We start from the raw sequence: 55,033 nt of genomic DNA, 5'->3' as shown, positions 1-55,033 counted from the left end.
CGTCTCCCGGGCCGTCCCGCTCGTCGACCGGCTGGCCCGGCTCTCCCGGCTGCCCGTCGTGCGGGGCGTGGTCGACGACCTGGTCGGCCTCCTCGCCGCACTGCGTACCGAGGCTCCCTAGCCGGGCGGCCGGTGCCTGCAGTCGGCCTGCAGTCGGCCTGCAGTCGGCCAGCAGTCAGCCAGCAGTCAGCCAGCAGTCAGCCAGCAGTCAGCCAGCAGTCAGCCAGCAGTCAGGTTGCCGCAAGGGTCCCTCGGGGAGGGTGGCGCGGTGCTCGACCTGATCGACGGCCTGCCCGTCCACCCCCTCGTGGTCCACGCCGTCGTGGTCCTGCTCCCGCTCGCCGCGCTCGGAACCCTCGGCCTCGCTCTGGTCCCCCGCTGGCGGGCGCACTACGGGCCCCTCGTCACCGGGATCGCCGCCCTCGCGGCGGTGCTCGTGCCGGTCGCCACCTCCAGCGGCGAGGCCCTGGAGAAGCATGTCGGCGACCCCGGGAGGCACGCCCAGCTCGGTGACCAGCTCATCTGGTTCGCGGTGCCGCTGGCCGTCCTCGCGCTGGTCCTCACGGTCCTCGCGCGGCGCACGACCGCCGACCGGGCGAGCTCGGGACGGGCCTGGCTGCCGACCGCCGTCGCCGCGCTGGCCGCCGTCGCCGCGATCGCGACCAGCGTGCAGGTCTACCGCGTCGGCGAGTCCGGCGCCCGGGCGGTCTGGTCGGACCAGGTGCACTCCTCCGGAGGCCGCTGAGCGGCTGGCGGGGCTCAGCCCTCGGCGGAGATCTCCCGCGACCGGTCGCGGTTGGCGCGGGTCGCGTCGAGGAACGCCGCCCGGACCGCCGCCGACTCCAGCGCGTGCAGCGCGGCGGCCGTGGTGCCCCCGGGCGAGGTGACCTGCTCGCGCAGGACCGCCGGGTGCTCGCCGGTCTCGCGCAGCAGCAGCGACGAGCCGGCCAGGGTCTGGGTGACCAGCTGCGCCGCGGTCGCCCGCGGCAGGCCGAGGTGGACGCCGGCCTCGACGAGCGCCTCCGCGACGTAGAAGACGTAGGCCGGCCCCGAACCGGAGATCGCGGCGGCCGCGTCGACCTGCTTCTCCGGGACGACCGCCACGTCGCCGACGGCCTTCATGAGCGCGACCGCATCGGCCACGTCGTCCTCGGCCGCGGTCGCTCCGCCGGCCACGACCGACATCCCCTCACCGACCAGCGACGGCGTGTTCGGCATGACCCTGACGACCGCGACACCGTCGGGGACCGCCGCCTCCATGGCGGCGGTGGTGATGCCGGCGGCGAGCGACACGACGAGCTGACCCGGCTTCAGGTCGAGCGAGCGGAGCATCGTCACGACGTCGTACGGCTTGATGCCGAGGACGACGATCTCGGCCGCGGCCGCCACCTCGGCGGCGGAGCCGGCGCGCACGCCGTAGCGAGCGGTCAGCTCCTCGCCGCGCTCGGTGCGGCGCACGCCGGCGGCGAGGTCCTCGGGCGCGTGCCCTGACTTCACGAGGCCGGAGAGCACCGCCTCGCCCATGTTGCCGACGCCGACGATCGCGATGCGGGAGCGGGACATGGGCGCGAGTCTAGGCAGTGCGCCGCTTGAGGGTGGCGGCGCCGAGCGCCAGGAACGCGACCGCGAAGCCGGCGATGACGGCGAGGTTCCGCCAGACGTCGGCGGTCGCCGCGCTGCCGGCGAGGTCGTTCATCGCATCGACGGCGTAGGAGAGCGGCAGCACGTCGCTGATCCGGTGGAGCACCTCGGGCATCGCGTCCCGCGGCACGAGCAGCCCGCACAGCAGGATCTGGGGCACGACGAGCGCCGGCATGAACTGGACCGCCTGGAACTCGGTCCGGGCGAAGGCACTGACGAACAGTCCGAGGGCGGTGCCGAGCACGGCGTCGGCGATACCGACCACGGCCAGCAGCCAGACCGAGCCCTCGATGTCGAGGCCGAGCAGGCCGACGCTCACCCCGACGGCGGCCGCCGCCTGGATCGCCGCGAGCAGCCCGAACGCGAGCGCGTAGCCGAGCAGGAGGTCGAGCTTGGCGAGCGGCATGGCGAGCAGCCGCTCGAGGGTGCCGCCCGACCGCTCCCGCAGCGTCGTCACGCTCGTCACGAGGAACATCACGATGAACGGGAAGATCGCCAGCAGCGCCGGCGCGATCTGGTCGAAGAGGTTGAACCCGGGCTCGTCCTTGAACATCCACCACAGCAGCGTCATCAGCAGGCACGGCACCAGCACGAGCAGCGCCAGGGTCCGCGGGTCGCGACGGACCTGGGCGAGGACGCGCACCGCGACGGCGAGCGTGCGGCGGGGGCTCATCCGGCACCCCGCACGATCGCGAGGAAGGCCTGCTCGACGTCATCGACGCCGGCCTTCTGCTTGATCTCCGCCGGCGCCCCCTCGGCGAGGAAGGCCCCGTCGCGCATGAGCAGCAGCCGGTCGCAGCGCTCGGCCTCGTCCATCACGTGGCTCGAGACGAGAACCGCCGCGCCGTCGTCGGCCAGGCGGTGGAAGGTGGCCCAGAGCGACTCGCGGAGGACCGGGTCGAGCCCGACGGTGGGCTCGTCGAGGACGAGCAGGTCCGGCTCACCCAGCAAGGCCACCGCCAGGTTCACCCGTGACCGCTGGCCGCCCGAGAGGTTGCGGACCACCTGGTCGCCGTGACCGGCGAGGTCGACCGCCTCGATGCAGCGGTGGATCTCGTCCCGGCCGACGCCGAGGACCCGGGCGAAGAAGGCGAGGTTCTCGACGATGCTGAGGTCGTCGTAGACGCTCGCGGCCTGCGTGACGTAGCCGATCCGCGAGCGCAGGCCGCGCGACCCGGCCGGCTGGCCGAGGACCGTCACGGTGCCCTCCACGTGTGCCTGGACGCCGACCAGCACACGCATGAGCGTCGTCTTGCCGCAGCCCGACGGCCCGAGCAGGCCGGTCACCTCGCCGCCCGGGACGGCGAAGTCGATGCCGTGCAGGACCTCGTGACCGCCTCGGGTGACCCGGAGGTCCCGCGCCTCGACCGCCGGCCCGACGCTCATGACGAGGCTTCGGCCTCGAAGTGCTGGCGGGCGAACTCGAGGGACTCGCGCAGGTCGGCCTCGCGGTCGGCCTTGGTGGCGGCCTTGCGCGTGTTGATCTCGACCACGATCTCGCCGTCGAAGCCGCTGCCGGCCAGGTGCTGGAGGAAGCGGTCCGCGCCGGTGCTGCCGCGACCGGGCACGAGGTGCTCGTCCTTCGCCGAGCCGGTGCCGTCGGTGAGGTGGATGTGGCGCAGCCGCGGCCCGAGCCGCTTCGCCATCTCCACGATGTCGTCGCCGGCGATCGCGGCGTGCGAGAGGTCGATGGTGGCGTTGGCGTAGGACTCGTCGGAGGGGTCGCGGCCCGGAAGGTACATCTCGACGCCACGGCGCGAGGAGGCCTTCCAGGGGTACATGTTCTCGACGGCGAAGAACAGCCCGGTCTCCTTCTCGAGCCGCTCGATGCCGGCGACGAACCCGGCGGCGTACTCCTTCTGCCAGCGGAACGGCGGGTGCACCACGACGGTGCCGGCGCCCACGGCGTGGGCCATGTCGGCGGAGCGGTAGAGCTTGCCCCACGGCTCGGTGCCCCACACCCGCTGCGTGAAGAGCAGGCAGGGAGCGTGGATGGCGCTGATCGGGATCTCGTGGTGGACCGAGAGCTGGCGCACCGCCTCGACCTGCTGGGAGAGGCCGTCGACGCCCACCATGACCTCGACGGCGTCGTAGCCGACGCCGGCCGCGTAGGCGAAGGCGTGCGCGGTCGACTCGGGGTAGACCGAGACGGTCGAGAGGCCGATCCGGGTCACTGGTCCGACCCGAGGAAGCTCAGGTGGTCGAGGCGCTCCAGGATGACGCCCTCACGCAGCGCCCACGGGCAGATCTCGAGCGCCGGCAGGTCGAAGATGTCCATGCACGCCTCGGCCACCAGCGCGCCGGGGACGATCTGGTGGGCGCGGCTCGCGCTGACCCCCGGGAGGGCGCACAGCTCGTCGCGGGACATCACGATCAGCTTGGGCAACCACTCCCGCAGCTCGGCGAGCGGCAGCGCCCGGCTCACGAGCGGGCCCTCGCCGGACGGCGCGGCGCCGCAGATGCGCGCCAGGCTGCGGAACGTCTTGCTGGTCGCGACCGCCCGGTCGGGTACGCCGGCCCGGATCAGGTGGCCGGCGTCGCGGGCGATGTCGGCGCGGATCTGGCGGCGCAGGTCGCGCAAGGCGTCCTCGTCGGGACCGGTACCGACGAAGACGCGGGCCAGCCGAGCGGCGCCGAGCGGCAGCGACCACGCCACGTCGGGCGCCTCGTCGGAGCCGCCGGCCAGCTCGAGCGAGCCGCCGCCGATGTCGAAGACGGCCAGTCGTCCGGCCGACCAGCCGAACCACCGGCGTACGGCCAGGAACGTCAGCCGGGCCTCGTCCTCGCCGCTGAGCACGTCGATCGTCACGCCGGTGCGGTCGGCGACATGGGCCAGCACGTCGTGGGAGTTGTCGGCGTCACGGACCGCCGAGGTGGCGAAGCCGAGCATCTCGGCGCAGCCCTTGTCCTCGGCGACGCGGACGGCCTCGTGGGTGAAGGCGGTCAGCGCCTCGATCCCCTCGCGGCTCACGGCACCGGTCTCGTCGAGGTGCTCGGCCAGCCGCAGCGGCTGCTTGAACGAGTACGCCGGCAGCGGGGCCGCTCCCCCGTGCGCGTCGACGACGAGGAGGTGCCCGGTGTTGGAGCCGATGTCCAGCACGCCCAGACGCATGGCCCCAACGTACCGGGCGCGGCGTACGTGGCGTGCTCGGTGCAGGTCCGAACGGGCCGCACGTACGATTTCCCCATGCCCGAGGTGCCCCTGGACTTCCCGCGCGCCTGGGTGGAGTTCACCAACCCCGACGACGAGTCGGAGGTCATGCGGTGCGACCTCACCTGGCTGACGTCGTCCTACCAGTGCATCTTCGGCGGCGGCTGCAAGGGCATCTACTCCGATGCGCCCGACATGGGGTGCTGCACCCTCGGCGCGCACTTCGCCGACCGGGCCGACGAGAAGCGGGTCGCCGGGTTCGTGGCCCAGCTGACCGAGGACGAGTGGCAGCTCATGCCCGAGGGCGAGGTGCGCACGAAGGACTGGGTGGAGAAGGACGACGAGGGAGCCCGCAAGACGCGCGTCGTCGTCGCCGACGGGCAGCAGGCCTGCGTCTTCCAGAACAGGCCGGGTGCGCCGCAGGGAGCCGGCTGCGCGCTGCACATCCTCGCGATGAAGCAGGACCGCTCCCACGTCGACACCAAGCCGGACGTCTGCTGGCAGCTGCCGCTCAAGCGCGCCTTCCGCGACGTGGAGCGCCAGGACGGGTCGACCTACACCGAGGTGACGATCACCGAGTACGACCGCCGAGGCTGGGGGCCGGGTGGCCACGACCTGGACTGGTACTGCTCCGGGAACACCGAGGCGCACACCGCCGTCGAGCCCGTCTACCTCACCCATGAGCCGGAGCTGGTCGCGCTCATGGGACAGGCGGCGTACGACGAGCTCACGCGCCACTGCGAGGCGCACGTGCGCTCCCGGTCGGCGCTCGCGCTGCACCCCGCCGATCCGCGCTGACGGAGGCGGCGGAAAGGGAGGAAGGTTAAGTCTCGATGTCAAGAGACTGGGACCCCCCTGTCGCGGGCTTCTCAGGAGGTGTTCAGAATCCTGGCATGCGCCTGGACCATCTCTCTTACGCCGCCGGCCCCGAAGGGCTGGTGGGCACCGCGAAGCGCATCGGCGAGCTCCTGGGACAGGAGTTCGAGGACGGTGGCGTCCACCCGCGCTTCGGTACCCGCAACTACACGCTGCCGCTGCGCGGTGGGATCTACCTCGAGGTCGTGGAGTGCCTGGACCACCCCGCCTCTGACAAGGCTCCCTACGGGCAGGCCGTCAAGGCCCGGTCGGCGCTCGGCGGCGGCTGGCTCGGCTGGGTCATCTCGGTGGACGACATCAGCCGGATCGAGGAGCGGCTCGGCCGCCCGGCCCAGCCGGGCAACCGGCACAAGCCCGACGGGACCGAGCTCCTCTGGCGGCAGATCGGCCTCAGCGACCTGATCGTCGACCCGCAGCTCCCCTACTTCCTGCAGTGGGAGATGCCCGCCGAGCTGCACCCCGGCAACGCCGGCTCCGACGTCACGCTGACGGCGGTGGAGATCTCCGGTGACCCGCAGCGGGTGCGCGACTACGTGGGCGAGTCGCTCCGGGACCGCGTCGACCCCTGGACCGGGAAGCCGGCCGAGAACGTCGAGGTCCGCTGGGTCGCCGAGCACGGCACGCCCGGCCTGGTGGCCGCGAACTTCGCGACCCCCAACGGCACGGTCCGGATCTGACACAGATGACGGGGGCGATCCCGAGCCCCAACATCTGGCACCACCCGGCGACCTACGAGCTCGAGAACCACGCGGCCGACCCGCACGGCGCGCTGTGGGGCGCGATGGAGTCCGTCGGCGACTGGTCGGGCCGCGACGTGCTCGACCTCGGCTGCGGCACGGGCTACCACCTGCCGCGGTTCGCGGAGACGGCGCGCACGGTGACCGGCGTGGAGCCGCACGCGTCGCTGGTCGCACTCGCCCGTCGCCGTACGCGGCGGAACGCGAACGTCACCGTCCTCGAGGGCGTCGCCCAGGCGATCCCGTTGCCACCCGCGTCCGTCGACGTGGTGCACGTGCGGTGGGCCTACTTCTTCGGGCCGGGCAGCGAGCCCGGCCTCGCCGAGCTCGACCGCGTCGTACGCCGGGGCGGGACCGCCCTCGTGATCGACAACGACGCCACCCGCTCGACGTTCGGCGCGTGGTTCCGGCGCGGTTATCCGGCGGTCGATCCGGACGCGGTCGAGCGGTTCTGGTCGACCCGCGGCTGGACCCGCGAGGCCGTGGACATGGGCTGGTCGTTCGCGTCCCGGGCCGACCTCGAGGCGGTGGTGCGCATCGAGTTCACGCCCGAGCTCGCCGACGCCGTCCTCGCCACCCACAGCGGCACCGACGTCGACTACGCCGTCAACCTCTGGTGGAAGCGGTTCTGAGGGACCTCACGAGGACGGCGACGTGTCATCGAGCCGGGCCAGGAGGCTGACCAGCAGCGCGCGCTGATCGGCGCTCAGCGGCCCGAGGACCTGCTCCTGGACGTCGCCGAGCAGGCTGTCGAGGCGCGGCAGGAGCTCCCGGCCGCTCGTGGTGAGCGTGACGACGTTGCGGCGGCCGTCCGCGGGGTCGGGACGCCGCCGGACCAGCCGCCAGTCGGCGAGGTGGTCGAGCGCGACCGTCACGTCCTTGCGGTCGAGGCCGAGCTGGCGGCCGAGCTCGGCCTGGCTCATCTCCCCGTGCTCGTCCAGCGCGGCGAGGGCGCGGTAGTGCACGGGGCGCAGGCCTTCCTCCGCGAACGCGGTGTAGAGGAGGCCTTGGGCGCGGGCGTTCGCCCGGCTGAGGAGCCACGTGGGCTGCTGGACGACGCGCGAGACCGGCACGGGTCGATCATAGACATATTTGTTGGTGGTCCCAACCATGTGTATCGTTGGGGCTCCCAACGATTTGAGGAGACGACATGCCCACCTTCGGACCCCAGCTGATCGGCGAGACCGAGAAGACGCTCGGCGCCATCCTGCGACGCAACCTCGACGGCACCGGGCTCACCGAGCCCGAGTGGGTGACGCTGCGGCTCGCGGCCCAGAACGAGAGGCGCGGCGACCTGGCCACGCTCGTCGCCGACCGCGCCCACTTCCCCGACGCGGAGGCACTCGTCGCCGCGCTCACCGACCGCGGGCTCGTGGCCGACGGCACGGCGACCGATGACGGCCGCGCCTTGATGGCGGTGGTGTGGCAGCGCACCGAGACGACGTCCGGCCCGATCTGGGACGGACTGCCCGCCGACGACGTCGCGGCGACCGAGCGCGTCCTCAACGCGCTCATCGACCGCGGTCGTGAGGTGATCAGCGCATATCGGTGAGCCGGGCCGGGTCCACGTCGTTCCCGACGATCTCGCGGAGCCGGTCGTTGACGTCCCAGATGTTGACGTTCATCGCCGCGGTGACGCGCCGCCCGTCCGCCAGCCAGTAGGCGACGAACTCGTCGTCCTCCGGCGCGCCCTTCACCACGACCTGGTCGCCGGGCGAGGAGTGGCCGACGTACTCCATGGAGAACTCGAACTGGTCGGTGAAGAAGTAGGGCTGCCAGTTGTAGGTCGCGTCCTCGCCGGCGATCACCCGCCCGGCCAGCTTGCCCTGGCGGATCGCGTTGTCCCAGTGCTCGACCCGCAGCCGCTTGCCGAGCGTGGGGTTGAGGGCGTTGGCGACGTCGCCGGCGGCGTAGATGTTCGGGTCGGACGTGCGCAGGTGCTCGTCGACGACGATGCCGTTGTCGACCTCGAGCCCGGCGGCGGTCGCGAGCGCGGTGTCGGGAGCGACGCCGACGGCCACGACCACGATGTCGGCCGGCACCCTGCCGGCCGACGTCTCCACGCCGTCGGCGGTGATCGCCGAGACGCTCACGCCGGTCCGCAGGTCGACGCCGTTGCGGACGTGCAGGTCACGGAGGTAGGCGGCGACGTCGGGCCCCAGGATGTGCCCGAGCGGCAGGTCGAACTGCTCGAGGACGGTGACGTCGCGCCCGTAGCCGCGCGCCGCGGCGGCGACCTCGAGCCCGATCCAGCCGCCGCCGACGATCGCGACGCGGCCGCCGGCCTGGAACGCCTCCTTGAGCCGCTCGGAGTCGGCGATGGTCCTGACGTAGAACGCGGTGTCGGCGCCCGGCAGGTCGGGGACCCGGGGGCTCGCGCCGGTGGCGAGCAGCAGGTGGTCGTAGGCCAGGGTCTCGCCCGTGTCGAGTGCGACGGTGCGCGCGTCCCGGTCGATGGCGACCGCATGGGTGTCGCCCAGCAGCCGGATCTTCTGGGCGTCGTACCAGTCGCTGTCGTGCGGGAAGGCCGACTCGATGGGATCGGCGCCGGTGAGGAAGCCCTTGGTCAGCGGCGGTCGCTCGTACGGCGGGTGCGGTTCGCGGCCGACGATCGTGATGCCGCCGTCGAAGCCGCTCTCGCGAAGGGTCTCGGCCGCGTGCGCGGCCGCCAGTCCTGCTCCGATGACGACGACGCTCTCAGGGGTCTCCCGGGTCTCCATGCCCCATGGATACCCGGTTCGCGGGTCCGCGAACAGACTCCGCCGGGTCAGAGGGCGCTGCCGGAGATCAGCTCCGGTCGGGGCCGCTGGTCCCGCGGATCTCCAGCGTCGGCGTGAGCATGACGCTCGGGCCGACCTGGGGCGGGGTCGAGAGCAGCCCCTCCAGCGCCTTGACCACCTCGATGGCGGCCTGCTCGAGCGGCTGCCGGACGCTGGTCAGGCCCGGCCAGACGGTCTGTGCGACCTGGCTGTCGTCGAACCCGACCACGGCGATGTCGTCGCCAGCCTGGAGGCCGCGCTCGGCCAAGGCGTGCATGACGCCGATCGCCAGCGTGTCGGAGGCGCACACGAACGCGGTCGGCGTCGCCTCGTCCAGCATGACCTGGGCGGCGCTGCGCCCGGAGCCGACGGCGTCCTCGACGCGGGACGCCAGCCCCGTGGTGGGGAGCCCGGCCCCGTGCATGGCGCTGAGCCAGCCGGAGCGGCGTTCCTCGCCGAGCACCGAGTCCTTCTTCCAGCCGATCCAGGCGATGCGGGTGTGGCCCTTGTCGATGAGGTGGCGCGTCGCCAGCTCGGCGCCGGCGGCGCAGTCGATGTCCACCCAGGGATGCCGCGCGTTCGCGTCGTCCCACGGGCGGCCGAAGGCCACGAACGGCGCGCGCCGCTCGCGCAGCCACGACGCCTGGCCCTCGCCGAGGTAGGTGTCGGTCACGATGAAGGCGTCGACCGCCGTCGAGCGGAGCAGCTCGTCGTAGCCGGCCAGCGGGTCGCCGGTGACCTGGGCGTCGCTGGTGAAGAGCAGCACGTGGTAGCCGGCCTCGCCACTGGTCTCGACGAGCGAGTGGACGAAGCGGTCCATCACGGCGCTCGCCGTACCCTCCTGGACCGGCGAGATCCGCAGCCCGATCAGGTGTGAGGAGCGGGTGCGCAGGTTGCGGGCTGCGCGGTTGGGCTTGTAGCCGAGCTGGTCGATCGCCTGCTGCACGCGGGCGAGGGTGTCGGCGCGGAGCAGGTCGGGGTTGTTGACCGCGTTGGAGACGGTCTGACGGGAGACTCCGGCGAGCTCGGCGACGTCGGCCAGCGTCGGTGCCGAGACGGCGAAACGCGCCCGCCGTGAGGCGTCCAGCCTTGATCGTTCCAACACCTGGACAGCATACGAGGAATCACCGGCCCCCCGCCCGCCGCGTCGCCGCCTCGTTGTCGGTGCCCTGACCTAGCGTCGGGGTCATGTCGAAAGCCGCCCCCAAGCCGCGTCCGGTCTTCCGCTGCTCGGAGTGCGGCTGGGAGACGGTCAAGTGGGTCGGCAGGTGCGGCGAGTGTCAGGCCTGGGGATCGGTGGCCGAGGTCGCCGCTGCACCGGTGGGCCGTACGCCGGCCGCGCCGGTCACCGCCAAGGCGGTCCCGATCGGCGAGGTGTCGGTCGAGCAGTCGGCCTACCGCTCCTCCGGTGTGCCCGAGCTCGACCGCGTGCTCGGCGGCGGCCTCGTCCCGGGCGCGGTGATCCTGCTCGCCGGCGAGCCCGGCGTCGGCAAGTCGACGCTGCTGCTCGAGGTCGCGGCGCAGACGGCGCGCTACCAGCGCCGCGCGCTCTACGTCTCGGGCGAGGAGTCGGCCTCGCAGGTGCGCCTCCGGGCCGACCGGACCGGGGCGGTGCAGCCCGAGCTCTACCTGGCCGCCGAGACCGACCTCGGCGCCGTGCTGACCCACATCGAGGAGGCCAAGCCGGCCCTCCTGGTCGTCGACTCGGTCCAGACGATCGGCGCCTCGGGCGTCGACGGCGTCCCGGGCGGCGTGTCCCAGGTCAAGGAGGTCGCGGCCGCGCTGGTCCGCACGGCCAAGACCCACAACATCACCACGGTGCTGGTCGGCCACGTCACCAAGGACGGCACGATCGCGGGCCCGCGCGTCCTCGAGCACCTCGTCGACGTCGTGCTCCACTTCGAGGGCGACCGCAACTCGCGCTTCCGCATGGTGAGGGCGATGAAGAACCGCTTCGGCCCCGTCGACGAGGTGGGCTGCTTCGACCTGTCGTCCGACGGCATCACCGCGGTGACCGATCCGACCGGCCTGTTCGTCGAGCGGCACCACCAGCCCGTCGCCGGCACCTGCGTCGCGGTGACGATGGAGGGGCGGCGGCCGCTGCTGGCCGAGGTGCAGGCGCTGGTGACCCAGTCCGCACTCGACAAGCCCCGACGGACCACGTCGGGTCTCGACGGGTCGAGGGTGGCGATGGTCCTCGCGGTGCTGCAGCGACACTGCGGCTACGCGTTGGCCGCTCGCGACATCTTCGCCTCGACCGTCGGCGGCGCCAGGCTCTCGGAGCCGGCGAGCGACCTCGCGGTCGCGGTCGCGCTGGCCTCGGCCGACAGCGGCACCCCGGCGCCCCCGGGCGTCGTCGCGATGGGCGAGATCGGCCTGGCCGGCGAGCTGCGGCGGGTGCGCGACCTGCCCCAGCGGCTGGCCGAGGCGGCCCGGCTCGGGTTCTCCGTGGCCGTCGTCCCGGCCGAGCCCGGCGAGCGCGCCACCGTGCCGCGGGAGCGTCGGGTCGACGGGATGCGGGTCTTCGAGCTGCGCGACGTGCGGTCGGCGCTGGAGTTCCTGCGGCTCGGCCCGCGGGTGCGCGAGTCCCCGCTGCGAGACGATCCCGATTTCTGAGTAGCGCGTGACCGATAGACTCAGCGGGCCGTCGTACGAGAGGAGGGGGACGCGTGGGTCCTGATCGCCCTGAGGACACCCTCAAGCTTCGCGAGACCCTCGCCCAGATCGCACCCGGCACGTCCCTGCGCGACGGCCTGGAGCGGATCCTGCGCGGACGCACCGGTGCGCTCATCGTGCTGGGGTTCGACCGGACGGTCGACTCCATCTCCACCGGTGGCTTCCAGCTCGACGTGCCGTTCACGTCGACCGGCCTGCGCGAGCTGGCGAAGATGGACGGCGCCATCATCATCGACAGCAACATCAGCCGGATCATCAAGGCCGCCGTGCACCTGATGCCTGACCACACGCTGCCGTCGGAGGAGACCGGTACGCGCCACCGGACCGCCGACCGCGTCGCGCGCCAGACCGGCTTCCCGGTCATCTCGGTGTCGCAGTCGATGCAGATCATCGCCGCCTACGTCGGCGAGACGCGCCACGTCCTGGAGGACTCCGGCCAGATCCTCTCCCGCGCCAACCAGGCCCTCGCGACCCTGGAGCGCTACAAGATGCGTCTCGACGAGGTCGCCTCGACGCTCTCGGCCCTCGAGATCGAGGACCTCGTCACCGTGCGCGACGTGGCCGTCGTGGCCCAGCGGCTCGAGATGGTCACCCGCATCGCGCGCGAGATCGAGGACTACATCGTCGAGCTCGGCACGGACGGCCGCCTGCTCGCCCTGCAGCTCGAGGAGCTCGTGACCGGCGTCGACGCGGAGCGCGAGCTCGTCATCCGCGACTACCTGCCCCGCGGCCGGCGCTCCAAGAGCCCCGAGGAGCTGCTCGCGCAGCTCGAGGCGCTCTCGGCGACCGAGCTGGTCGATCCTGCCGCGACGGCCCGCGTCCTCGGGCTCGGTAACAGCGAGCACCTCGACGGTGCCGTCACGCCGCGTGGCTACCGGCTGCTGGCGAAGGTGCCGCGACTGCCCGTCAGCGTCGTCGACCGGCTGGTCGACCACTTCGGCACCCTGCAGAAGCTGCTCTCCGCCGGCGTCGACGACCTGCAGGCCGTCGACGGGGTCGGCGAGCTGCGGGCCCGGTCGGTCCGTGAGGGTCTCTCCCGGCTGGCCGAGTCGACCATCCTCGAGCGCTACGTCTGAGGCCCCGTCCGCCCCGGCGGGTCAGTCGACGAGGCGGCGCTTCTTCTTCGCCTTCTTCTGCGGGTCGCTCTGCGGCTCCTGGCGGGCACCGGCGGGCGCGGTCGGCGTGGCGGTGGCGGTCGCCGTGGGCGTGGCCGTGGCGGTGGGCGTGGCCGTCGGGGTCGGCCGCGGCTTCCTGAGCGCGAACTGCAGGTCCTGAGGCTCACCGCCCAGGGCGGCGACCGACAGGTGGTAGTAGCCGGGCATCGCCCACTTCGTGTGGCTCGAGCAGCTCTCGTCGGAGCGCCGGGAGTTCCACGCCACGTTGACGACGGCATCGCTGTCGCGGCGTACGACGACGTCCTGCGACGGGATCGCGTGCGGGCACTCGACCGTGGACCAGATCTCGTCGGACCCGGAGGTGATCTTGAGCTGCAGTGACGTCGAGCTCGACCGCCACGTGCACGCCGTGGTGACGATCGTGCGCAGCGTGAGGCGCAGGACGACCGTCTTGGTGGCCTGCGCGTCGGTCACCGACGGGGCGACGACGATGTCGTCGTCCGAGCACCGGCCGGTCGGCGCGGGCAGCGCGGTCGCGGTCGGCGTCGGCGTGACCGGCTGCGTCGGCGCCTGCGTGGTCCCGGGCGTGGCCGCCTGAGTGCCGGCGGACGTCGACGCCGTCGAGCTGGTCGTGGCTGACGGGGTCACCGAGGTCGTCGGCGTCGTCGGCGCCGAGACGTTCGCCGCCTGCGGGTCCTCGCCGCCGCCCCCGAACATCCGGGAGACGCCGATGACGAGCAGGAGCAGGATGCCGAGCACCGCGAGCCGTCGCCGCCAGTACACCCCAGGCGCGAGGGGACCACGGGTCAGCGACGTCATGCGCCACAGGTTAAGGGCGACCTGCCTTCCAGCCGGGGCGCCACTCCGACACGCCCGTGAGCGGGGCAGAATCGGGCCCGCGATGACTGACCTGCACGACACGATCCTGGGCTGGTACGACGCCCACCAGCGCGACCTGCCGTGGCGCCGCCCCGAGGCGACCCCGTGGGGCGTGATGGTCAGCGAGTTCATGCTGCAGCAGACGCCCGTCGTCCGGGTCCTCCCGGTCTGGGAGACGTGGCTGGGCCGCTGGCCAACGCCGGCGGCACTTGCCGCGGAGCCGAGCGGCGAGGCGGTCCGCGCCTGGGGCCGGCTCGGTTACCCGCGACGCGCGCTGCGGTTGCATGCCGCTGCGACCGCCATCGTGGACCGGCACGATGGTCGCGTCCCCGACGCCTACGACGAGCTGCTGGCGCTGCCCGGTGTGGGCGACTACACCGCGTCGGCCGTGGCATCCTTTGGCTTCGGTCGGCGCCACGTCGTCCTCGACACCAACGTGCGGCGGGTCTTCGCGCGGCTGCTGGCGGGTCACGAGTTCCCGGCGCCGGGCGTCACCAAGGCGGAGCGGGCGCTCGCCGAGTCGGTGCTCCCCCACGACGACTCGGCACCGGTCTGGTCGGTCGCCGTCATGGAGCTCGGGGCCCTGGTCTGCACGGCGGCGGCGCCGCGCTGCGACAGCTGTCCGGTCGCACGGCTCTGCGCCTGGCAGCAGGCCGGCCGGCCGGCGTACGCGGGGCCGGAGCGGAAGGTGCAGACGTGGGCCGGTACCGACCGCCAGTGCCGTGGTCGGCTCCTCGCCGTCCTCCGGGACGCCGACGGCCCCGTCCACCGGTCGGCACTCGAGGCGGTCTGGGACAAGCCCCAGCAGCGCGACCGCGCCTTGGCCGGGCTGGTCACGGATGGCCTCGCCGTCCAGGTCGGCCCGGACGCCTTCGCACTGCCCGGGTGACGGGTCCCCTGTCACCCGTCCACCATCACCCGTTCGGCGTCACCACCGCACGACCGCTCAGCTTCCCGGACTCGAGGAGCTCGTACGCCTCCAGGGCCTGGTCCATCCGGAACCGCTGCACGTCAGGCCTGATCTGCCCGGCTCGATACATCGCGACCACGTCGTACAGATCCTCGACGGTGCCCCAGTAGGTGTTGGTGAGCTCGGCTTCGTAGGGGTTGTTGAAGAAGGACCACTCCGTCGACCCGTTGGCGATGCCGACGACAGTGAGCCGGCCCTGCTGGGCGAGCGCGCCGCGGGCGGTGTCGATCGTGCCGCCGGCGCCGACGAAGTCGAACGCCGCGTCCACGCCCCGGCCGCCGGTGACCTCGCGGATCAGGGCGACCTGGTCGGGGCCGCCCGGCACGGTCACCGCGCCGTTCGCCGCCGCGCGCTCCATCGCGTCCGGCTTCATGTCCGTGGCGATGACGGTCGCGCCGGTCAGAGCCGTGAGGATCTGCACCGCGATCTGCCCGAGACCGCCGAGGCCCACCACGAGCGCGTACCTGCCGCCGCCGGCCAGCCTGGGAAGCGCCAGCTTGATCGCGTGGTACGGCGTCAGCGCGGCGTCGGCGAGGGGTGCAGCGTCGACCGGGTCCGCGTCGCCGAGCGGCACGAGGTTGCGCACAGGAACGGTCATGTACTCGGCCATTCCGCCGTCGCGTCCGATGCCGACCGCGAGGTAGGGCATGCTGGCGACGTTCTCGCAGTAGGTGTCCTGTCCGCGCGAGCACGCCTTGCAGTGCCCGCACCCGATCGGCCCGTAGGCGAGGAACGCCTCGCCCTTCTCGAACCCGACGACGCCGGGGCCGAGCTCCTCGATCCAGCCCGAGTTCTCGTGGCCCAGGACGAACGGCGGTGGGATCTGTGGACCGCCCTCGGCGCCGAACTCGCGGTAGATCCCCACGTCGGAGTGGCAGGCCCCGGCGCCGGCGACCCGCAACAGTGCCTCCCCCGGTCCCGGCACCGGCCGGTCGATCTCGGTCAGGGACGGGAACGTGTGGAACTGCTCGAAGACGACGGCGCGCATGATCTGTTCCTTTCGTTGAGGGAGGCCCCGAAATGGCAGATGCCCCGGATCCACGATCGTGGATCCGGGGCATCTGTCAATGCGTCACTCCTCGGAGGACGGCGGGTTCTCCAGGTCCTCGAGCTCGGAGAGGTCGCCGATCGACGCGCCCTCGAGCGGCGGCACGTCGGGCAGTGCGGCGACCTTCTGGCCCTTGAAGGTGAAGGTCGCGGACGGGCCCTCGCCCTCGACGCCCACGAGCACGATCTGGCCGGGGCCGACCTCGCCATAGAGCATCTTCTCGGCGAGCACGTCCTCGATCTCCCGCTGGACGGTGCGGCGCAGCGGGCGCGCACCGAGCACCGGGTCGAAGCCGCGCGTCGCGAGCAGCTCCTTCGCCGGCTGGGTCAGCTCGAGGCTCATGTCGCGGTCCTTCAGCCGGATCTCGACCGCCGCGATCATGTTGTCGACCATGTGGATGATCTGCTCCTGCGACAGCGGCGGGAACACGATGACCTCGTCGACACGGTTGAGGAACTCCGGGCGGAAGTGCTGCTTGAGCTCGTCAGCCACCTTGGACTTCATCCGCTCGTAGTTGCCGGCCGCGTCGTTGGCCTGCTGGAAGCCCAGGTTGACCGACTTCGCGATGTCCCGCGTACCGAGGTTGGTCGTCATGATGATGACGGTGTTCTTGAAGTCCACCATGCGGCCCTGGGAGTCGGTCAGGCGACCCTCCTCCAGGATCTGCAGCAGGCTGTTGAAGATGTCCGGGTGCGCCTTCTCGACCTCGTCGAAGAGGACGACCGAGAACGGCTTGCGGCGGACCTTCTCCGTCAGCTGGCCGCCCTCCTCGTAGCCGACGTAGCCCGGAGGCGAGCCGAAGAGCCGCGAGACGGTGTGCTTCTCGCCGAACTCGGACATGTCGAGCTGGATGAGCGCGTCCTCGTCGCCGAAGAGGAACTCGGCCAGCGTCTTGGACAGCCACGTCTTACCGACACCGGACGGGCCGGCGAAGATGAACGAGCCACCGGGACGCTTCGGGTCCTTCAGCCCGGCACGCGTACGCCGGATCGCCCGGCTGAGCGCCTTGACCGCCTCGTCCTGCCCGATGACTCGCTTGTGCAGCTCGTCCTCCATCTTGAGCAGGCGGGTGGACTCCTCCTCCGAGAGCTTGACGATCGGGATGCCGGTCGCGACAGCCAGCACCTCGGCGATCAGCTCCTCGTCGACCTCGGCGACCTCGTCCATGTCACCGGCGCGCCACGCCTTCTCGCGCTCGGACTTCTTGAGGATGAGCTGCTTCTCCTCGTCGCGGAGGCGAGCAGCGGCCTCGAAGTCCTGGCCGTCGATGGCGGCCTCCTTGCGGGCGCGGACGTCGGCGATCTTCTCGTCGTACTCGCGCAGGTCGGCGGGCGCCGTCATCCGGCGGATCCGCAGCCGCGAGCCGGCCTCGTCGATCAGGTCGATGGCCTTGTCGGGGAGGAACCGGTCGGAGATGTAGCGGTCGGCCAGCGTCGCCGCCGAGACCAGGGCCTCGTCGGTGATCGTGACGCGGTGGTGCGCCTCGTAGCGGTCACGGATGCCCTTGAGCATCTCGATCGTGTCGGCGATCGACGGCTCGGGCACCTGGATCGGCTGGAAGCGGCGCTCCAGCGCGGCGTCCTTCTCGAGGTACTTGCGGTACTCGTCGAGGGTCGTCGCACCGATCGTCTGCAGCTCGCCACGCGCCAGCATCGGCTTGAGGATCGAGGCAGCGTCGATCGCGCCCTCGGCCGCGCCGGCGCCGACGAGGGTGTGGATCTCGTCGATGAACAGCACGATGTCGCCGCGGGTGCGGATCTCCTTCAGCACCTTCTTCAGGCGCTCCTCGAAGTCACCGCGGTAGCGGCTGCCGGCCACGAGCGCGCCGAGGTCGAGGGTGTAGATCTGCTTGTCCTTCAGCGTCTCGGGCACGTTGCCCTTGACGATGTCCTGGGCCAGGCCCTCGACGATGGACGTCTTGCCGACGCCCGGCTCGCCGATGAGGACCGGGTTGTTCTTCGTACGGCGCGAGAGCACCTGCATGACGCGCTCGATCTGTTGAGCACGACCGATGATCGGGTCGAGCTTGCCCTCACGCGCGTCCTGGGTGAGGTTGCGGCCGAACTGGTCGAGGACCAGCGAGGACGACGGAGCGTCGCCGGACGCGCCGGTCGCCGCCGTCGCCGACTGCGAGGACTCCTTGCCCTGGAAGCCGGAGAGCAGCTGGATGACCTGCTGGCGGACCCGGTTGAGGTCGGCGCCGAGCTTCTGCAGCACCTGGGCGGCGACGCCCTCACCCTCGCGGATCAGGCCGAGCAGGATGTGCTCGGTGCCGATGTAGGAGTGGCCGAGCTGCAGCGCCTCGCGCAGGGACAGCTCGAGCACCTTCTTGGCTCGCGGGGTGAACGGGATGTGCCCGGACGGTGCCTGCTGGCCCTGGCCGATGATCTCCTCGACCTGAGCGCGCACCGCCTCGAGGGAGATGTCGAGGCTCTCCAGTGCCTTCGCGGCGACGCCCTCACCCTCGTGGATGAGACCGAGCAGGATGTGCTCGGTGCCGATGTAATTGTGGGAGAGCATGCGGGCCTCTTCCTGGGCCAGCACGACCACCCGACGGGCTCGGTCCGTGAACCGCTCGAACATGCGCATCGCTCCTCAAGCTTGCGGGGAGTTACCCAGGTACCCGGAACCACCTGATCCCGGTCGGGCTTCAGCTACTTCAACCCCACGGACAGCCTACGCGTTCCTCCCCCGCGGACCTTCTCCGTGCGCTGAGAGCGAACACGCCCCGCAGCCGGCGGCTGCGGGGCGTGTCGAGAGCGTGCGATCAGTTGGCGGCTTCGTAGGCCGAGCGGACCTCCGCCGGGATCCGACCACGGTCGGGGACGTCGTAGCCGTTGGAGCGGGCCCAGTCCCGGATCTCCTTGGCGCTGGTCCCACCCGTCGCGGCGGCGGAGCGGCGGCCGCCACCACGCCGGCCCCCGCCGGTGACTTTGCGACCGTGACCGATGTAGACGGCGAGCGCGTCGCGCAGCTTGGCGGCGTTGTCGTCGTTGAGGTCGATCTCGTACGACGTCCCGTCGAGCGCGAACGACACCGTCTCGGTCGCCTCGGAACCGTCGAGATCATCCTCGAGAACGATGTGGACCTTCTGCGCCATCTCAATTTCCTTTACCAAGGGAACGGAAAAACCGCGACCACTATGACACATTCCGCCAGGCGCGGGAATCGGCGCGACAAACGGTCACGAATTGCGACGGTAAATCATTTCCAGCCCCTGCAGGGTCAACCAGGGCACATACCCGGTGAAACACCTGCACTCGTCGACGACCAGAGGCGCGAGATATCCGGTCGCGATCACCTCGACGTCCGGTGTCGAAAGGCCGAGCGCCTCGATCATGCGCGTGACGATTCCCTCGACCTGGGCGGCGACCCCGAAGAGCATTCCGGACTGCAGCGCCTCGACGGTGTTCTTCGCGATCACCGAGCGCGGGCGGGCCAGCTCGACCTTGCGCAGCTGGGCGCCTCGCCGCCCCAGCGCCTCGAGGGAGATCTCGATCCCAGGCGCGATCGAGCCCCCGACGTACGCTCCGTTGGCATTGACGACATCGAAAGTCGTGGCCGTGCCACCGAAGTCGACGACGATGCAGGGACCACCATATCTGGTCGCGGCGGCGAGCGCATTGCAGATGCGGTCGGTGCCGACCTCTTTCGGGTTGTCCATCAAGATCGGTACACCCGTGCGCACACCGGGTTCGACGACCACGTTCGACAGGTGCGGGAAATGACGGCCGAGCATGTCCCGCCATTCGTGGAGAACAGCCGGAACCGTCGCGCAGACGGCGATGCCGTCGATCTCGTCGAGGCGGTCGGCGAGCAGTCCGCGCAGGAGCACCGCCCACTCGTCGGACGTGTTCCGCTCGTCGGTCGCGACACGCCAGTCCGCGACGACCTCGCCGCCGTCGAGGAGGCCCAGGACCGTGTGGCTGTTGCCGATGTCGACGGCGAGCAGGGCCATCGGTCAGACGCTCTCGGGCTCGAGGTCGAAGCCGATGTCGAACACGCAGACCGAGTGGGTCAGCGCCCCGACGGAGATGAAGTCGACGCCCGTCTCGGCGACCTCGCGCGCTCGGGCGACGGTGAGCCCGCCCGAGGCCTCCAGGGTCGCGCGCCCGGTGGTGCTCTGCTTGTTGAGGGCCACCGCCTCGCGCATCTGCTCGGTCGACATGTTGTCGAGCAGGACCCGGTCGCAGCCCGCGTCGAGCAGCTCGCGCAGCTCGTCGAGGGTGGTGACCTCGACCTCCACGGGAAGGCCCGGGTAGGCAGCGCGCACCGCGCGGAACGCGGGCACGACCCCGCCGGCCGCGAGCACGTGGTTGTCCTTGACCAGGGCCATCTCGGCGAGCGTGGAGCGGTGGTTGACGCCGCCACCGCAGCGGACGGCGTACTTCTGGAGGTTGCGGTACGTCGGCAGGGTCTTGCGCGTGTCGAGGATCCGCGCCCCGGTGCCGGCGACCGCGTCGACCCACGCGGCGGTCGCGGTCGCGACTCCGGACAGGTGCGTCGCGTAGTTGAGCGCGGTCCGCTCCGCGGTGAGCAGGCCGCGGGTCGGGCCGGCGACCCGCATGACGACGTCCCCCGGCTCGACGCGGGTGCCGTCGGGCACCCGGTCGGTGATCTCGACGTCGTCGCCGAGCACGTAGGAGAAGACGAGGGCGGCGATGCCGAGGCCGGCGACGACCCCGCCGTCCCGGACCGCGAAGTCGCCCCGCGCCCGGGCGTCGATCGGGATCGTCGCGACCGACGTGACGTCCTCCGCCGGCATCTCGCCCGGTCGCGGCTCCGGCAGGTCCTCGTCGATCGCGGTCTCGATGGCGTCGTACAGCTCTCCGACGTCGAGGCCTGCGGCCGAGAGCTCGGCGCGGAGCGAGGCGGGGAGCTTGTCGAGCTCGGTGCGGACGATCATCAGAGCGCAGCTCCTTGGTATCCGGGGACGGAGGGGTCGGTGGCGGGTGAGGACGAGAACGTGACCGCGGCGGCCCCGTCGATCAGCTCGGTGTCGAAGTGGCCGGCGCAGCGGGCGTCGTCACGGGCAGGGAAGTCCTCGCGCCAGTGGGACCCGCGCGTCTCCTCCCGACGCAGCGCCGCCTCGGCGAGCGCGAGGGAGATCGTGAGCACGTTGGTGGCCTCCCACGCGGCCGGGTCGATCTCGACCGCGGGGGTCGCGGCGATCCCGCCGAGCATCTCGACGGCCTCGGTGAGCCCGGACGCGCTGCGCAGCACGCCGGCACGCGAGCTCATGATCTCCTGCACGTCCTTGAGTGCGCCCCCGGGCACGAGGCCGGCCGCGCCACCGTGCCGGATCGGCTCGCCGAGCGGACGCAGCTCCCCGGGCAGCACCTGGGCGATGCGGCGCGAGAAGACGAGTCCCTCGAGCAGTGAGTTGGAGGCCAGGCGGTTGGCGCCGTGCACGCCGGAGCAGGCGACCTCACCGGTCGCGTAGAGGCCGGGCACGGTCGAGCGACCCCACAGGTCGGTGTGGACGCCGCCCGAGGCGTAGTGGCAGGCGGGCGCCACCGGGATGAGCTGGGTGACCGGGTCGACGCCGTGCGAGCGGCAGGAGGCGAGGATGTTGGGGAAGCGGCGCTCCCAGAACTCCCGACCGAGGTGGCGGGCGTCCAGCCACATGTTCGGGTGCCCGGTCTCGAGCATGCGCCTCATGATCGCCTTGGAGACGATGTCACGCGGAGCCAGGTCGGCGAGCTCGTGGACGTCCGGCATGAACCGGTCGCCGTCCCAGTCGACCAGGAACGCGCCCTCGCCCCGGACCGCCTCCGAGATGAGCGGCTGCTGGCCCCGCGAGTCGGGGCCGAGGTACATCACCGTCGGGTGGAACTGCACGAACTCAAGGTCGCGGAGTCGGGCGCCCGCGCGCAGCGCGATCGCCATCCCGTCCGCGGTGCTCACCGCCGGGTTCGTGGTCTGGGAGAAGACCTGCCCGAGGCCGCCGCTGGCGAGCACGACCGCGCGGGCCCTGACCAGCCCCACGCCGTCGGCGTCACCCTCGCCCATGACGTGGATCGTCAGGCCGGCGACACCACCGTCCTCGGCGGTCACCAGGTCGACGACCATCGCGTGCTCGAAGACCATGATCTCGGGAGCGCGCTCGACCGCCTCGATGAGCGCCCGCTGGATCTCGGCACCGGTCGCGTCGCCGTTCGCGTGGGCGATGCGGTCACGGCGGTGGCCGCCCTCGCGGGTGAGCGACAGGTTGCCCTCCGGGTCCTTGTCGAAGTTCGCGCCCCACTCGATGAGCTCGCGCACGGCGTCCGGGCCCTCGGTCACCAGCACCCGGACCGCCTCGAGGTCGCAGGCGCCGGCGCCCGCCACGAGCGTGTCGACCTCGTGCTGAGCCGGGCTGTCCTCCGGGCCGAGCGCCGCGGCGATCCCGCCCTGGGCCCACTGGGTCGAGCCGGCGGCGAGGACGTCCTTCGTCACGACGGCGATCCGCTCCACCTGGCCGCGCAGCCGCAGCGCCGCCGTCAGCCCGGCAATGCCGGAGCCGACGACGATGACGTCGGCCCACTCCGTCCACCCGGGGTCCCGGGAGGAGAGAAGGCCGGGGAGCGACTTCATGCAGGGAGGCTAGCGCCGTGGGTGCGTCCCGCCTGCGGCGGCCCGGGAGGCGGGATGTCGACAACGCTTGGCAGGATCTGGACTGTCGCATCGTTCCTGCCACCGACAGTCTCCTCCCATGGACGCCGTCACCTTCTTCGCCGCGCGCCTGCGCTGGCAGACCGACCCCTCCGACCTCGCCGCCGAGCGCGTCGGCGGCCAGGGCCCGATCGTGGTCGACACCCGCAACGAGGCGTCGTGGCGCCAGGGGCGCATCCCCGGCGCGCTGCACGTGCCGGGCCGCGACCTGGCCGAGCGGATCCGGGCCGTCGTACCCGACCTCGACGCCGACGTGGTCGTCTACTGCTGGGGCCCGGGCTGCAACGGCAGCACAAGGGCCGCGCTCCGCCTCGCCGAGCTCGGCTACACCCGCGTCCGGGAGCTGATCGGCGGCTTCGAGTACTGGGCGCGCGAGGGCCTCGCCATCGAGACCGACACCGGCCGCACCCGTCGCCCGGTGGACGACCTCACCGCCCCCGTCCCGGCCCACGCCCACGCCTGACCCGACCTTGGCCTTCCCGCCCCTTGAGATTGGCCTTCCTGCCCGTCGAGATTGGCGTAGCTGCCCCTCGAGATTGGCGTAGCTGCCCCTCGAGATTGGCCTTCCTGCCCGTCGAGATTGGCGTAGCCGCCCCTCGAGATCGGACTTGTTGCCCGGTCGCTGGGCCAGAACTCCGACATCGACGGGCGAGAACCGCCATCTCGACGGGCGGGAAACCCAATCTCGACGGGCAGGAAGGCCAATCTCGACGGGCAGAAAGGCCGATCTCGGCGCTAGAGGTTGAGAAGGTCGCTGCGTTTCTGGTCGGAGCCGGGGACGGGTTCGCCGGGGTCGGAGCCGAGGGCGACGATCTGGTTGGCGGCGTCGACGTGCACGACGTGGGGCGCGAGGTCGCGCGCCTCCTCGGTGGTCATCTGCTGGTAGGCGATGAGGATGACCAGGTCGCCGGGATGGACGAGGTGAGCGGCGGCGCCGTTGATGCCGAGCACTCCCGAGCCGCGCGGGCCGGCGATCGTGTAGGTCTCGAGGCGGGCGCCGTTGGTGATGTCGACGATCGAGACGAGCTCGCCGGGCAGGATGTCGGCCGCGTCGAGGAGGTCCTCGTCGACGGTGACGGAGCCGACGTAGTGCAGGTCGGCCTGGGTGACGGTGGCGCGGTGGATCTTGCCCGTCATCATCGTGCGGAGGGCCATGCGGCTACGCCTTCCCCAACACGATCTCGAGGTTGTCGATCAGTCGCGTCGTGCCGACGCGCGCGGCGACCAGGACGCGGCCCAGGGTGCCGGGCTCCGGATAGTCGGGCAGCTCGCCGAGGTCGGCGGCCCGCAGGGCGAGGTAGTCGATCTCCACCGACGGCTCGCTCTTGAGCACGCTCATGGCGGCCCAGCGCGCGGCCGGCAGACCGTACGCCGCCCGGGCCTGTGCGGCCCGGAGCGCACGGCTCAGCGTGGTGGCCGCGAGCCGCTCCGCCCCGGACAGGTAGCGGTTGCGGCTCGACAGGGCCAGGCCGTCGGGCTCGCGCTGCGTCTCGGCGCCGACGATGTCGATGCCCAGGCACAGGTCCGCCGCCATCCGGGTGATGAGCGCGAGCTGCTGGTAGTCCTTCTGGCCGAAGACCGCGACGTCCGGCCGGACCAGCCCGAACAGCTTGGCGACGACGGTGAGCACGCCGCGGAAGTGGCCTGGCCGGCTCGCGCCCTCGAGGACGTCGGCGACGGCGCCGGGCTCGACGGTCGTCATGTCGGCGCCCGCGCCGCCCGGGTACATCTCCTCCACGGTCGGGGCGAAGACCACGTCGACGCCCTCGCGCTCGCACAACTCGAGGTCGGCCTCGAGCGTGCGCGGGTAGCGGTCGAGGTCCTCGCCGGCCCCGAACTGCAGGGGGTTCACGAAGATGCTGACGACGACCGCGCCGTCGCCGACGTGCTTGCGCGCGACGCGCATGAGGCTGGCGTGGCCCTCGTGCAGGGCGCCCATGGTCGGGACCAGCCCGACCTGGTGGCCGGCCGCGCGCGAGGCCGCGAGGACCGCCGCGAGCTCCGCGCGGGTGCTCGCCACGACGGGTGCGGTCATCGGCCGGCCGACACGTGGTGGACCTGGTGCGCCTTCTTCTCGGCCGCGTCGAGCAGGCCGCCGATCTTGTAGGCGCGGATCCGCAGCAGCCGACCGTCGGCGACGGCGCGCTCGAGCGTGGCGCGGGCCATGGCGACGTACGACGGCAGCGTCTGCGGTGCGTTGGTCGCGATGTCGTCGAGGTGGGCCGCGACGGTACCGACGTCGCCGCGCACGATCGGGCCGGTGAGGGCGGCGTCGCCGTGGGTCAGGGCGTTGTCGAGGGCGGCGGCGAGCAGCGGGCGCAGCGTGCCCGCCGGGTCGGTGGCTCCGGCCGCCGCGAGGATCTCCATCGCCTCGGTGACGAGGGTGACGAGGTGGTTGGAGCCGTGCGCGAGACCGGCGTGGTAGAGCGTGCGCATCTCCTCGGGCACCCACATCGGGGTGCCGCCGAGGTCGGCGACGAGCGCCTCGGCGAAGGCCCGGTCGGACGTCTCGGCGGTGAGTCCGAAGACGCACCCGGCGAGCCGGTCGAGGTCGACGGCGGTGCCCGTGAAGGTCATCGCAGGGTGCAGAGCGACGGTGCGCGCACCGACCTCGCGAGCCGGCGCCAGCACGGCCAGGCCGTGCATGCCGGAGGTGTGGACGACGTACTGACCCTCGCGCAGGGCGCCCGCGTCGGCGAGCGAGCGGACGACGTTGGCGAGCATGTCGTCGGGCACGGTGAGCAGGAGGACGTCGGCGGCGCGTGCGACGGCGGTCGGCTTGTCGACGGGGACGCCGGGCAGCAGGTCGGCGATGCGACCGCGGGAGGCGTCTGACTCGCCGGCGACCGCCACGATCTCGTGGCCGGTGCGGCGGAGGGAGGCCGCGAGGACGGCGCCGACGCGACCTGCGCCGACGGCACCCACCCGGAGACCCGAGGCGAACGTGCTCATTGCTTTCAGCCTTTCGTTCCAGTCCCTCCGACCACCTCCCGTCGGGAGGCCGGCGTGGGTACCGGACGTGTTCTGAACAGTGCAACGACGACGGTACGCGGGCGCTACGGCCGTGGGAATGCGGCGTGGTGTGACGTCGGTGACACCGTGCGTCGGCGTGACCGCGCGCCCGGAGAGCACCGAGTCGGCGCGCCCCGACCGGAGCTCCGGTCGAGATGCGCCGACTCGAGGGTCCGGCAGACGGGCGTCAGGCGCTCCGGGTCTTGTTCCAGTCCTGGGAGCGGACGGCGTCGAGCTCGGCGCGGACCGCATCCAGCTCGCTCTCGAGCTCGTGGACGCGGACGATGGCCTCGGCGGCGCGCTGCTCCGCCTCCTCCAGCCGTACGGCGACGCTCTGGCCCGCGCGCTCGGCCTGGTCGGCCCGACGGGCCTCGTCGGCGCGGGCACGGACCGCGTCGGCGGCGCGCTGGTGGGCGGCGGTGAGAGCAGCCTCGAGGTCGGAGATCGCCTCCTCGCGGCGGCTGATCTCCCGGGTCATGTGCGCGTCGTGCTTGGCCTGCTCGGCGACGCGGGCCTCGGTCAGGGCGCGGTAGGCCTGCGCCTGCTGCGCGCGGTCACGGGCAGCCTCGACGCGCGTGGCCATCAGCTCGGAGTGGGTGATCTTGGTGGCGCCGGCACCGAGGACCAGAGCCAGCAGGGCCGCGACGCTGGCGACCAGCCAGGAGCCGCTGACGACCGCGCCGACGACGGCGAACGCGGCGAGCGCAACCAGGACCACGGCGACCGTCACACGGGTGCTGCGCTGACGACGCCGCGTGACGGATGTTGCTGATGGGGAAGCCATGCGAACACGGTAGGGCATCGAGGCCGTTGCACCCGCCAACCACGCGGCGTTTCGGCGCGGACGACCGCGCTCAGGACTCGTTGTCGTCATCGGGGCGGACGCGGCACGCCCGCTCCAGGAGGAGCCCTCCGACGCAGATGAGCACGCCGGCCAGCGCCGCGACCAGCGAGCGGACCTGGCGCTGCTGGGCGAGCAGGTCCTCGCTGCCGAGCCAGCTGATGGCGTACCCCACGTAGCCGCCGGCCACCAGCGCGCCCGCGAGCGCGCAGGCCCGGGCGAGGACGAGCCGGTTGACGGCCTGGTGGGGGAGAAGGCGCTCGCGGCGCAGCTGGACGGCCCGGTAGGTGACCCAGGCGGTCCATCCCATGATCGCCGCGACGAGCAGCAGGGTCAGCGGCTGGACCCACGAGACGACCGGCGCGGTGGAGCGCAGGCGTTCGGCGACCGGGTGCAGCAGCCAACCGAGGATGAGGCCGGCGACGGCCCAGCCGGTGATCGAGCCGGGCGAGGTCGGCCGCAGCCTGCCCGGGTCCGGCGGCTGCGGCGGCTCGGGCTGTTCCGGAAGCTGGTCCCGGCTCAAGACTGGTCGAGAACCAGGTCGTCTCGCCGTACGACGCCCCTCTCGCCGGACTTCTCGAGCAGGTCGGCGACCGTGCCGATGCCCGGGATCTCGGCGTCGGACTCGAGGTCGCGCCACGGCTTGAGGACGAAGGCTCGCTCGGCGGCCCGCGGGTGCGGGAGACGCAGCTCGTCGGTGTCGCTGACCCGGTCGCCGACGACGATCAGGTCGATGTCCAGGGTGCGCGGCGCGTTCTTGACGTCCGAACGCTGCCGGTCGAAGGCGTCCTCGATCGCCAGGACACGCTCGAGGAGGCGCTGCGCGGACAGGGTCGTGTCAGCGAGCACGACGGCGTTGAGGAAGAGCGCCGCCTCGTCGGGGCTGTCGAGCGGCTCGGTCTCGTAGACGGGCGAGACGCCGGTGACCCACAGGTCGGGGGTGTCGGCGAGGGCGTCGAGACCACCCTGCAGGTTGGAGAGTCGGTCCCCGAGGTTGGAGCCCAGCGAGATGACGACCCGTCGGATCGGCCGCATCTCTCCCGTGAGCGTGTCGGCGTCGATGATGTGCGGGTTCGGCGTCTCAGTCACGGGCGGGGCCTCCGTTGGCTCGAGTGATCGTCAGCGCGACGTCCGAGTACGTCGCGTCGATGGGCGCGTTCGGCTTGTGAACCGTGACGCGAACCCATTCAACACGGTCCTCCAAGAGGCATACGTCCGCTATCCGCTGGGCCAGCGTCTCGATCAGGTCGACCGGATCACGCTCAACGGCGGCCTTCACCGCCCCGACGAGACTTCCGTAGTCGACGGTGTCACGCAAGTCGTCCGAGGCCCCCGCGGCCGCGGTGTCGAGGCCCAGGACGAGGTCGATGACGAACACCTGGCCGTCTCGTCGTTCGAAGTCGAAGACGCCGTGGTGGGCGAAGCACTCGAGGCCGGTGATGGCGAGCTCGTCGGTCATCGGGGAGGTCACTCCGCCATTCTCCCGACGACCGCGAGCGCGTCACTGGTGGCCCTCACGTCGTGCACCCGCAGCCCCCAGACGCCCCGCGCGGCGAGCAGGGAGACGAGCGCGGTGTGCGCGTGCTCGCGCTCGCCGACCGGACGCGGTTCGCCACCCCTGCCTCCCAGCAGGCGGCCCAGGAACGCCTTCCGGCTGGCCCCGACCAGGACCGGCAGGCCGAGATCGGCGATCGCGTCGAGACCGCGCAGCAGCTCCCAGTTCTGGTCGGCCGTCTTCGCGAACCCCAGACCCGGGTCGAGGACGAGCTTCTCGACCCCGGCCGCCCGCGCGGCGTCCACGCGCTGCTCGAGCTCGGCACGGACGGCGGCGACCACACCGCCCGGGCCGTCGTACGACGTGAGGGTCTGCATGACGTCGGAGTGCCCGCGCCAGTGCATGCAGAGGTAGGTGACCCCGGTGTCGGCGGCGACCGAGAGGATGCGCGGGTCGGCCAGGCCGCCGGAGACGTCGTTGACGATGGTGGCGCCGGCCGCGGCCGCGGCCTCGGCGACCTCGGCGCGCATCGTGTCCACGGAGACCACGGCGCCGGCGGCGGACAGCTCGGCGATCACGGGTACGACGCGGGCCAGCTCCTCCTCGACCAGCGGTCGCGTCGCGCCCGGCCGGGTCGACTCACCGCCGATGTCGAGGATGTCGGCACCGTCGGCGAGCAGCTCCATCCCGTGCGCGACGGCGTCGTCGGTCGCGAGGAACCGGCCACCGTCGGAGAACGAGTCGGGCGTGACGTTGACGATGCCCATGACGAGCGGTCGCTGGGGCATGCGGGCGAGACTAGCCGCGCACCGCCGGTCGGCGCTCAGCGGCGGTGGATGAGCGCCATCGCCTCGGCGCGCGTGGTGGGGTTGGAGCGCATGGAGCCCCGGACCGCCGAGGTGATGGTGCGGGCGCCGGCCTTCTTGATGCCGCGCATCGTCATGCAGAGGTGCTCGGCCTCGATGACGACGATGACGCCCCGCGCCTCGAGGATCTCGACGAGCGAGTCGGCGATCTGGGTGGTCAGCCGCTCCTGCACCTGGGGCCGCTTGGCGTAGACGTCGACCAGTCGGGCCAGCTTGGACAGCCCGGTGATCTTGCCCGACTCGGCCGGGATGTAGCCGACGTGGGCGACGCCGGTGAACGGCACCAGGTGGTGCTCGCACATCGACCACAGCTCGATGTCGCGCACGAGGATCATCTCGTCGTGGCCGAGGTCGAACGTCGTCGTCAGGACGTCCTCGGCCTCCATGCGGAGGCCGGCGGTCAGCTCGGCGTACGCCCGGGCGACCCGCGCCGGGGTGTCGACGAGCCCCTCGCGCTCGGGGTCCTCCCCGATCGCGATGAGCAGCTCGCGCACGGCCGCCTCGGCGCGCGCCTGGTCGAACGGTCCGGCCGGCTTGGGGTCCCGGATGGTGACCGGTTCGATCATGCGGGTCCGGGCTCCGGCGAGGCAGACGGAGCGGGCGCCGGGGCGGGGTTGGAGCCGTTGACGCCGTTGGGCCGGTTCATCGCCGCGGCCTGCATGGCGGCCGCCCGGTCGCGGATCCACTGCGGGACCTCCACGGCCGGGATGTCGGACGGCACCCGGGTCGGCGAGCCGGTCCAGGCGGGCCGCTCGGGGCGGCGACGCAGCGGCTTGAAGATCTCGGCGATCTCGTCCTTGCCCAGCGTCTCCTTCTCGAGCAGCGCGAGGACGAGCGCGTCGAGCACGTCGCGGTTCTCGATGAGGATGTCGTAGGCCTCCTGGTGCGCCGTCGCGAGGAGCTTCTTGATCTCCTCGTCGACGATGCCGGCGATCTCCTCGGAGTAGTTGCGCTGGTGGCCGAGGTCGCGTCCCAGGAACGGCTCGGAGCCGGAGTCGCCGAGCTTGATCGCGCCCAGGCGCTCGGTCATGCCGAACTGCGTGACCATCGCGCGGGCCACGCTGGTGGCCTTCTCGATGTCGTTGCCGGCGCCGGTCGTCGGGTCGTGGAAGACCATCTCCTCCGCCGCCCGGCCACCGAGCATGTGCGCGAGCTTGTCGAGCATCTCGGAGCGGGTCTGGGAGTACTTGTCCTCGTCGGGCATCACCATCGTGTAGCCCAGCGCCCGGCCGCGCGGCAGGATCGTGACCTTCTGCACCGGGTCGTTGTGCGGCATCGCCGCGGCCACCAGGGCGTGGCCGCCCTCGTGGTAGGCCGTGATGAGCTTCTCCTTGTCGCTCATCAGGCGGGTGCGGCGCTGCGGACCGGCGATGACACGGTCGATCGCCTCGTCGAGGTTCGCGTTGGTGATGAGCTTCTGGTTGGCGCGGGCCGTGAGCAGGGCCGCCTCGTTGAGCACGTTGGCGAGGTCGGCACCGGTGAAGCCCGGCGTACGACGGGCCACGGACGTGAGGTCGACGTCGGCCGCCAGCGGCTTGCCGCGCGCGTGCACCTTGAGGATGTGCTCGCGGCCGGCGAGGTCGGGGGCGTCGACCTGGATCTGCCGGTCGAAGCGGCCCGGGCGCAGCAGCGCCGGGTCGAGGACGTCGGGGCGGTTGGTCGCGGCGATGAGGATGACGCCGCCGCGGACGTCGAAGCCGTCCATCTCGACCAGCAGCTGGTTGAGGGTCTGCTCGCGCTCGTCGTGACCGCCGCCCATGCCGGCGCCGCGGTGGCGACCGACGGCGTCGATCTCGTCGATGAAGACGATCGCGGGGGCGTTCTCCTTCGCCTGCTCGAACAGGTCGCGGACCCGGGAGGCACCGACGCCGACGAACATCTCGACGAAGTCGGAGCCGGAGATCGAGTAGAACGGGACACCGGCCTCGCCCGCGACGGCGCGAGCGAGCAGCGTCTTGCCGGTACCGGGCTGGCCGTAGAGCAGCACGCCCTTGGGGATCTTGGCGCCGACGGCCTGGAACTTCGCCGGCTCCTGCAGGAACTCCTTGATCTCCTGGAGCTCCTCGACGGCCTCGTCGGCGCCGGCGACGTCGGCGAACGTCGTCTTGGGCATGTCCTTGGAGATCAGCTTCGCCTTCGACTTGGCGAACTGCATGACGCCGCGGCCGCCACCGCCCTGGACCGAGTTCATGAGGAACAGGAACAGGACGACGATGAAGACGAACGGCAGGATGAAGCTGATGATCGAGCCGAGCAGACTCGGCTTGGCGACCTCCGAGTTGAACTTCTCGATGGTGCCCTTGTCGACCTGCTCCTGCACGGCCGACAGCAGCGCCTGCTGACCACCGTCGACCCAGTGCGTGGTGACCTGGTCGCCGCCGGAGCGCACGCCGTTGTCGAGGGTCGCCTTGATCTGCTGGTCACCGTCGACGAACGTGATCGACTGCACGTCGCCGCTGGTGATGTACTTCATCATCTGCGACGTGGGGATCTCGTCGCCACCGGTGTGCGGGGCGAGGTACTGGAGGGCCAGGAGCACGCCGACGACGGCGATGACGATCCACAGCCAGGGACCCTTGAAGATGCGCTTCACAGGCTTCTCTCGAACTCTACGAACACGGAACCGGGGCCGTTGCCCCTCAGTGGACAACGATCCAGCTGCCTGAATTGTCCCACGCTAATGGGTGACGGTCGTCCCACGGCCCGATCACCGGCTCCTGGGTCAGGAGTAGACGTGCGGCGCGAGGGTGCCGATGTCGCGCAGGTTGCGGTAGCGCTCGCGGTAGTCGAGGCCGTAGCCGACGACGAACTCGTTGGGGATGTCCCAGCCGACGTACTTCACGTCGACCGGCATCTGCTGGGCCTCCGGCTTGCGCAGGAGGGTGGCGATCTCGACGCTCGCCGGCCCACGGCTCGTGAGGTTGGTCAGCAGCCAGCTGAGCGTGAGACCGGTGTCGATGATCTCGTCGACGATGAGGACATGACGACCGGCGATGTCGGTGTCGAGGTCCTTGAGGATGCGTACCACGCCCGACGACTTCGTGCCGGACCCGTACGACGACACCGCCATCCAGTCCATCTCGACGTGCCGCCCCAGCGACCGCGCGAGGTCCGCGATCACCATGACCGCCCCGCGCAGCACGCCGACGATGAGGAGGTCCTTGCCCTCGTAGTCGTTCTCGATCTCCGCCGCCATCTCGGCGATGCGCCCCTGGATCTGCGCCTCGGTGAAGAGGATGTCGACCAGGTCGTCCTTGACGTGCTCCGCGTCCATGGGTGCTCACACTAACCGGGCTTGGTGACGGGAGGGGCACCGGCACATGTAACCGTCAGTTCGGTCATCCACCTGGCTCCTGCAGGGTTCGGGTAGATGCCCGAACTGACGGGTTACGTGGGAGCGCGCTCGATCGACACCGTCCCGTCCCGGCGTACGCCGCGGAGGTGGCCGGGCAGGTCGACCCAGCGTTGGCCGTGCCAGTCGGTGACGAGCGCGTCGAGGGCGAGCACGTGCTCGTGGAACAGCTCGGAGGCGGGGCAGCCTGCGGCGAGGGCGGCCAGGCGGAGGACGCGGCGGCGCAGCGCCTCCGGCTCGGCCGCGAGGGCGTCGGCGGGGAGGGGCGACCCGAGCGCGGCGAGCCGCTGCTCGGCGAGGTCGTCGAGCAGGTCCATGTCGGCGCGCAGCTGGTCGGCGGTCCGGGCGAGCGCGACGCCCACGCCGGGGCCGAGCTCCTCCTCCAGCACGGGAAGCACGCGGGTGCGGACGCGGACCCGGGCGTAGCCGGGGTCGCTGTTGTGGGGGTCGTCCCAGTAGTCGACGCCCTCGACCTGGCACGCCGTGACCGTGTCGTCGCGGGCGACGTCGAGCAGCGGGCGGCGGTAGCGGTCGAAGCCGCGCCGCATCCCGGCGAGGGAGCGGCCGCCGCTCCCCCGGGCCAGGCCTAGCAGCACGGTCTCGGCCTGGTCGTCGCGGGTGTGCCCGAGCAGGATGACCGCGGCGCCGACGTGGTCGGCGACCTGGTCGAGGGCGGCGTACCGCGCGCGCCGGGCGGCCGCCTCGGGGCCGAGGCCACCGGCGTCCTCGACCGTGACCGTCACGGTGAACGTCTCGTCGGCGCCGAGGTCGGCCATCTGCTGCACGGTCCGCTGGGCCTGCGCGCGCGACCCCTCCTGCAGCCCGTGGTCGACGGTCGCCCCGACCACGCGCAGCGCGGGACGGCGGGCCTCGAAGACGGCGGCCGCCAGCAGCGCCAGCGAGTCGGGCCCGCCGGAGCAGGCGACCAGCACGGTGTCGCCGGGCGACAGCGGGGCCAGGACCCGTCGTACGCCGCGACGCACGGCTGCGACCGACGGGTGGAGGCTCACAGGACTCGTCGGATCCAGGCGTCCGGGTCGTGGATCTCGGCGGTCGACGGAAGGTTGTCCGGACCGGCGAAGACGGCGTTGAACTGCTCCATCCCCGTCCGGGCGACGACGCGTCGGACGAACTTCGCACCGTCGCGGTACTGCGCCATCTTCGCGTCCAGCCCGAGGATGCGGCGGAGCAGCCGGTCGAGCGTGCCGACGCCCTTGCGGCGCTTGTCGAACTTGCGGCGGATCGCCTCCACGCTGGGGATGACCTCGGGGCCCACGCTGTCCATCACCACGTCGGCGTGGCCCTCGAGGAGCGACATCATGCCGGTGACCCGGTCGAGGATCTGCTTCTGCTCCGGCGAGCTGACCAGGTCGACCAGGCTGCCGGTCTGGCCGCGGCCCCTGATCGCCTCGCTGACCCGCTTGAGGCCGTCGTCGAGGATCGAGGCGACGTCCATCGTGTCGGCGAGCGCGGTGATCTGGGCGAACAGGTGCTCGCGCAGCCACGGGTTGGCGGTGAACTGGACCCGGTGGGTCTCCTCGTGCAGGCAGACCCAGAGTCGGAAGTCGCCCGGGACCGCGCCGAGCTCGCGCTCGACGTGGACGATGTTGGGCGCGACCAGGAGCAGCCGGCCGTGCGGCTCGTGGAACGGGTCGAACTGTCCGAGCACCTTCCCCCCGAGGAAGCCGAGCAGGCCGCCCACCTCGAGGCCGGTGACGCGCGAGCCGATCGCCGTGGCGACCGGGCCGGGCATCCGCTTGCTGGTGACCCGGTCGACGAGCGGGGCGAGGGCCGCGGCGAACGCGTCGGCGTTGGCCTGCACCCAGCCGCGCCGGTCGACGACGAGGACGGGCGCGGTGTTCTCCGGAGCATCGAGCCCGGTGTGCTCACGCACCAGTGCCGTCGAGCGCGCCGCGTCCTCGCGCAGCTCGGCGACGACGTCCGCGGCCTCGGCCGAGCTGACCACGGGGCCGTCTCCAGCCAGTCGCGAGCCGACGCGTACGGCGAGGTCCCAGTCGATCACGTCACCCATGGCGGTGACGCTATCCGACCGCACCTGACGTGTCGCCGCAGTGACAGGCGGCGAGGGCGGCCGCCGCGTCGTCGAGCGCCTGGCGCGCCGCCAGCGTCCGGGCCGGCGTCACCTTGTCGGTCATCATGACGAGCGTCATCGCGTCGCCGTCGAGATCGGTGACGGTGCCGGCCAGGGCGTGGACGCCGGTCAACGTGCCCGTCTTCATGCGGACCACGCCGAGCCCGGGCGCCGACGCGGGGTCCTCGAACCGCTCGATCAGGCTGCCGCTGAAGCCGGCGACCGGCAGCCCGGCCAGCACCGACGACAGCTCCGGCTTCTGGGCCGCGACCCGCAGCACGCCGGTGAGCGTGGCGGGCGTGATCCGGTCCTCGCGGGACAGTCCGCTGCCGTCGAAGAGACGGAGGCCGGCGGTGGGGACGCCGAGCTTCGCGAGCGTCGCGACCACGCCGGCCACGCCACCGTCGAACGAGCCGGCACCGCTCACCCGCGCGCCGACGTGGTGGGCGAGCACCTCGGCAGCGTCGTTGTCGCTGGTCTCGAGGGTGTGCTGGACGATCTCGCGCAGCGGGGCACTGACCACCTGAGCGACGGCGTCGCCGCTGCCCGGCGTACGGGCGACCTTCTTGCCCACGGTGATGCCGGCGGCCCGCAGGTCGTCGGCGAAGAGCGCGGCCGCCGACTGGGCCGGGTCGGCCTCACGCCGGCCGGCGGCGTCGTTGCCCTGGTCGGCCCAGAGGGCGGTGATGGGGGCGACCACGTCGTCGGGGACGTAGTTGTCGGGCCAGTGCGGGCTCGTGGTCGGCCCGGTGAAGAGCGAGTCGTCGAAGCCGAGCCGGACGTGCCGTACGCCGGCCTTCGTGAGTGCGGCAGCGGTGCCGACCGCGAGCGTGCGCAGATCGGCGCGGGGCGGGTAGTCGTCGGGCTTCGCGGGCTTGGAGCCGAGCAGTGGATCGCCGCCGCCCACGAGGACGATCCGGCCCGGCGCCGGCTGCACGACCTTCGTCGTGAACGTCGCCTCCGGGCCGAGCACGTCGAGAGCGGCGAGGGTCGTCAGGAGCTTGGTCGTCGAGGCCGGGACGGCGGCGCCCTTCCCGGTCGTGAAAGCGGGATCGCCTGCACCGAGCGGCGCGACCTCGGCGAGCACGTGTGGCCCGAGGTCGTCGTCGCCGAGCGGCCCCGCGAGCGCGGCGCGGACCTTGGCTGGGTCGGGGGTCGCCGTACCCGCGGCGGCGGCGACCGTCGCCGGGCTCGGCACCGGCGCCTCCCACGGCGGGGGCGCCTGCTCGGGAGCGGCGGACGGGGTCGGGTCGAGCCACTCGTCCACCCAGCCGAGCTGGTAGGCGGTCGCGGAGGCCGCGACGAGGAGCGCCAGGGTCAGCAGCGGAGCCAGCCAGCGGACACGCCGAGCGGCGCGCCGCGTTGAGTGACGTGGGTCACGTGGCACCTGTCAGCCCCCTCGTCAAATCGCGCACCGGGACATTGTCGTGGACACTTGACGGCAATTCACGAAGGGTGCGGTCGATCGTCGACCGCCTGGAGGCGCGGAGGCAAGTCGTGACGCTGGAGTTCGACGTACTGGTGGAGATCCCCAAGGGGGAGCGCAACAAGTACGAGGTCGACCACGAGACGGGCCGGATCCGCCTGGACCGCACTCTCTTCACCTCGACCGTCTACCCCGCCGACTACGGCTACATCGAGGAGACCCTCGGCCAGGACGGTGACCCGCTCGACGCGCTCGTGCTGCTGCCGATCCCGACCTTCCCGGGCTGCCTCATCAAGTGCCGCGCCATCGGCATGTTCCGCATGACCGACGAGAAGGGCGGCGACGACAAGGTCCTCTGTGTCCCGGTCGACCCGCGCAGCGAGAACATCCAGGACATCAACGACGTCCCCGAGTTCGACCGGCTCGAGATCCAGCACTTCTTCGAGGTCTACAAGGACCTCGAGCCCGGCAAGTCCGTCGAGGGCGCCGAGTGGGTCAACCGCGAGGCCGCCATCGCCGAGATCGAGGCCTCCTTCAAGCGGGCCGAGGCCGAGGGCCACTGAGCTTCCTCCTGAGCGCCGCCGTCACCTGGTGACGGCGGCGCTCAGGCATTTCCGGGTCACGGGAGCCAGGAGCTCACCGCGGCGCGGAGCCGGTCGAGGCCGGCGGCCGTGCGCGCCTCGTCGTCCTTGACGACCAGCCCGTGGTCGGCGTCGGGGAGCGCGAGGAGCTCGGTCTCGAGGGAGCGGGCGACGGCGGCGTCCCAGGCGAGCGTGTCGGCCGTCCCGCAGATGAGCAGCTGGCGCGCCTTGTTGCGCCGGATCGCCCGGACGACCGACCGGTCGAGCAGCAGCGGCGTGAGCCAGACGGCGTCCAGCCGCTGCTTCGCCGCGTACGTCGCCGCGCGGGTGCCCAGCGACTTCCCGACGAGCAGCGGGCGCTCGGCCCAGCCGTCGGCCGCCGTACGCGCCTGGTCGACGACCCAGGCCGTGGCCTTCCGCTCCGGGATCCCCTCCGGGACCTGCCAGCGCACCTGACGGACCGCCCAACCGCCGGCGAGCAGCACCTCTGCGACGGCACCCAGCAGCGGGCGCGAAGGGCCGAAGACCCGGCCGGGCAGCAGCACGGCGCGGCCGACCTCGGGGACGTCGGGGTGGCGGTCGTGGTGGTCGCTCATCCACTCAGCCGAGCAGGTCGTCGGCGCGGAGCAGCTCGCGCGGGATCGCGAACGCGTCCACGAGCGGCTGCGCGATCCGACGGACCTCGCGGCACAGCGCGTTGACCTGCGTGGTGATCGCCTTGGAGCGCGCCGACGAGAGCCGGCCGTGCTCCATGAACCACGCCCGGTCGGTCTCGATGACCCACAGCGCGTGCAGGTCGCGGAGCAGGGTGAGGGCATCGCGCACCGGCCCGTCGGGAGTCGCCTCCACCTTCGCGGCGAAGGCCTCGAGGACCAGCCGCTCGACGTGGGCGCGGGCGGCGGCGATCACGTGGTCCTGGACGGAGGAGAAGACCTCACCCGGGTTGCCGCCCTTGTCCACGCCCGCCTTGAGGCGACGGGCGGCACTGCCGAGGATGTGCTCCTCGCGGAAGGACAGCATCGCGAGGTGGTAGTCGGCGTCACGGATCTCGATACGCTCGCTGGCGCTCGCTACTCGATCACCGACCGGCTCCGAGCCGTCCGGACCGGACGAGCCGCCGGGCAGCAGGTCGCGGACCCGCTCGAGCAGCTTGTGCACGGCGGTGCGCTCGAGCACCGTGTCGACGGCGAGGCCGCCGACGAAGCGCACCATGTCGAGCTGGTTCATGTCCTCGAACGCACCGGCGTAGTCGGTGAGCAGACCCTTGGCGACCAGCTGGAGCAGGACGTGGTTGTCACCCTCGAACGTGGTGAAGACGTCGGTGTCCGCCTTGAGCGCGGCGAACCGGTTGGCCGCCAGGTAACCGGCGCCGCCGCAGGCCTCGCGGCACTCCTGGATGGTGTGGGTCGCATGCCACGTCGCCAGCGCCTTGGTGCCGGCGGCCCGGGACTCCAGCGTCCGCCGTGCGATCTCGTCGTCGTCCAGATCGTCCGACAGCGCACCGGAGAAGACCGCGTGCAGGTCGTCGCGCAGCACCTCCTGGGCGAAGTGCAGCGCGTAGGTCCGTGCCAGCAGCGGGAGCAGTCGACGCTGGTGGAGGCCGTAGTCGAGGAGCAGGTCCTCGGTCTCCGGGTCGGACGCCTCGAACTGGCGGCGCCGGCCGGCGTAGGTGATCGCGATCGTGAGCGCCACCTTCGACGCGGTGATGGCCGCTCCGCCGACGCTGACGCGCCCCTGGACGAGGGTGCCGAGCATGGTGAAGAAGCGTCGGCTCTTGCTCTCGATCGGGCTGCCGTAGACGCCGTCCGGCGAGACGTCGGCGAACCGGTTGAGCAGCGCCTCCCGCGGCACCCGCAGCCCGTCGAACCACAGCCGCCCGTTGTCCACGCCGTTGAGGCCCATCTTCGGCCCGTCGTCCCCGATGCGTACGCCGGCCACCGGCTCGCCCCCCTCGCGGATCCGGACGACGAACGCGTGCACGCCGTGGTTCTCGCCGGCCGTCTCCAGCTGGGCGAAGACGACCGCCAGCTCGGCGTGCCGGGCAGCGTTGCCGATGTAGTCCTTGTAGGCGTCCTCGCGCGCCGTCGTGATGACGAACTCCTGCGTGTCCGCGTCGTAGGTCGCCACCGTCCCGAGGGCCGCGACGTTGGAGCCGTGACCGTGCTCGGTCATCGCGAAGCAGCCGAGGGTGCGCGCGGCGACCACGTCGGCGAGGTAGGCGTCGTGGTGCCGCTTCGTGCCGAGCTGCAGGATCGCGCCACCGAACAGCCCGAACTGCACACCCGCCTTGACGAGCACCGACAGGTCACCGTGGGCGAGCGACTCGAAGGCGGCGATGCTGGCGCCGATGTGGCCACCGCCGCCGTACTCCTCGGGGAAGCCGAGGCCCGTCAGCCCACTGCCGGCCAGCTCGACGAGCAGGTCGCGGACGCGTTCGCGGAAGTCGGCGGACGTCATCGTGTCCGCGTCCTCGAGGACCGACGCGAAGGGGACGAGGCCGTCGACGACCTTGCGCCGCACCTCCGCGTGGGAGCCGTCGAGCAGGTCGCGCATGCCGCCGACCAGGTCGTCGTGGCCGCCCGCAGGCGCAGGCTCCGTCAGGGTCGCGTCACTCGCCTCCGCCATGGCGCCACAGTAGCCAGCGGGGGGCCCGGCTAACCCGGTCTCACGGACGGGCGTAGAAGTTCGGCGGCGTCCAGTAGTACATCGAGGCCTCCTGGACCGGCTCGCCCGTGCGCGGAGCGTGCAGGATCCGACCGTCGCCGATGTAGAGGGCGACGTGGAAGATCGAGCTCGGGCTGTCGGAGTCACCCCAGAACACCAGGTCGCCGGGGCGCAGCTGGCTGGCCCTGATGGGCGTGGACTGCTCGTACTGCGCGACCGAGTAGTGCGGCAGCGACCTGCCGCCGGCCGCCCACGCCTTCATGGTCAGGCCGGAGCAGTCCCAGCTGCTCGGACCGGCGGCGCCCCAGACGTAGGGCTCGCCGAGCTGGGCGCGGGCGAAGGCGATCGCCGCCGAAGCCCCGCCCGAGGGCGCCGGCGGGTCCGGGTCGGGCTCCGGGGCCGGCGCCGGCTCGGGCTGCGGGTCGGCGGTGTGCGTCGGCTCCGGAGCGGCCGGTGTGTCCGGGGCGCTCGGGGTGCTCGGGGTGCTCGGGGTGCTGCCGGCGCCGGGGGCGCTCGGGGCCGCGGGCGCGGCCGGGTGGGAGGACGTGGCGGCCGGCTGGGTGGCGGCGACAGCGGCGGCGGCGGCCTGCGCGGCGGCCGCCTGCTCGAGGGCATGCTGGCGGGCGGCGGCGGTGGCGACGCTGACGTGCTGCAGACGAGCCAGCCTGCGGACCAGCGCGTCCTTCTGCGCGGCGATGTCCGCGGCCTCCGCGGCGGCCGCGTCGGCGCTGCGTTGGGCGGCCTCGCGAGCGGCGGCGGTGTCGTCCTTCGCCTGCTGCGCCGCCCGGTTGGTGTCCTTCGCCTCGGCCTCGGCGGCCTTGGCGAGCGCGGAAGCGGCGAGGAAGCGCTGGTACTGCAGGTCGAGCGCCGCCTGCGCGTTGCGGATCGTCGAGGCGCGCTGCATGAGGCCGTCGATGCCGTTGGAGCGGGTGAGCGCGACCAGGGCCGTCAGCTGCGGGGCCAGCTGCGAGTCGGAGAGCACGGTGCTGGCGTACGCCGCGCGCTGACGCGCGAGGTCCGCGCCTGCGACCTCGGCGCGCTTCGCGGCCCGCCGAGCGGCGCGGGCCGCCTGCCGGGCCCGGTAGCGGGCGCCGTTGTAGGCCTCCTCGGCGTGCTCCGCGGCGATGGCGCTGCGCTGCAGCCGTTCGTTGGCCGCGTGGAGCGCCGCCCGTACGCCGGCCACGTCGTCGGCGGTCACGACGACTGCCCGCCGGGCGTCTCGGACGTCCTGACGACTCGGCACGGGGGTCGGGTCGGCCGATGCCGAGACGACGGTGCACGAGACCCCGAGAACGGTCGCGAAGAGTGCTGTCGGGAGGGTTCCTAGCCGAGCCACTCGACTCACGCTAATGCGCATGAGTCACAGAAGGAACAAGAGTCCCAGAATTTTCAGAAATTGTCGGCGTGTCGGCTTGACGAATTACACGGGTGCAATTTCCGCTTCGCGCTGGGCGCGCGCCGCCTCCCGCTTGGCGAAGCCCTTCCGGCGGAACTGCTGCTTGCTCGCGATGCCGCCGAGGTAGAACGAGGTGAGCGCGATCATGACGCCCGCGACGTCGTCGGAGACGTAGTGCCAGCCGAAGTAGAGCGTCGCCACGCAGGTGCAGGCGCAGTTGACCCAGAACACGATCTGCAGCCACCGGTTCGCCACCGTGTACTGCACCATCAGCGCGGTCAGCAGCGTGATCGCCACGTGCAGGGAGGCGAAGCCGGCCACCGTCTGGGCGGCGTTGGCCTGCGCGTCCCACAGCGCGTTGTGGCGCGCGTTGACCAGCGAGTTCATCAGGTCGGTGGTCGGCGTGTGGGCGAGCGGCTGGTAGACCTGCACGTACTGGATCCCCGGGCCGACCGTGGGCAGCGCGTAGTAGGAGATCGTGCCGAGCGTCCACGCGAAGGCCTGGGCGCACACGAACCAGTAGCCGAAGGACAGGTTCTTCGACCAGACCAACCAGCACGTCACCGCGATCGGGACCAGGGGCAGGAACCAGAGGTAGATGTAGGAGAGGAACCACGCCGCGACGTGCGTGCCGAGCGCGGCCTGCAGCGCGGCGCCGGGCTCGTGCCCGAAGAAGAGCGCGTTGTCGATGAGGTGCAGCTCGTGGTCGTACTGGGCCTCGATCAGTGCCGGCAGCGCCGACTTCAGGTTCCGGTAGCTGACGTAGACGATGTAGAAGCAGACGACGCCGAGCGCGACGAGGGTGAGGCGCTCACGGTTCCAGTGGGTGCGGAGCCGGTGGGCGGCGATGGAGCGCCACAGGGTCGGCTTGAACTTCGAGTCCCACAGCGTCCGCGGCACCAGGTCGAGGGCCAGCGCGGCCATCAGCAGCAGCGGCAGGCGCATCCACGTCGGTCCGAGGAAGCTGCCCTCGGGGTCGATGAGCGGCTTGCCCGTGACCACGGAGACGACGATCGCTGCGATCCCGATCAACACCGCGTTGGCAACGAGCGTGATCTGGGCGCGGCGATACATGACGAGCATTCTATTCGTGGGGCAAGAGCGCGAGTCGACTGGCATCGAGGCGCAGCCTGATGCGTTCTCCGGGCCCCGGATGGCGGTCGAGCGGGGCGACGGCGTCGACGATACCGACACCCTCCGCATCGACGACCAGCCGCACGAGCTCGGGCGTCGCGCGTGCCGACACGACGATCGCGGCGAGCGGGCCGGCGTCGTCGAGGACCAGCGCGGACCGGCGTACGGCGACCCGGGCACCCGACCGCCCGGTCGCGGCGCCGTCGAGGAGCCGGCGGGCGGCGTCGCCCTCGAGCACCCGGGCGTAGCCGAGGAAGAGCGCCGTGTCGGCGTCGGCGGGCGCCGCCCAGACCTTCGCGGCCTCACCCTCCTGCACCAGCCGGCCGTCGCGGAGCACCGCGAGCCGGTCGGCGACCGTGAACGCCTCCTCCTGGTCGTGCGTGACGAGGAGCGCGGTGGTGCCTGCGTCGCGGAGGATGCGGCGCAGGTCGCCGGCCAGCCGCTCGCGCAGGCCGGCGTCGAGGGCCGAGAGCGGCTCGTCGAGCAGCAGCAGCCGCGGCTCCACCGCGAGCGCGCGAGCCAGCGCCACCCGCTGGCGCTCGCCTCCGGAGAGGGTGGCCGGCATCCGGTCGCCGTAGCCGGCGAGCCCGACGAGGTCGAGCAGCTCGGCGACCCGCGCCGCGCGCCCTGGCGTCCGGCGAAGCCGCTCCGCCCGATCGCGGCGGAGCCGCTCCGCCCGATCGCGGCGGAGCCGCTCTGCCCGATCGCGGCGGAGCCGCAGCGGGTACTCCACGTTCCGCGCCACCGAGAGGTGCTCGAAGAGCTGGCCGTCCTGGAACATGAGGGCGAAGCCCCGCTTGTGGGTCGGTACGCCGGCCAGCGACCGTCCGTCCCAGGCGATCGTGCCGCGGGCCGGCTCGAGGCCGGCGATCGCCCGCAGCAGGGTCGACTTCCCCGATCCCGACGGCCCGAGGACGGCGAGCACGTGGCCGTCGGCGAGGTCGAGCGTCACGTCGTGGACGGTCTCCTGGCCGTCGTAGGCGACGGAGACATGGGAGAGGGAGAGCATCAGAACGCCCCGATCGACGGGACGCGCAGGCGCTCGACGAGGAGCATGACGACGGCCGTGGCGGCGGCGAGGACGACCGAGGCCGCCAGCGCCATGCCGTAGTTCATCGCGCCGGGGTGGCCGATCAGCCGGAAGATCACCACCGGCACGGTGGGGCTCTCGTCGCGTGCGAGGAAGCTGGTCGCGCCGAACTCTCCGAGCGACACGGTGAACGCGAAGCCGGCGGCGGCCAGGAGCGGCTTCCAGACGACCGGGAGGTCGACGGTCAGGAACTGCCGCAGCGGCCCGGCGCCGAGCGAGGCGGCGGCCTGGCGCAGCCGGTCGTCGACACCGCCGAGCACCGGCACGAGCGTGCGCACGACCAGCGGCAGCGCGACGAGGGCCTGGGCGATCGGCACCAGCAGCGGGTTCTCCCGGAAGGACCCGAGCGTGATGAGGAACCCGAAGCCGAGCGTGACCGCGGAGACGCCGAGCGGCAGCATGAAGAACCCGTCCAGGACGCCGCGTACCCGCCGCTCGGTGCTGCCGTGGGACCGGCGGGTGACCACGACCGCGACCAGCCCGCCCAGCAGCAGCGCCATCCAGGTGGCGTCGAAGGCGGTGCGCAGACTGGTCGCCAGCGCGGTCGTCACCGGTACCAGCAGGGCGGTGCCGGGCGTACCGAGCGCGCGGTAGTTCGCCAGGCTCCAGTGGCCCTGCGCCCGCAGGCTGCCGACGAGCAAGGTCACCAGCGGTGCGGCGACGAGGGCGAGCAGCACGGCCGTCGCCACCAGCACCGGCACGTCCTGGCGCCGCGGACGACGGGGCCGGGGCACGCTGCGGCGTACGACGGCCGGCACCCGCACCCGGGCGGCGGCCGTGAGCAGGAGCGTCACGACCACCAGCTGGAGGATCGACAGTGCGGCGGCCGCCTGCAGGTCGAGGAGGTTGGTCGTGAGCAGGTAGATCTCGGTCTCGACGCTGGAGTAGCGCAGGCCGCCCATCGTCAGCACGACCCCGAAGCCGGTCGCGCAGAACAGGAACACCACCGTCGCCGCGCTGACGATCGCCGGACGCAGCGCCGGCAGCGTGACGGTGCGGAACACCGTGGCGGGGCCGGCACCGAGCGCCGCGGCGGCCTCGCCGGCGCGCGGGTCGAGCGACTCCCACGCGGCGCCGACGGTCCTGATCACCACCGCCACGTTGAAGAAGACCAGGCCCGCGACGATGCCGGCGGCGGTGCCGTCGAGGCCGAGGAAGCCGAGGGGTCCGGCCTCGCCGAGCAGCTCGCGGAACGCGACGCCGACCACCACGGTCGGGAGCACGAACGGCACGAGGAGCGCGGCTCGGACGACCCGGCTGCCCGGCCAGGACAGCCGGTGCAGGGCGTAGGCGGCCGGCAGGCCGAGCACGACGCTCAGGGCCGTCGCCGTGCCGGCCGACCAGACCGTGAACCAGAGCACGCGGTGCGTGCGCGGCCGCCCGAGCACGTCGAGGACCGGCCCGATCCCGTCGGAGAACCCGCGCGAGACCATCCCCGACACGGGCAGCACGAAGAAGACGGCCAGCACCGCCACCGGGAGGGCGGCGAGAGCGAGCAGGGCGGCCGCGCGTCTCATCGTCGACTCACTGGGAGACCAGGTCGCTCCAGGTGCGCAGCCACTCGTCGCGGTGCGCGTCGATGGCCTGCGGCGACACCGTCCAGGGGTTCGTGGGCTGGACAGCGAACTTCGCCCAGTCGGCCGGGAGCGGGGTGCCCTTCGCGACCGGGAAGACATACATCGCGTCCGGCAGCGCCGCCTGCACCTGGGGGGTCAGCAGGAAGTCGACCAGCTCCCGTGCACCCTTCGGGTTCTTCGCGCCCGTCAGCACGCCGGCGTACTCGACCTGCGTGAAGCAGGTGTCGAGCAGCGCCTTCGTCGTCGAGGTGCCACCGGCGACGGTGAACGCCGGCGAGGAGTCGTAGGACAGCACGATCGGCCGGCTCCCCTTGCCGCCGCCCTGGGTGAAGTCGACGGTGTAGGCGTCCTCCCACCCGTCGACGACCTTGGTCCCGTTGGCGAGCAGCTTCTTCCAGTACGCCTGCCACCCGGCCTGCCCGGAGCCTGTCGAGGGGTCGCCGTACTTCGCGACCGTCGCGAGCAGGAACGCGAGCCCCGGGGACGACGTGGTGGCGCCGGGGGTGACGAAGAGGTTCTTGTAGGCCGGCTTCGTCAGGTCGTCGAGCGTGGCCGGCGCTGCGACGTGGTGCGCCGCGAACCAGGTCGTGTCGACGTTGACGCACACGTTGCCGTTGTCGACCGGCGTGAGCTTCTTCCCGTCGTCACCGGGCAGGTCGAACGCGTCGGCCCCGGCGGGCAGGTCGGCCGGGGTGTAGTCGGCGAACACGCCGGCTCCGAGGGCGCGCGACGCGAAGGTGTTGTCGACCCCGAAGGCGACGTCGCCGGCCGGGTCGTCCTTGGTGAGCACCAGCTTGTTGGTGAGGGCGCCGGCGTCGCCGCTCTGGCGGATCACCAGCTTCTCGCCCGTCTTCTTCTCGAAGGCGGCCTTCAGCTCCTTGGGCAGCGTGAACGAGTCGTGGGTGACCAGCACGACCTGGCCGGACCCCTTCGTGGAGGTGTCGTCGCCGCTCCCGCTGAGCGAGCAGCCGCTCAACGTGAGCCCAGCGGCGAGAGCGGTCGTGACGGTGATGACGAGCGCGCGCGTGCGCATCGTGACTCCCTTCGCCGGTGCTAACCGGATCAGGTTCGGAGGGTCTGCGGCTGTCCCGCACTCTCAGCCCGTGGTCGGGCTCCCCTGTCTGACCTCGGAACTCTAGCGCGCAGGCGAGACTCCCCCCGTCCCGGGGGAGTCTCTCCGCCCGGGTACGCCGGTCAGCGGGTGCGGAACCTCCAGACGCCCCGCTGCAGGCCGGTCATCGCGGGCCGCTGGTCCAGGCGGCGTCCCGCGGTGTCCCGCACCCGGGTGGACACCTCGACGCGGTACCTCGTGCCGGGCCGCAGCCTCCTCCGCGGGTCCAGCACCACTCGCCGCTGCGCGGCGGCGTAGCTCAGCCGGGTCGCGACGCGCCCGTCCGGGCCCACGAGCCGCACGGTGGCGGTCGTGAGCGTGCTCGACCGCAGCGGCTCCGAGAACGTGACCTGCACGGTGGTCGTCACCTTCGCGAGCGCGTGACCGGGCTGCACCCGCACCACGCGGGGGCCGGGCGAGGTCGCGACGCCGGCGGCGGGTGGCGTCGCCCACAGCGGCGTCACCCAGTAGGTCGAGCTGCGGTAGCCGCGCACGGGGAAGGAGCCACAGATCGCGTCCTCGTAGCAGTGCACGCCGTTCGGTTCGCGGTCGGTCGAGCGCAGTGCGGTGACGGGCCCGACCGTGCGGCCGGACCGGGCGAAGTAGCCGTACCGGAAGGCGTAGCGGGTGTTGGGGCTGAAGTAGGAGGCGACGTACGTCCGGCCCGGCACGATGGTGACGGGCGCGGGGAAGGTCATGTCCTGCCACGCGTTCGCCGGACCGGGTGCGAAGGTCCCGCGCGCGAGCAGCGTGCCGGAGGAGCTCCACAGCGACGCCCGGAGCGTCGCCGTGTCGAAGCGGTAGATCCGGACGCCGGTGACCCGGAGGACCCGCGACGTCCGGAACCTGACGCCGAGCTCCAGTCCGTTGCGGGTGTCGTCGGCCACGCAGAACCCGTGCTCGTCCAGCCTCCAGCGACCGCAGTCGGCGGCCGTCTGGTGGGCCCGGAAGGAGGTCGGCCACAGCCCGGTCGTCGTGACCCGGCCCGACGCGGGGGCCGGCGCCACCACCGTGACGGCCAGTCCGGCGACGGCCAGGACCGCTGCGCTGCCGAGCGCCGCCACGAACCGGGCGACGCAGGACGTGAGCATGATCGGCCGCATGGCTCCCCCCTCGGAGTCCGGCGCGGCGTGGGAGCCGAGACCGTCCCAGTCGTGCTGTGTTGGTGGTGTGGTCGGCTCATCGAACGCCGATCGGTCGAGCCGGGTGCCGGCGGCGGCCGCGATCTCCCCTCATTGGGGGAAAGAGCAAAGCGCTCCGGTCCGGCCGAGTCACCCGCACCGTGTGAGGCGTCGACCGCGCGGCTGCGGCACGGTGGCCGACCACCACGGGATGAGCCCCGACCGGTCCGATGGGAGATACGGCATGGCCACTGACTACGACGCCCCGCGCAAGTCCGCCGAGGAGGAGCGGGACGAGAGCCTGGAGGAGCTCAAGTCGCGCCGCAAGGACAAGGACTCGGGGCGCGTCGACGAGGACGAGGTCGAGGCGGCCGAGGCGTTCGAGCTGCCGGGGGCCGACCTGTCCCACGTCGACCTCGCCATCGAGGTCAAGCCGGCCGCGGCGGACGAGTTCACCTGCCGCAGCTGCTTCCTCGTCCACCATCGCAGCCAGCTGGCGGACGCGGATCGGATGATCTGCCGTGACTGCGTGTGATTCGCCGGGCTACTCGTGCGTGAGCGCGAACAGGACACCGTCGGCCGCCTCGGTGCGACCGGCCCGGCCGCGGGCGACCAGGAGCTCGAGGTGCGCCTTGGTCTCCATCGCGGCCAGCGCCGCGTTGAACGGGTCGAGCGTGTCGAAGGCGTGGTCGTGGCGCGTCCAGGGCAGCTCACCGGCGACGTCGTACGCCGTCCTGGCACCGCTCACCAGGGCGTCGAGGCAGAGCGCGAGCCGGTGCTCGTGGTGCTCGAGCAGCTGGTCGACGCGGGCGTGGACGGACGGTGCGACCGGCCCGTGGGCGGGCAGCAGCGTGAGGTCCGGGAGAGCTCGGACCTTCGCCAGCGAGGACATGAAGTCGCGCAGCGGCTGCCGGACGGCGGCCGGCTCGAAGCCGATCGAGGGCGTGATCGTGGGCAGCACGTGGTCCCCGGCGAAGAGCAGCCCGGCGGCCTGCTCGGCGAAGACGTAGTGCCCCCGGGTGTGGCCGGGCGTGTGGATGGCGTCGAGGGTCCGCTCGCCGACCGCCACCTCGACGTCGCCGTCGAACCAGCTGTCCGGATAGCGGATCGAGCGCTCGTCGCGACCGTCGCTCGACGGGTTCTCGCCGAAGAGGCTGGCCAGGCCGGCGGCGCCGGCGGCGCGCAGCTGCCCGAGCATCGGAACCTCGTCGACCGACGTGGCGCCGAGCATCACGTCGAGCGTCGGCTTCTCGCCCAGGCCCAGCGTCACGTCCGCGCCGACCTCGGCACCGAGGGCCGCGGCGAGGGAGAAGTGGTCGCGGTGGACGTGGGTGACGAGGAACCGGCGGATGTCGGTGAAGCTGCGGCCGAGCTGGCGCAGCCCCTTCTCGAGCGCCTCGCGCCCCTCGGTGACCGCCCAGCCACCGTCGATGAGCGTCAGCCCCTGCTCGGTCTCGATGACGTAGACGTTGACCGCCTTGAGCCCGTCCATCGGCAGGGGCAGCGGGATCCGGTGGATCCCCGGAGCCACCTCGAAGGCGCCGGGTGCCGACCAGTGCTCGCCGGAGTCCGGGGAGACGGCGTAGGCCGTGGGCGTGCTCATGCTCGCTCGCTCTCTGTGTCCATGCGCGTGCGCGGGTGCGTGCGGTGCAGCCAGAACAGCCCGGCGATCGGCAGGATCGCGGGGACCCAGCCGTAGCCCTGGCCGTAGTCCGACCACACCGTCGCGTCGGAGAACCAGTCAGGCTTCACCAGCGACAGCGTGCCGACCACCATCACGCCGCCGAGCTCCACCCACAGCATTCCCCGGGCGAACGCCGGCCGGCCGTGCGCCGCCCGGCGGATGGCGAACCAGCCGGCGGCGTAGGTCAGCGCCGCGAGCAGCGACAGCACGTAGGCGAGCGGGGCGTCGGAGAACCGGGTCGCGATCTGCACGAGCGAGCGCGCACCGGCCGCCAGGACGAACAGCGCGTAGACGGCCAGCAGGACGAGATGGGGGCCGGACCTCGGCTCTGACTTCATGGGGCCATCACCGGGTCATCATGATCCTCACCGCGACGACGCCGGTCGCCAGGGCCGCCACGGCGACCACACCGGACGACCAGGGCCCCCGGTCGTCACGCACGGACAGCATCGCGATCGGGACAATGACGACGACCGCGGCGACGTACCCCAGGTGGGTGCTCAGCTCGTGTGGCCGCCCGTCGCTCAGCGCGGCGAGCGCACCGACGGCGAGTACGAAGGCCAGCACCTCGAGCATCCACGCGAGCTGGTCGAGCCAGCGCGGCCGCGGCGCGCGGAGGAAGAGCCCGACGGCGGCGGCGACCGTCACGAGCAGGGAGTAGGCGACGACGATCCACGCGATCGGGACCAGGGCGCCGGACATGGGAGCATCCTTCCCGATGTCTCTCACCGATCCGTCACCGGCCGACCCCCTGGTGGCGCGGCTGCGCGCCGCCGGCTGCGTGTTCGCCGAGGAGGAGGCGGCACTGCTGCGCGAGGCCTCCGGCGGCGCCGCCGATCGACTCGAGGCGCTGGCCGCCCGCCGTGTCGCCGGGGAGCCGCTCGAGACCATCGTCGGCTGGGCGGAGTTCGCCGGCATCCGGGTCGCCTGCGCGGCCGGTGTCTTCGTCCCGCGCCGCAGGACGGAGCTGATGGTGCGGCTGGCCGCTCACCGGCTCTCCGGGGGCGCGACGGCCCTCGACCTCGGCTGCGGGACCGGCGCCATCGGTACCGCCGTCGCGTCCCGCGTCGACGCGCTGGACGTCTGGGCCGTCGACGTCGACCCGGCCGCGGTGGACTGCGCGCGCCGCAACCTGCCGCCGGAGCGGGTGCTGCTGGGTGACCTCTACGAGCCGCTGCCACCCGACCTGCGCTTCGACGTCATCCTGGCGAACGCGCCGTACGTCCCGACCGACGAGATCGCGCTCATGCCGCCCGAGGCCCGCGACCACGAGCACCGGGTCGCCCTCGACGGCGGACCGGACGGCCTCGACGTGCAGCGGCGGGCGATCGCGGGCGCCGTCGACCGCCTCGCGCCCGGCGGCGCGATCCTCGTGGAGTCCGGACGCCCGCAGGCCGACAGCACGGCGTCGCTGATGCGGGCCGCCGGTCTGACGGCGCGGGTCGAGACCGACGACGAGATCGGCGGCACGGTCGTCCTCGGCACCCGCTGACCCGCGACTCGGCCCCGGCTACGGGACGTCGAGGACGCCGGTCCCGTCGTACGCCGCCAGCGCCCGGGTGTACGGCGCCAGGTCGATGCCCTGCGCCGCCAGCCAGTCGTCGGAGTAGTAGGTGGTGGAGTAGCGGTCCCCGCCGTCGCACAGCAGCGTGACGACGCTGCCGGCCTCGCCGGCGACCCGCATCCGGCTGATCACCTGGAGGGCGGCCCAGACGTTCGTGCCCGTGGAGGCCCCGACCGAGCGACCGAGCCGGTCGGTCACCCACCGCATCGTCGCGATGGAGGCGGCGTCGGGAACGCGGAGCATGTCGTCGACGACGCCGCCGATGAACGACGGCTCGATGCGCGGGCGGCCGATGCCCTCGATGCGCGAGCCGGGCCCGGTCGCCGTGGAGACGTCCTGCTGCCAGCCGTCGTAGAAGGCCGAGCCCTCGGGGTCGGCGACGAGCAGCCGCGTCGGGTAGCGCTGGTAGTGCAGGTAGCGGCCGATCGTCGCCGACGTTCCGCCCGTGCCGGCCGAGACGACGATCCACGCCGGCACCGGGTGCGGCTCGCGCCGCATCTGGCCGAAGATCGACTCGGCGATGTTGTTGTTGCCGCGCCAGTCGGTCGCCCGCTCGGCGTAGGTGAACTGATCCATGTAGTGGCCGCCGCAGTCGGCCGCCAGCCGGCGCGCCTCCTCGTAGACCTCACCCGCGGACTCGACGAAGTGACAGCGGCCGCCGTACCACTCGATGAGCGCGACCTTCTCCGGCGACGTCGAGCGCGGCATCACCGCGACGAACGGCAGGCCGACGAGGCGGGCGAAGTAGGCCTCCGAGACGGCCGTCGAGCCCGACGACGCCTCGACGACCGTCGACCCGGCGTGCAGCCAGCCGTTGCACAGCGCGTAGAGGAACAGCGAGCGGGCCAGCCGATGCTTGAGCGAGCCGGTCGGGTGGACCGACTCGTCCTTGAGGTAGAGCGTGATGTCGGTCCCGACCGGCGGCGCGGGCAGCGGCAGCACGTGGAGGTGCGTGTCGGCGCTGCGGTTGGCGTCGGCCTCGACCCGGCGGACCGCCTCGTCGATCCAGGCGCGATTCTCGGCGAGGGGCTGCGGCACGGGCCCAGGATAGGTGGTCCTGCGCATGCCGAACCTCGACGCCGGGTACGCGCGTCTGCGTCCGTCTCGACCAGGAACCGATCCGTCAGCGGAGGCCATCGTGTCGTTCAACGCTCCCCTCGACATCACCAGGCTGGCGATCTCCGCCGGCGAGGCGAAGGCGGCCGCCCGTCCGGGCAAGGCGCTGGTCGCGGGGTTCCTCGCCGGGGCCTACATCGCCTTCGGCGCGCTCATCGCGACGGTCACCTCGGCCGGCCTCGACCCCAAGCAGTGGGGCGGCATCACCACGCTGATCACCGGCGTGACCTTCAGCCTCGGCCTGATCCTCGTGATCATCGCGGGCGCCGACCTGCTGACCGGCAACATGATGCTGGTCCCGCTGGCCGTCCTCGCGAAGCGCGTGACGGCCGGCGGGATGCTGATGAACTGGTTCTGGGTCACGATCGGCAACCTCGTCGGCTCGCTCTTCGTGGCCTGGGTGCTCGGCGACCTGACCGGCATCTTCGCCAGCGGGACGATCTCGCACGACCGGCTGGAGGCGATCGCCACCGGCAAGGGCATCGACGAGACGCACTCGCAGCAGTTCTTCCGGGCGATCGGCTGCAACTGGCTGGTCTGCCTCGCCGTCTGGATCGCCCTGGCCGCCACCAGCGTCGGTGGCAAGATCCTCGCGATCGTCCCGCCGATCGCCGCGTTCGTGGCGCTCGGCTTCGACCACGTGGTGGCGAACATGTTCTTCCTGCCGGCGGCGATGATGGTCGGTGCCGGTGACCTCACGCTGAGCGAGACGGTGCTCAACCTGGTCTTCGCGTTCCTCGGGAACGCGATCGGGGCCGCGGTCTTCGTCGCCGGCGCGTACTTCTACCTCTACGGCGACGCCGCGCGGGAGACGGCCGCGACCCCGCCACCGGCCGGCGAGCGGATCAGGGACTGACTCACAGTCCCAGCAGGCCGACGCTGCGCTCGCGCATCTCCACCTTGCGGATCTTGCCGGTCACCGTCATCGGGAACTCCTCGACGACCAGAACGTAGCGCGGGATCTTGTAGTGCGCGAGCCGGCCCTCGGCGTACGCCCTGACCGCGGCGGCGTCGAGCGGCGCGGCGCCGGCCTTCATCCGCACCCAGGCGCACAGCTCCTCGCCGTACTTCTCATCGGGTACGCCGACCACTTGGACGTCCTCGATGTCGGGATGCGTGTAGAGGAACTCCTCGATCTCGCGCGGGTAGATGTTCTCGCCACCGCGGATGACCATGTCCTTGATCCGGCCGACGACGTTGCAGTAGCCGTCCTCGCGCATGACCGCGAGGTCACCCGTGTGCATCCAGCCGTCGTCGTCGATCGCCTCGGCGGTCTTCGCGGGCTCGTCCCAGTAGCCCAGCATCACCGAGTAGCCGCGGGTGCAGAACTCCCCCGGCTCACCGCGCGGCACCGTCGCCCCGGTCGACGGGTCGACGATCTTGATCTCGACGTGCGGGGCGGCGCGTCCGATCGTCTCCGTGCGGTGGTCGAGGTCGTCGTCGACCCGGGTCTGGCACGAGACCGGCGAGGTCTCGGTCATGCCGTAGGCGATGGAGACCTCGTTCATGTGCATCTCGTTGACGCAGCGCTTCATCACCTCGACCGGGCAGATCGAGCCGGCCATGATCCCGGTGCGCAGCGTGGTCAGGTCGTAGTCGGTGAAGTCCGGCAGGTTCTGCTCGGCGATGAACATCGTCGGGACGCCGTAGACCGCCGTGCACCGCTCGTCCTGCACCGCCGTCAGCGTCGCGACGGGGTCGAACCCGGGACCGGGGATCACCATCGTGGCGCCGTGGGTGGTGCAGCCGAGGTTGGCCATCACCATGCCGAAGCAGTGGTAGAAGGGCACCGGGATGCAGAGCCGGTCCTCGGCGGTGAAGCCGACCGTCTCGGTCACGAAGTAGCCGTTGTTGAGGATGTTGCGGTGCGACAGCGTGGCGCCCTTGGGGAAGCCGGTCGTGCCCGACGTGTACTGGATGTTGATCGGGTCGAACGGGTCGAGCGTCGCCATCCGCTCGGCCACGGCGCAGGGCGGCAGCTCGCGGCCCTGGTCGTGGAGCGCCCGCCAGCCGTCGGTGTCGATGTAGACGACCCGCTCGAGCGCCGGACACTGGTCGGCGGTCTCGCGGATCATCGCGCGGTAGTCGCTGCTCTTGAAGCTGCTCGCCGCCATCAGCAGCCGCATGCCGCTCTGGTTGGCGACGTAGGCGAACTCGTGGGTGCGGTAGGCAGGGTTGACGTTGACCAGGATCGCCCCGATCTTCGCCGTGGCGTACTGCACGATCGTCCACTCGGCGCAGTTCGGCGCCCAGATCCCGACCCGGTCGCCCTTCTCGATGCCGGACGCGAGCAGGCCCCGGGCGGTCCAGTTCACCGCGTCGTCCAGCTGCTTCCACGTCCAGCGGCGTCCCGAGCCGACCTCGACGAGCGCCTCGCGGTCGGCGTACGCCCTGGCGGTGCGCTCGAAGTTCGCTCCGACGGTCTCCTCGAGCAGGGGAATGTCGGTCTCCCCAGCGGCATACGACTCCATGGAGCATCTTTACCACCTCTGTGTCCTGGGTCACAGGGGCGCGTGGGGGTTCGATCACCCCGGGCGAAGGGGCGGGGGTCGCTATGACCTCTGCCACAAAACCGGGCGAACCGCCGGACCCGATTTGGCGCGCGGGACGGCTATGCCCGATACATGAAGGGTGGAGTCACCCATCGACGCAGTTCTCATTGGTGGCGGCATCATGAGCGCCACCCTCGGCACGCTTCTCCAGGAGCTCGAGCCGGGGTGGAACATCAAGGTGATCGAGCGGCTCGACTCGCTGTCCCAGGAGAGCTCAGGCCCCTGGAACAACGCAGGCACCGGCCACTCGGCCCTGTGCGAGCTCAACTACACGCCGCTGAAGGACGACGGCACCGTCGACATCTCGAAGGCCGTTCAGGTGAACGAGCAGTTCCAGGTGTCCCGCCAGCTGTGGTCGTTCCTCGTCGAGAGCGGCCGCATCCCGGACCCGTCGGCGTTCATCAACCCGATCCCGCACATGAGCTTCGTGTGGGGCGCGGACAACGTCGACTACCTGCGCAAGCGCTACGACGCCCTCTCGGCGCACCCGCTCTTCGAGGGCATGCGGTTCAGCGACGACCCCGAGGTCATCCGGGAGTGGGCGCCCACGCTGATCGAGGGCCGCGACCTGTCCACGCCGGTCGCCGCGACGTTCACCGACGCGGGCTCTGACGTCGACTTCGGCCGCCTCACGGAGATCCTCAGCGACTCGCTCGTCGAGCGGGGGGCCCACCTCGAGCTCGGCTCCGAAGTGCGGAAGGTCAAGCGCACCGACGACGGGCTCTGGGAGATCGCCGGCCGTCGCGTCGGCACCGGCGAGCGCTTCTCCTACACCGCTCGCTTCGTCTTCGTCGGCGCCGGCGGCTTCGCGCTGCGCCTGCTCCAGGGCTCCAAGATCCCGGAGATCAAGGGCTTCGGCGGCTTCCCGGTCTCGGGTGAGTTCCTGCGCACCACCAAGCCGGAGCTCGTCGCCAAGCACCAGGCGAAGGTCTACGGCAAGGCCGCGGTCGGCGCCCCGCCGATGTCGGTGCCGCACCTCGACACCCGCTTCGTCGACGGCTCGCAGGCGCTGATGTTCGGCCCGTACGCCGGCTGGAGCCCGCGCTTCCTGAAGTTCGGCTCGTTCTTCGACCTGTTCGCCTCGATCCGGCTCCACAACCTGCTGCCGATGCTCAAGGCCGGTCTGACCAACATCGGCCTGACGATCTATCTCATCCAGCAGCTGATCGCCCGCCCGAAGACCAAGTTCAAGGACCTCGTCGACTTCTTCCCGGAGGCCGACCCGCAGGACTGGGAGAAGATCACGGCTGGCCAGCGGGTGCAGGTCATCAGGCCCACCGGCGTCCTCCAGTTCGGCACGGAGGTGATCACCGCGTCCGACGGCTCGATCGCCGGCCTCCTCGGCGCCTCGCCGGGCGCCTCGACCGCGGCGCCGATCATGCTGCAGCTTCTCGAGCGCTGCTTCGCCGACCGCTGGGACGCCTGGCAGCCCACGCTGCAGCAGCTCGTCCCGAGCTTCGGCGCCTCGCTCTCCGAGGACCCCGAGGCCGCCCGCGAGACGCTCACCCGTACGGCGCGCGCGCTGCAGCTGGCGGTTCCTGCCGAGGAGCCCTCGCAGGCACGCTCCGCCTGATCTTCCTGCGTCCCGAGCAGCCTCGGCACCACGTGAACGAGGGCCCGTCACCGGATCGGTGACGGGCCCTCGTTGCTTCCAAGGAGTGTCCACGGCGTCGCGACGGCGTGCGCCCGGGCGGCGACGTGCGGGGGGAGGTCAGGCGGCGACCGGCTTGCCCTCCGGGGCGATGGTCTCGCGGAGCTTGGCGAGGATGCCGCCGAGCAGGCGGGAGACCTGCATCTGGGTCACGCCGATGCGGTCACCGATCTCGGCCTGGGTGAGGTCCTCGACGAAACGA

Annotated in this window: 58 protein-coding genes and 1 riboswitch (1 of these 59 cut by a window edge); of the genes, 15 read left to right on the top strand and 43 right to left on the bottom strand. The window is 72.0% G+C overall.

All coding sequences use genetic code 11. The features are described from left to right. Together QDS12_RS08795 and QDS12_RS08790 are read left to right on the top strand one after the other, a co-directional pair. Positions 1–121, top strand: the 3' end of a protein-coding gene (locus QDS12_RS08795) for a TetR family transcriptional regulator (RefSeq protein WP_279878612.1). Its footprint begins 554 nt before the window's first position; the window shows 121 of its 675 coding nt (coding positions 555–675); the start codon falls outside the window, past its left edge; its stop codon occupies positions 119–121. Between the two features lie 147 nt (positions 122–268). Next, positions 269–745, top strand: coding sequence for a DUF2231 domain-containing protein (locus QDS12_RS08790; RefSeq protein ID WP_279878611.1), 477 nt, complete (start codon positions 269–271; stop codon positions 743–745). 14 nt (positions 746–759) lie between these two features. Here the strand turns inward: QDS12_RS08790 and proC are convergent, their stop codons facing one another. Genes proC through QDS12_RS08765 form a run of 5 tightly spaced genes read right to left on the bottom strand, consistent with a single transcriptional unit; the run spans position 760 to position 4,753 of the window. Beyond that, positions 760–1,563 (bottom strand): pyrroline-5-carboxylate reductase, encoded by an 804-nt coding sequence (gene proC, locus QDS12_RS08785; protein ID WP_279878610.1) that lies wholly within the window; start codon positions 1,561–1,563, stop codon positions 760–762. A gap of 10 nt (positions 1,564–1,573) precedes the next feature. Continuing rightward, positions 1,574–2,314, bottom strand: a complete 741-nt coding sequence (locus QDS12_RS08780; protein WP_279878609.1) for an ABC transporter permease — start codon at positions 2,312–2,314, stop codon at positions 1,574–1,576. Further along, on the bottom strand, positions 2,311–3,027 hold the full coding sequence (locus QDS12_RS08775; RefSeq protein ID WP_279878608.1) for an ABC transporter ATP-binding protein: 717 nt from the start codon (positions 3,025–3,027) through the stop codon (positions 2,311–2,313). Before QDS12_RS08775 ends, QDS12_RS08780 begins: the two co-directional genes overlap by 4 nt. After that, positions 3,024–3,815 (bottom strand): sugar phosphate isomerase/epimerase, encoded by a 792-nt coding sequence (locus QDS12_RS08770; RefSeq protein WP_279878607.1) that lies wholly within the window; start codon positions 3,813–3,815, stop codon positions 3,024–3,026. Before QDS12_RS08770 ends, QDS12_RS08775 begins: the two co-directional genes overlap by 4 nt. Further along, positions 3,812–4,753: a Ppx/GppA phosphatase family protein gene (locus QDS12_RS08765; protein WP_279878606.1), complete on the bottom strand. Its 942-nt coding sequence runs from the start codon at positions 4,751–4,753 to the stop codon at positions 3,812–3,814. Before QDS12_RS08765 ends, QDS12_RS08770 begins: the two co-directional genes overlap by 4 nt. 75 nt (positions 4,754–4,828) lie before the next feature. Here QDS12_RS08765 and QDS12_RS08760 point away from each other — a divergent pair, with 75 nt between their 5' ends. From QDS12_RS08760 to QDS12_RS08750, 3 genes are all read left to right on the top strand, one after another. Continuing rightward, positions 4,829–5,590, top strand: a complete 762-nt coding sequence (locus tag QDS12_RS08760) for a hypothetical protein (protein ID WP_279878605.1) — start codon at positions 4,829–4,831, stop codon at positions 5,588–5,590. Positions 5,591–5,685: 95 nt separating this feature from the next. After that, entirely contained in the window at positions 5,686–6,345 is a 660-nt protein-coding gene (locus QDS12_RS08755) for a VOC family protein (protein WP_279878604.1), read from the top strand. Positions 6,346–6,350: 5 nt separating this feature from the next. Beyond that, entirely contained in the window at positions 6,351–7,037 is a 687-nt protein-coding gene (locus QDS12_RS08750; RefSeq protein ID WP_279878603.1) for a class I SAM-dependent methyltransferase, read from the top strand. Between the two features lie 6 nt (positions 7,038–7,043). Here QDS12_RS08750 and QDS12_RS08745 read toward each other — a convergent pair whose 3' ends face one another. Further along, positions 7,044–7,478: a MarR family transcriptional regulator gene (locus QDS12_RS08745; RefSeq protein WP_279878602.1), complete on the bottom strand. Its 435-nt coding sequence runs from the start codon at positions 7,476–7,478 to the stop codon at positions 7,044–7,046. 77 nt (positions 7,479–7,555) lie between these two features. Here QDS12_RS08745 and QDS12_RS08740 point away from each other — a divergent pair, with 77 nt between their 5' ends. After that, positions 7,556–7,957 (top strand): MarR family transcriptional regulator, encoded by a 402-nt coding sequence (locus QDS12_RS08740; RefSeq protein WP_279878601.1) that lies wholly within the window; start codon positions 7,556–7,558, stop codon positions 7,955–7,957. Here the strand turns inward: QDS12_RS08740 and QDS12_RS08735 are convergent. Both QDS12_RS08735 and QDS12_RS08730 read right to left on the bottom strand, forming a co-directional pair. After that, on the bottom strand, positions 7,941–9,125 hold the full coding sequence (locus QDS12_RS08735; RefSeq protein ID WP_279878599.1) for an FAD-dependent oxidoreductase: 1,185 nt from the start codon (positions 9,123–9,125) through the stop codon (positions 7,941–7,943). The genes QDS12_RS08740 and QDS12_RS08735 overlap by 17 nt on opposite strands. Positions 9,126–9,192: 67 nt before the next feature. Then, positions 9,193–10,269 carry a LacI family DNA-binding transcriptional regulator gene (locus QDS12_RS08730; protein ID WP_279878597.1) on the bottom strand — a complete coding sequence of 359 codons (1,077 nt, stop codon included), beginning with the start codon at positions 10,267–10,269 and terminating at the stop codon, positions 9,193–9,195. Between the two features lie 83 nt (positions 10,270–10,352). On the opposite strand from QDS12_RS08730, the gene radA reads away from it, so the two are divergent. Next, the gene (radA, locus tag QDS12_RS08725; protein ID WP_279878595.1) at positions 10,353–11,780 is read left to right on the top strand and encodes a DNA repair protein RadA; all 1,428 of its coding nucleotides are present in this window, start codon (positions 10,353–10,355) and stop codon (positions 11,778–11,780) included. A 53-nt stretch (positions 11,781–11,833) separates the two neighbouring features. Further along, on the top strand, positions 11,834–12,916 hold the full coding sequence (gene disA / locus QDS12_RS08720; protein ID WP_279878593.1) for a DNA integrity scanning diadenylate cyclase DisA: 1,083 nt from the start codon (positions 11,834–11,836) through the stop codon (positions 12,914–12,916). A 21-nt stretch (positions 12,917–12,937) separates the two neighbouring features. On the opposite strand, the gene QDS12_RS08715 is transcribed toward disA, so the two are convergent. Beyond that, positions 12,938–13,774: a hypothetical protein gene (locus tag QDS12_RS08715; protein ID WP_279878591.1), complete on the bottom strand. Its 837-nt coding sequence runs from the start codon at positions 13,772–13,774 to the stop codon at positions 12,938–12,940. 82 nt (positions 13,775–13,856) lie between these two features. Here QDS12_RS08715 and QDS12_RS08710 point away from each other — a divergent pair, with 82 nt between their 5' ends. Then, a complete protein-coding gene (locus QDS12_RS08710) occupies positions 13,857–14,723 on the top strand; it encodes an A/G-specific adenine glycosylase (RefSeq protein ID WP_279878590.1) in 867 nt (288 codons plus the stop codon). Positions 14,724–14,748: 25 nt separating this feature from the next. Here QDS12_RS08710 and QDS12_RS08705 read toward each other — a convergent pair whose 3' ends face one another. The 6 genes from QDS12_RS08705 to QDS12_RS08680 form a co-directional block, all read right to left on the bottom strand. Then, positions 14,749–15,792 (bottom strand): NAD(P)-dependent alcohol dehydrogenase, encoded by a 1,044-nt coding sequence (locus QDS12_RS08705; RefSeq protein ID WP_279878589.1) that lies wholly within the window; start codon positions 15,790–15,792, stop codon positions 14,749–14,751. Between the two features lie 84 nt (positions 15,793–15,876). Further along, positions 15,877–18,435 (bottom strand): ATP-dependent Clp protease ATP-binding subunit, encoded by a 2,559-nt coding sequence (locus QDS12_RS08700; RefSeq protein ID WP_279878587.1) that lies wholly within the window; start codon positions 18,433–18,435, stop codon positions 15,877–15,879. A gap of 184 nt (positions 18,436–18,619) precedes the next feature. Beyond that, complete coding sequence (locus QDS12_RS08695) at positions 18,620–18,952, bottom strand: Lsr2 family protein (protein WP_279878585.1); 333 nt, start codon at positions 18,950–18,952, stop codon at positions 18,620–18,622. Between the two features lie 84 nt (positions 18,953–19,036). Beyond that, a complete protein-coding gene (locus QDS12_RS08690; protein WP_279878583.1) occupies positions 19,037–19,810 on the bottom strand; it encodes a type III pantothenate kinase in 774 nt (257 codons plus the stop codon). 3 nt (positions 19,811–19,813) lie between these two features. After that, entirely contained in the window at positions 19,814–20,758 is a 945-nt protein-coding gene (gene nadC, locus QDS12_RS08685) for a carboxylating nicotinate-nucleotide diphosphorylase (protein ID WP_279878581.1), read from the bottom strand. After that, positions 20,758–22,428 (bottom strand): L-aspartate oxidase, encoded by a 1,671-nt coding sequence (locus tag QDS12_RS08680; protein WP_279878579.1) that lies wholly within the window; start codon positions 22,426–22,428, stop codon positions 20,758–20,760. Before QDS12_RS08680 ends, nadC begins: the two co-directional genes overlap by 1 nt. Positions 22,429–22,546: 118 nt before the next feature. Here QDS12_RS08680 and QDS12_RS08675 point away from each other — a divergent pair, with 118 nt between their 5' ends. Further along, positions 22,547–22,969 carry a rhodanese-like domain-containing protein gene (locus tag QDS12_RS08675; protein ID WP_279878578.1) on the top strand — a complete coding sequence of 141 codons (423 nt, stop codon included), beginning with the start codon at positions 22,547–22,549 and terminating at the stop codon, positions 22,967–22,969. A gap of 272 nt (positions 22,970–23,241) precedes the next feature. Here QDS12_RS08675 and panD read toward each other — a convergent pair whose 3' ends face one another. The 14 genes from panD to dacB all read right to left on the bottom strand — a co-directional run bounded on the left by panD (position 23,242) and on the right by dacB (position 35,551). Continuing rightward, positions 23,242–23,661, bottom strand: a complete 420-nt coding sequence (gene panD, locus QDS12_RS08670; RefSeq protein WP_279878576.1) for an aspartate 1-decarboxylase — start codon at positions 23,659–23,661, stop codon at positions 23,242–23,244. Between the two features lie 4 nt (positions 23,662–23,665). Continuing rightward, positions 23,666–24,541: a pantoate--beta-alanine ligase gene (panC, locus tag QDS12_RS08665; protein WP_279878574.1), complete on the bottom strand. Its 876-nt coding sequence runs from the start codon at positions 24,539–24,541 to the stop codon at positions 23,666–23,668. Continuing rightward, on the bottom strand, positions 24,538–25,458 hold the full coding sequence (locus QDS12_RS08660; protein WP_279878573.1) for a DUF2520 domain-containing protein: 921 nt from the start codon (positions 25,456–25,458) through the stop codon (positions 24,538–24,540). The genes panC and QDS12_RS08660 overlap by 4 nt, the downstream gene beginning before the upstream one ends. A gap of 247 nt (positions 25,459–25,705) precedes the next feature. After that, complete coding sequence (locus tag QDS12_RS08655; protein WP_279878571.1) at positions 25,706–26,302, bottom strand: hypothetical protein; 597 nt, start codon at positions 26,300–26,302, stop codon at positions 25,706–25,708. 70 nt (positions 26,303–26,372) lie between these two features. Then, the gene (locus QDS12_RS08650; RefSeq protein ID WP_279878570.1) at positions 26,373–26,882 is read right to left on the bottom strand and encodes a DUF3180 domain-containing protein; all 510 of its coding nucleotides are present in this window, start codon (positions 26,880–26,882) and stop codon (positions 26,373–26,375) included. Continuing rightward, complete coding sequence (gene folK / locus QDS12_RS08645; protein WP_279878569.1) at positions 26,879–27,448, bottom strand: 2-amino-4-hydroxy-6-hydroxymethyldihydropteridine diphosphokinase; 570 nt, start codon at positions 27,446–27,448, stop codon at positions 26,879–26,881. The genes QDS12_RS08650 and folK overlap by 4 nt, the downstream gene beginning before the upstream one ends. Further along, positions 27,441–27,818, bottom strand: coding sequence for a dihydroneopterin aldolase (gene folB, locus QDS12_RS08640; RefSeq protein WP_279878567.1), 378 nt, complete (start codon positions 27,816–27,818; stop codon positions 27,441–27,443). The genes folK and folB overlap by 8 nt, the downstream gene beginning before the upstream one ends. Positions 27,819–27,826: 8 nt before the next feature. Beyond that, complete coding sequence (gene folP, locus QDS12_RS08635; protein ID WP_279878566.1) at positions 27,827–28,642, bottom strand: dihydropteroate synthase; 816 nt, start codon at positions 28,640–28,642, stop codon at positions 27,827–27,829. Between the two features lie 35 nt (positions 28,643–28,677). Next, positions 28,678–29,286: a GTP cyclohydrolase I FolE gene (gene folE, locus QDS12_RS08630; RefSeq protein WP_279878564.1), complete on the bottom strand. Its 609-nt coding sequence runs from the start codon at positions 29,284–29,286 to the stop codon at positions 28,678–28,680. After that, positions 29,283–31,313, bottom strand: a complete 2,031-nt coding sequence (gene ftsH, locus QDS12_RS08625) for an ATP-dependent zinc metalloprotease FtsH (RefSeq protein ID WP_279878562.1) — start codon at positions 31,311–31,313, stop codon at positions 29,283–29,285. Before ftsH ends, folE begins: the two co-directional genes overlap by 4 nt. Positions 31,314–31,442: 129 nt before the next feature. Continuing rightward, positions 31,443–31,994, bottom strand: a complete 552-nt coding sequence (gene hpt / locus QDS12_RS08620) for a hypoxanthine phosphoribosyltransferase (protein ID WP_279878560.1) — start codon at positions 31,992–31,994, stop codon at positions 31,443–31,445. 113 nt (positions 31,995–32,107) lie between these two features. Then, positions 32,108–33,082: a tRNA lysidine(34) synthetase TilS gene (gene tilS, locus QDS12_RS08615; RefSeq protein WP_279878559.1), complete on the bottom strand. Its 975-nt coding sequence runs from the start codon at positions 33,080–33,082 to the stop codon at positions 32,108–32,110. Beyond that, the gene (locus QDS12_RS08610) at positions 33,079–34,104 is read right to left on the bottom strand and encodes a zinc-dependent metalloprotease (RefSeq protein WP_279878557.1); all 1,026 of its coding nucleotides are present in this window, start codon (positions 34,102–34,104) and stop codon (positions 33,079–33,081) included. Before QDS12_RS08610 ends, tilS begins: the two co-directional genes overlap by 4 nt. 10 nt (positions 34,105–34,114) lie before the next feature. Next, a complete protein-coding gene (gene dacB, locus QDS12_RS08605) occupies positions 34,115–35,551 on the bottom strand; it encodes a D-alanyl-D-alanine carboxypeptidase/D-alanyl-D-alanine-endopeptidase (protein ID WP_279878556.1) in 1,437 nt (478 codons plus the stop codon). A 116-nt stretch (positions 35,552–35,667) separates the two neighbouring features. On the opposite strand from dacB, the gene QDS12_RS08600 reads away from it, so the two are divergent. Further along, positions 35,668–36,153 carry an inorganic diphosphatase gene (locus QDS12_RS08600; protein WP_279880395.1) on the top strand — a complete coding sequence of 162 codons (486 nt, stop codon included), beginning with the start codon at positions 35,668–35,670 and terminating at the stop codon, positions 36,151–36,153. A gap of 56 nt (positions 36,154–36,209) precedes the next feature. Here the strand turns inward: QDS12_RS08600 and QDS12_RS08595 are convergent, their stop codons facing one another. From QDS12_RS08595 to QDS12_RS08560, 8 genes are all read right to left on the bottom strand, one after another. After that, on the bottom strand, positions 36,210–36,767 hold the full coding sequence (locus tag QDS12_RS08595; protein WP_279878554.1) for a hypothetical protein: 558 nt from the start codon (positions 36,765–36,767) through the stop codon (positions 36,210–36,212). A gap of 4 nt (positions 36,768–36,771) precedes the next feature. After that, the gene (locus QDS12_RS08590) at positions 36,772–38,796 is read right to left on the bottom strand and encodes an acyl-CoA dehydrogenase (RefSeq protein WP_279878552.1); all 2,025 of its coding nucleotides are present in this window, start codon (positions 38,794–38,796) and stop codon (positions 36,772–36,774) included. A gap of 40 nt (positions 38,797–38,836) precedes the next feature. Beyond that, positions 38,837–40,033 carry a C40 family peptidase gene (locus QDS12_RS08585; RefSeq protein WP_279878550.1) on the bottom strand — a complete coding sequence of 399 codons (1,197 nt, stop codon included), beginning with the start codon at positions 40,031–40,033 and terminating at the stop codon, positions 38,837–38,839. Between the two features lie 222 nt (positions 40,034–40,255). Continuing rightward, a complete protein-coding gene (locus QDS12_RS08580) occupies positions 40,256–41,305 on the bottom strand; it encodes a phosphatase PAP2 family protein (protein ID WP_279878548.1) in 1,050 nt (349 codons plus the stop codon). Between the two features lie 10 nt (positions 41,306–41,315). Continuing rightward, on the bottom strand, positions 41,316–42,374 hold the full coding sequence (locus QDS12_RS08575) for an ABC transporter ATP-binding protein (protein WP_279878547.1): 1,059 nt from the start codon (positions 42,372–42,374) through the stop codon (positions 41,316–41,318). Then, positions 42,374–43,972, bottom strand: a complete 1,599-nt coding sequence (locus tag QDS12_RS08570; RefSeq protein WP_279878545.1) for an ABC transporter permease subunit — start codon at positions 43,970–43,972, stop codon at positions 42,374–42,376. The genes QDS12_RS08575 and QDS12_RS08570 overlap by 1 nt, the downstream gene beginning before the upstream one ends. A gap of 7 nt (positions 43,973–43,979) precedes the next feature. Further along, positions 43,980–45,065 (bottom strand): thiamine ABC transporter substrate-binding protein, encoded by a 1,086-nt coding sequence (locus tag QDS12_RS08565; protein WP_279878544.1) that lies wholly within the window; start codon positions 45,063–45,065, stop codon positions 43,980–43,982. Next, positions 45,055–45,161: riboswitch (TPP riboswitch) on the bottom strand. It overlaps the preceding gene by 11 nt. A gap of 65 nt (positions 45,162–45,226) precedes the next feature. Next, positions 45,227–46,246: a DUF4082 domain-containing protein gene (locus QDS12_RS08560; RefSeq protein ID WP_279878542.1), complete on the bottom strand. Its 1,020-nt coding sequence runs from the start codon at positions 46,244–46,246 to the stop codon at positions 45,227–45,229. A gap of 262 nt (positions 46,247–46,508) precedes the next feature. Here QDS12_RS08560 and QDS12_RS08555 point away from each other — a divergent pair, with 262 nt between their 5' ends. Then, positions 46,509–46,799, top strand: coding sequence for a DUF4193 domain-containing protein (locus tag QDS12_RS08555; RefSeq protein ID WP_279878540.1), 291 nt, complete (start codon positions 46,509–46,511; stop codon positions 46,797–46,799). A gap of 9 nt (positions 46,800–46,808) precedes the next feature. Here the strand turns inward: QDS12_RS08555 and QDS12_RS08550 are convergent, their stop codons facing one another. The 3 genes from QDS12_RS08550 to QDS12_RS08540 are packed head-to-tail and all read right to left on the bottom strand — an operon-like array spanning position 46,809 to position 48,650. Beyond that, positions 46,809–47,867, bottom strand: coding sequence for an MBL fold metallo-hydrolase (locus tag QDS12_RS08550; protein WP_279878539.1), 1,059 nt, complete (start codon positions 47,865–47,867; stop codon positions 46,809–46,811). Beyond that, the gene (locus QDS12_RS08545; protein ID WP_279878537.1) at positions 47,864–48,286 is read right to left on the bottom strand and encodes a hypothetical protein; all 423 of its coding nucleotides are present in this window, start codon (positions 48,284–48,286) and stop codon (positions 47,864–47,866) included. The genes QDS12_RS08550 and QDS12_RS08545 overlap by 4 nt, the downstream gene beginning before the upstream one ends. Before the next feature lie 7 nt (positions 48,287–48,293). After that, complete coding sequence (locus QDS12_RS08540) at positions 48,294–48,650, bottom strand: hypothetical protein (RefSeq protein ID WP_279878536.1); 357 nt, start codon at positions 48,648–48,650, stop codon at positions 48,294–48,296. 16 nt (positions 48,651–48,666) lie between these two features. Between QDS12_RS08540 and QDS12_RS08535 the strand changes: the two genes are divergently transcribed. Next, on the top strand, positions 48,667–49,440 hold the full coding sequence (locus tag QDS12_RS08535) for a putative protein N(5)-glutamine methyltransferase (protein WP_279878534.1): 774 nt from the start codon (positions 48,667–48,669) through the stop codon (positions 49,438–49,440). 18 nt (positions 49,441–49,458) lie between these two features. Here QDS12_RS08535 and QDS12_RS08530 read toward each other — a convergent pair whose 3' ends face one another. Beyond that, positions 49,459–50,550, bottom strand: a complete 1,092-nt coding sequence (locus tag QDS12_RS08530) for a PLP-dependent cysteine synthase family protein (protein WP_279878532.1) — start codon at positions 50,548–50,550, stop codon at positions 49,459–49,461. 100 nt (positions 50,551–50,650) lie between these two features. Here QDS12_RS08530 and QDS12_RS08525 point away from each other — a divergent pair, with 100 nt between their 5' ends. Further along, positions 50,651–51,484, top strand: coding sequence for a formate/nitrite transporter family protein (locus tag QDS12_RS08525; protein WP_279878530.1), 834 nt, complete (start codon positions 50,651–50,653; stop codon positions 51,482–51,484). Between the two features lies 1 nt (position 51,485). On the opposite strand, the gene QDS12_RS08520 is transcribed toward QDS12_RS08525, so the two are convergent. Beyond that, on the bottom strand, positions 51,486–53,099 hold the full coding sequence (locus QDS12_RS08520; protein WP_279878529.1) for an AMP-binding protein: 1,614 nt from the start codon (positions 53,097–53,099) through the stop codon (positions 51,486–51,488). A 160-nt stretch (positions 53,100–53,259) separates the two neighbouring features. On the opposite strand from QDS12_RS08520, the gene QDS12_RS08515 reads away from it, so the two are divergent. Further along, positions 53,260–54,753, top strand: coding sequence for a malate:quinone oxidoreductase (locus QDS12_RS08515; protein ID WP_279878527.1), 1,494 nt, complete (start codon positions 53,260–53,262; stop codon positions 54,751–54,753). 138 nt (positions 54,754–54,891) lie between these two features. On the opposite strand, the gene QDS12_RS08510 is transcribed toward QDS12_RS08515, so the two are convergent. Continuing rightward, on the bottom strand, positions 54,892–55,033 hold a 142-nt coding region (locus QDS12_RS08510), incomplete at its 5' end, for a sigma factor-like helix-turn-helix DNA-binding protein (protein WP_279880393.1).

It is taken from the genome of Nocardioides sp. CER19 (genome assembly GCF_029846275.1).
Lineage (GTDB): Bacteria > Actinomycetota > Actinomycetes > Propionibacteriales > Nocardioidaceae > Nocardioides.
The sequence above is the reverse complement of the archived record's forward strand: the minus strand, read 5'-3'. Positions and strand labels throughout refer to the sequence as shown.

Bases quoted from the DNA above. Each gene is read 5' to 3' on its own strand.
- proC (WP_279878610.1), bottom strand. From the start codon at position 1,563: ATGTCCCGCTCCCGCATCGCGATCGTCGGCGTCGGCAACATGGGCGAG.
- QDS12_RS08545 (WP_279878537.1), bottom strand. From the start codon at position 48,286: ATGAAGTCAGAGCCGAGGTCCGGCCCCCATCTCGTCCTGCTGGCCGTC.
- QDS12_RS08705 (WP_279878589.1), bottom strand. From the start codon at position 15,792: ATGCGCGCCGTCGTCTTCGAGCAGTTCCACACGTTCCCGTCCCTGACC.
- QDS12_RS08565 (WP_279878544.1), bottom strand. From the start codon at position 45,065: ATGCGCACGCGCGCGCTCGTCATCACCGTCACGACCGCTCTCGCCGCT.
- QDS12_RS08775 (WP_279878608.1), bottom strand. From the start codon at position 3,027: ATGAGCGTCGGGCCGGCGGTCGAGGCGCGGGACCTCCGGGTCACCCGA.
- QDS12_RS08595 (WP_279878554.1), bottom strand. From the start codon at position 36,767: ATGAGCGACCACCACGACCGCCACCCCGACGTCCCCGAGGTCGGCCGC.
- folE (WP_279878564.1), bottom strand. From the start codon at position 29,286: ATGATCGAACCGGTCACCATCCGGGACCCCAAGCCGGCCGGACCGTTC.
- QDS12_RS08735 (WP_279878599.1), bottom strand. From the start codon at position 9,125: ATGGAGACCCGGGAGACCCCTGAGAGCGTCGTCGTCATCGGAGCAGGA.
- folP (WP_279878566.1), bottom strand. From the start codon at position 28,642: ATGCCCCAGCGACCGCTCGTCATGGGCATCGTCAACGTCACGCCCGAC.
- QDS12_RS08535 (WP_279878534.1), top strand. From the start codon at position 48,667: ATGTCTCTCACCGATCCGTCACCGGCCGACCCCCTGGTGGCGCGGCTG.
- QDS12_RS08560 (WP_279878542.1), bottom strand. From the start codon at position 46,246: ATGCGGCCGATCATGCTCACGTCCTGCGTCGCCCGGTTCGTGGCGGCG.
- QDS12_RS08695 (WP_279878585.1), bottom strand. From the start codon at position 18,952: ATGGCGCAGAAGGTCCACATCGTTCTCGAGGATGATCTCGACGGTTCC.
- QDS12_RS08555 (WP_279878540.1), top strand. From the start codon at position 46,509: ATGGCCACTGACTACGACGCCCCGCGCAAGTCCGCCGAGGAGGAGCGG.
- QDS12_RS08715 (WP_279878591.1), bottom strand. From the start codon at position 13,774: ATGACGTCGCTGACCCGTGGTCCCCTCGCGCCTGGGGTGTACTGGCGG.
- QDS12_RS08675 (WP_279878578.1), top strand. From the start codon at position 22,547: ATGGACGCCGTCACCTTCTTCGCCGCGCGCCTGCGCTGGCAGACCGAC.
- QDS12_RS08740 (WP_279878601.1), top strand. From the start codon at position 7,556: ATGCCCACCTTCGGACCCCAGCTGATCGGCGAGACCGAGAAGACGCTC.
- QDS12_RS08610 (WP_279878557.1), bottom strand. From the start codon at position 34,104: ATGGGTGACGTGATCGACTGGGACCTCGCCGTACGCGTCGGCTCGCGA.
- QDS12_RS08570 (WP_279878545.1), bottom strand. From the start codon at position 43,972: ATGAGACGCGCGGCCGCCCTGCTCGCTCTCGCCGCCCTCCCGGTGGCG.
- folB (WP_279878567.1), bottom strand. From the start codon at position 27,818: ATGACCGACGAGCTCGCCATCACCGGCCTCGAGTGCTTCGCCCACCAC.
- QDS12_RS08700 (WP_279878587.1), bottom strand. From the start codon at position 18,435: ATGTTCGAGCGGTTCACGGACCGAGCCCGTCGGGTGGTCGTGCTGGCC.
- QDS12_RS08655 (WP_279878571.1), bottom strand. From the start codon at position 26,302: ATGGCTTCCCCATCAGCAACATCCGTCACGCGGCGTCGTCAGCGCAGC.
- QDS12_RS08590 (WP_279878552.1), bottom strand. From the start codon at position 38,796: ATGGCGGAGGCGAGTGACGCGACCCTGACGGAGCCTGCGCCTGCGGGC.
- QDS12_RS08520 (WP_279878529.1), bottom strand. From the start codon at position 53,099: ATGGAGTCGTATGCCGCTGGGGAGACCGACATTCCCCTGCTCGAGGAG.
- QDS12_RS08765 (WP_279878606.1), bottom strand. From the start codon at position 4,753: ATGCGTCTGGGCGTGCTGGACATCGGCTCCAACACCGGGCACCTCCTC.
- QDS12_RS08550 (WP_279878539.1), bottom strand. From the start codon at position 47,867: ATGAGCACGCCCACGGCCTACGCCGTCTCCCCGGACTCCGGCGAGCAC.
- QDS12_RS08710 (WP_279878590.1), top strand. From the start codon at position 13,857: ATGACTGACCTGCACGACACGATCCTGGGCTGGTACGACGCCCACCAG.
- QDS12_RS08575 (WP_279878547.1), bottom strand. From the start codon at position 42,374: ATGCTCTCCCTCTCCCATGTCTCCGTCGCCTACGACGGCCAGGAGACC.
- QDS12_RS08540 (WP_279878536.1), bottom strand. From the start codon at position 48,650: ATGTCCGGCGCCCTGGTCCCGATCGCGTGGATCGTCGTCGCCTACTCC.
- QDS12_RS08780 (WP_279878609.1), bottom strand. From the start codon at position 2,314: ATGAGCCCCCGCCGCACGCTCGCCGTCGCGGTGCGCGTCCTCGCCCAG.
- panC (WP_279878574.1), bottom strand. From the start codon at position 24,541: ATGACCGCACCCGTCGTGGCGAGCACCCGCGCGGAGCTCGCGGCGGTC.
- QDS12_RS08755 (WP_279878604.1), top strand. From the start codon at position 5,686: ATGCGCCTGGACCATCTCTCTTACGCCGCCGGCCCCGAAGGGCTGGTG.
- nadC (WP_279878581.1), bottom strand. From the start codon at position 20,758: ATGATCGTCCGCACCGAGCTCGACAAGCTCCCCGCCTCGCTCCGCGCC.
- panD (WP_279878576.1), bottom strand. From the start codon at position 23,661: ATGGCCCTCCGCACGATGATGACGGGCAAGATCCACCGCGCCACCGTC.
- QDS12_RS08660 (WP_279878573.1), bottom strand. From the start codon at position 25,458: ATGAGCACGTTCGCCTCGGGTCTCCGGGTGGGTGCCGTCGGCGCAGGT.
- QDS12_RS08580 (WP_279878548.1), bottom strand. From the start codon at position 41,305: ATGTATCGCCGCGCCCAGATCACGCTCGTTGCCAACGCGGTGTTGATC.
- hpt (WP_279878560.1), bottom strand. From the start codon at position 31,994: ATGGACGCGGAGCACGTCAAGGACGACCTGGTCGACATCCTCTTCACC.
- QDS12_RS08760 (WP_279878605.1), top strand. From the start codon at position 4,829: ATGCCCGAGGTGCCCCTGGACTTCCCGCGCGCCTGGGTGGAGTTCACC.
- QDS12_RS08750 (WP_279878603.1), top strand. From the start codon at position 6,351: ATGACGGGGGCGATCCCGAGCCCCAACATCTGGCACCACCCGGCGACC.
- radA (WP_279878595.1), top strand. From the start codon at position 10,353: ATGTCGAAAGCCGCCCCCAAGCCGCGTCCGGTCTTCCGCTGCTCGGAG.
- QDS12_RS08690 (WP_279878583.1), bottom strand. From the start codon at position 19,810: ATGGCCCTGCTCGCCGTCGACATCGGCAACAGCCACACGGTCCTGGGC.
- QDS12_RS08680 (WP_279878579.1), bottom strand. From the start codon at position 22,428: ATGAAGTCGCTCCCCGGCCTTCTCTCCTCCCGGGACCCCGGGTGGACG.